44 protein-coding genes, 1 tRNA gene and 3 pseudogenes are annotated in these 45579 nt (G+C 45.9%); 36 read left to right on the top strand and 12 right to left on the bottom strand.

The annotated features are described in order from the left end of the window. Positions 1 to 335: 335 nt before the first annotated feature. Positions 336 to 716 carry a PaaI family thioesterase gene (locus tag FD32_RS07670; protein ID WP_047767687.1) on the bottom strand — a complete coding sequence of 127 codons (381 nt, stop codon included), beginning with the start codon at positions 714 to 716 and terminating at the stop codon, positions 336 to 338. Between the two features lie 32 nt (positions 717 to 748). On the opposite strand from FD32_RS07670, the gene menB reads away from it, so the two are divergent. The 12 genes from menB to FD32_RS07615 all read left to right on the top strand — a co-directional run bounded on the left by menB (position 749) and on the right by FD32_RS07615 (position 12156). After that, entirely contained in the window at positions 749 to 1570 is an 822-nt protein-coding gene (gene menB / locus FD32_RS07665; RefSeq protein WP_047767685.1) for a 1,4-dihydroxy-2-naphthoyl-CoA synthase, read from the top strand. A gap of 10 nt (positions 1571 to 1580) precedes the next feature. Beyond that, entirely contained in the window at positions 1581 to 2996 is a 1416-nt protein-coding gene (locus FD32_RS07660) for an o-succinylbenzoate--CoA ligase (protein WP_047767683.1), read from the top strand. A gap of 22 nt (positions 2997 to 3018) precedes the next feature. Continuing rightward, a complete protein-coding gene (locus FD32_RS07655) occupies positions 3019 to 4203 on the top strand; it encodes an MFS transporter (RefSeq protein ID WP_047767681.1) in 1185 nt (394 codons plus the stop codon). A gap of 146 nt (positions 4204 to 4349) precedes the next feature. Further along, positions 4350 to 4904 (top strand): TetR family transcriptional regulator, encoded by a 555-nt coding sequence (locus tag FD32_RS10455; protein ID WP_053003006.1) that lies wholly within the window; start codon positions 4350 to 4352, stop codon positions 4902 to 4904. 209 nt (positions 4905 to 5113) lie between these two features. Then, positions 5114 to 5371, top strand: coding sequence for a hypothetical protein (locus tag FD32_RS07645; RefSeq protein ID WP_047767680.1), 258 nt, complete (start codon positions 5114 to 5116; stop codon positions 5369 to 5371). 159 nt (positions 5372 to 5530) lie between these two features. Beyond that, entirely contained in the window at positions 5531 to 7279 is a 1749-nt protein-coding gene (locus tag FD32_RS07640) for a TerB N-terminal domain-containing protein (RefSeq protein ID WP_053003005.1), read from the top strand. After that, positions 7233 to 7397 (top strand): tellurite resistance TerB C-terminal domain-containing protein, encoded by a 165-nt coding sequence (locus tag FD32_RS10420; RefSeq protein ID WP_152666506.1) that lies wholly within the window; start codon positions 7233 to 7235, stop codon positions 7395 to 7397. Before FD32_RS07640 ends, FD32_RS10420 begins: the two co-directional genes overlap by 47 nt. 6 nt (positions 7398 to 7403) lie before the next feature. Further along, positions 7404 to 8747 carry an ATP-binding protein gene (locus FD32_RS07635; protein ID WP_047767677.1) on the top strand — a complete coding sequence of 448 codons (1344 nt, stop codon included), beginning with the start codon at positions 7404 to 7406 and terminating at the stop codon, positions 8745 to 8747. A 15-nt stretch (positions 8748 to 8762) separates the two neighbouring features. Beyond that, entirely contained in the window at positions 8763 to 11012 is a 2250-nt protein-coding gene (locus tag FD32_RS07630) for a DEAD/DEAH box helicase (protein ID WP_047767676.1), read from the top strand. Positions 11013 to 11105: 93 nt separating this feature from the next. Then, positions 11106 to 11178, top strand: a tRNA-Thr gene (locus FD32_RS07625). Positions 11179 to 11506: 328 nt separating this feature from the next. Continuing rightward, positions 11507 to 11758, top strand: a complete 252-nt coding sequence (locus tag FD32_RS07620; RefSeq protein WP_047767674.1) for an AbrB/MazE/SpoVT family DNA-binding domain-containing protein — start codon at positions 11507 to 11509, stop codon at positions 11756 to 11758. A 2-nt stretch (positions 11759 to 11760) separates the two neighbouring features. Beyond that, positions 11761 to 12156 (top strand): type II toxin-antitoxin system death-on-curing family toxin, encoded by a 396-nt coding sequence (locus FD32_RS07615; RefSeq protein WP_047767667.1) that lies wholly within the window; start codon positions 11761 to 11763, stop codon positions 12154 to 12156. Between the two features lie 357 nt (positions 12157 to 12513). Here FD32_RS07615 and FD32_RS07610 read toward each other — a convergent pair whose 3' ends face one another. Then, positions 12514 to 12957, bottom strand: coding sequence for a MerR family transcriptional regulator (locus FD32_RS07610; protein ID WP_047767665.1), 444 nt, complete (start codon positions 12955 to 12957; stop codon positions 12514 to 12516). 104 nt (positions 12958 to 13061) lie between these two features. On the opposite strand from FD32_RS07610, the gene FD32_RS07605 reads away from it, so the two are divergent. The 8 genes and pseudogenes from FD32_RS07605 to FD32_RS10040 all read left to right on the top strand — a co-directional run. After that, positions 13062 to 13895: an aldo/keto reductase gene (locus FD32_RS07605; protein WP_047767662.1), complete on the top strand. Its 834-nt coding sequence runs from the start codon at positions 13062 to 13064 to the stop codon at positions 13893 to 13895. 14 nt (positions 13896 to 13909) lie between these two features. Further along, entirely contained in the window at positions 13910 to 14515 is a 606-nt protein-coding gene (locus FD32_RS07600) for an NAD(P)H-binding protein (protein WP_047767660.1), read from the top strand. A gap of 31 nt (positions 14516 to 14546) precedes the next feature. Further along, the gene (locus FD32_RS07595; RefSeq protein WP_047767658.1) at positions 14547 to 15419 is read left to right on the top strand and encodes a LysR family transcriptional regulator; all 873 of its coding nucleotides are present in this window, start codon (positions 14547 to 14549) and stop codon (positions 15417 to 15419) included. Between the two features lie 81 nt (positions 15420 to 15500). After that, positions 15501 to 16505 carry an aldo/keto reductase gene (locus FD32_RS07590; protein ID WP_047767656.1) on the top strand — a complete coding sequence of 335 codons (1005 nt, stop codon included), beginning with the start codon at positions 15501 to 15503 and terminating at the stop codon, positions 16503 to 16505. A gap of 11 nt (positions 16506 to 16516) precedes the next feature. Next, positions 16517 to 16849, top strand: coding sequence for a putative quinol monooxygenase (locus FD32_RS07585; RefSeq protein WP_047767654.1), 333 nt, complete (start codon positions 16517 to 16519; stop codon positions 16847 to 16849). Positions 16850 to 16883: 34 nt separating this feature from the next. Further along, positions 16884 to 17933, top strand: a pseudogene (locus FD32_RS07580) (alcohol dehydrogenase catalytic domain-containing protein). A gap of 133 nt (positions 17934 to 18066) precedes the next feature. Beyond that, positions 18067 to 19008, top strand: a complete 942-nt coding sequence (locus FD32_RS07575) for a YczE/YyaS/YitT family protein (RefSeq protein ID WP_056962157.1) — start codon at positions 18067 to 18069, stop codon at positions 19006 to 19008. 727 nt (positions 19009 to 19735) lie between these two features. Further along, positions 19736 to 19810: pseudogene (locus FD32_RS10040) on the top strand (helix-turn-helix domain-containing protein); the annotation flags it as partial. 267 nt (positions 19811 to 20077) lie between these two features. Here FD32_RS10040 and FD32_RS07570 read toward each other — a convergent pair. Both FD32_RS07570 and FD32_RS07565 read right to left on the bottom strand, forming a co-directional pair. Further along, on the bottom strand, positions 20078 to 20755 hold the full coding sequence (locus tag FD32_RS07570; RefSeq protein WP_047769427.1) for a RibD family protein: 678 nt from the start codon (positions 20753 to 20755) through the stop codon (positions 20078 to 20080). A gap of 177 nt (positions 20756 to 20932) precedes the next feature. After that, positions 20933 to 21520, bottom strand: a complete 588-nt coding sequence (locus tag FD32_RS07565) for a TetR/AcrR family transcriptional regulator (protein WP_420804895.1) — start codon at positions 21518 to 21520, stop codon at positions 20933 to 20935. A 186-nt stretch (positions 21521 to 21706) separates the two neighbouring features. Here FD32_RS07565 and FD32_RS07560 point away from each other — a divergent pair, with 186 nt between their 5' ends. The 9 genes from FD32_RS07560 (at position 21707) to FD32_RS07525 (ending at position 26558) form a co-directional block, all read left to right on the top strand. After that, positions 21707 to 22576 (top strand): SIR2 family NAD-dependent protein deacylase, encoded by an 870-nt coding sequence (locus FD32_RS07560; protein ID WP_047766960.1) that lies wholly within the window; start codon positions 21707 to 21709, stop codon positions 22574 to 22576. Then, positions 22560 to 22850: a hypothetical protein gene (locus tag FD32_RS10110; protein ID WP_191980285.1), complete on the top strand. Its 291-nt coding sequence runs from the start codon at positions 22560 to 22562 to the stop codon at positions 22848 to 22850. Before FD32_RS07560 ends, FD32_RS10110 begins: the two co-directional genes overlap by 17 nt. 3 nt (positions 22851 to 22853) lie before the next feature. Then, a complete protein-coding gene (locus tag FD32_RS10295) occupies positions 22854 to 23879 on the top strand; it encodes a cupin domain-containing protein (RefSeq protein WP_235803785.1) in 1026 nt (341 codons plus the stop codon). Positions 23880 to 24002: 123 nt separating this feature from the next. Further along, positions 24003 to 24653, top strand: a complete 651-nt coding sequence (locus FD32_RS07545) for an ArsR/SmtB family transcription factor (RefSeq protein WP_047766962.1) — start codon at positions 24003 to 24005, stop codon at positions 24651 to 24653. Positions 24654 to 24793: 140 nt separating this feature from the next. Further along, positions 24794 to 25090 (top strand): thioredoxin family protein, encoded by a 297-nt coding sequence (locus FD32_RS07540; RefSeq protein ID WP_047766964.1) that lies wholly within the window; start codon positions 24794 to 24796, stop codon positions 25088 to 25090. A 30-nt stretch (positions 25091 to 25120) separates the two neighbouring features. Then, positions 25121 to 25768 (top strand): DsbA family oxidoreductase, encoded by a 648-nt coding sequence (locus tag FD32_RS07535; protein ID WP_047766966.1) that lies wholly within the window; start codon positions 25121 to 25123, stop codon positions 25766 to 25768. Positions 25769 to 25771: 3 nt separating this feature from the next. After that, positions 25772 to 25915, top strand: coding sequence for a hypothetical protein (locus FD32_RS10095; RefSeq protein WP_169746073.1), 144 nt, complete (start codon positions 25772 to 25774; stop codon positions 25913 to 25915). Further along, positions 25908 to 26222 carry a thioredoxin gene (gene trxA / locus FD32_RS07530; RefSeq protein WP_047766969.1) on the top strand — a complete coding sequence of 105 codons (315 nt, stop codon included), beginning with the start codon at positions 25908 to 25910 and terminating at the stop codon, positions 26220 to 26222. Before FD32_RS10095 ends, trxA begins: the two co-directional genes overlap by 8 nt. A 15-nt stretch (positions 26223 to 26237) precedes the next feature. Continuing rightward, positions 26238 to 26558: a thioredoxin family protein gene (locus FD32_RS07525; RefSeq protein WP_047766970.1), complete on the top strand. Its 321-nt coding sequence runs from the start codon at positions 26238 to 26240 to the stop codon at positions 26556 to 26558. Between the two features lie 460 nt (positions 26559 to 27018). Here FD32_RS07525 and FD32_RS07520 read toward each other — a convergent pair whose 3' ends face one another. From FD32_RS07520 to FD32_RS07505, 4 genes are all read right to left on the bottom strand, one after another. Beyond that, positions 27019 to 27849 (bottom strand): alpha/beta fold hydrolase, encoded by an 831-nt coding sequence (locus FD32_RS07520; protein ID WP_082126011.1) that lies wholly within the window; start codon positions 27847 to 27849, stop codon positions 27019 to 27021. Between the two features lie 21 nt (positions 27850 to 27870). Then, positions 27871 to 28419 carry a cysteine hydrolase family protein gene (locus tag FD32_RS07515; RefSeq protein WP_047766971.1) on the bottom strand — a complete coding sequence of 183 codons (549 nt, stop codon included), beginning with the start codon at positions 28417 to 28419 and terminating at the stop codon, positions 27871 to 27873. 1 nt (position 28420) lies between these two features. Beyond that, positions 28421 to 29863 (bottom strand): nicotinate phosphoribosyltransferase, encoded by a 1443-nt coding sequence (locus tag FD32_RS07510; protein WP_056962155.1) that lies wholly within the window; start codon positions 29861 to 29863, stop codon positions 28421 to 28423. Between the two features lie 117 nt (positions 29864 to 29980). Further along, the gene (locus FD32_RS07505) at positions 29981 to 30688 is read right to left on the bottom strand and encodes an NUDIX hydrolase (protein WP_047768361.1); all 708 of its coding nucleotides are present in this window, start codon (positions 30686 to 30688) and stop codon (positions 29981 to 29983) included. Positions 30689 to 30841: 153 nt separating this feature from the next. Here FD32_RS07505 and FD32_RS07500 point away from each other — a divergent pair, with 153 nt between their 5' ends. Beyond that, positions 30842 to 31174, top strand: coding sequence for a YbaK/EbsC family protein (locus tag FD32_RS07500; RefSeq protein ID WP_053003027.1), 333 nt, complete (start codon positions 30842 to 30844; stop codon positions 31172 to 31174). Between the two features lie 424 nt (positions 31175 to 31598). On the opposite strand, the gene FD32_RS07495 is transcribed toward FD32_RS07500, so the two are convergent. After that, positions 31599 to 32462 (bottom strand): aldo/keto reductase, encoded by an 864-nt coding sequence (locus FD32_RS07495; protein WP_047768363.1) that lies wholly within the window; start codon positions 32460 to 32462, stop codon positions 31599 to 31601. A 15-nt stretch (positions 32463 to 32477) separates the two neighbouring features. Continuing rightward, the gene (locus FD32_RS07490; RefSeq protein WP_047768365.1) at positions 32478 to 33362 is read right to left on the bottom strand and encodes an aldo/keto reductase; all 885 of its coding nucleotides are present in this window, start codon (positions 33360 to 33362) and stop codon (positions 32478 to 32480) included. A gap of 117 nt (positions 33363 to 33479) precedes the next feature. Between FD32_RS07490 and FD32_RS07485 the strand changes: the two genes are divergently transcribed. The 4 genes from FD32_RS07485 (at position 33480) to FD32_RS07470 (ending at position 39515) form a co-directional block, all read left to right on the top strand. Next, positions 33480 to 34265 carry a LysR family transcriptional regulator gene (locus FD32_RS07485; protein ID WP_047768376.1) on the top strand — a complete coding sequence of 262 codons (786 nt, stop codon included), beginning with the start codon at positions 33480 to 33482 and terminating at the stop codon, positions 34263 to 34265. 142 nt (positions 34266 to 34407) lie between these two features. Further along, on the top strand, positions 34408 to 35418 hold the full coding sequence (locus FD32_RS07480) for a LacI family DNA-binding transcriptional regulator (RefSeq protein WP_047768367.1): 1011 nt from the start codon (positions 34408 to 34410) through the stop codon (positions 35416 to 35418). A 147-nt stretch (positions 35419 to 35565) separates the two neighbouring features. Then, positions 35566 to 37491, top strand: a complete 1926-nt coding sequence (locus tag FD32_RS07475) for a sugar MFS transporter (RefSeq protein WP_047768369.1) — start codon at positions 35566 to 35568, stop codon at positions 37489 to 37491. A gap of 14 nt (positions 37492 to 37505) precedes the next feature. Further along, entirely contained in the window at positions 37506 to 39515 is a 2010-nt protein-coding gene (locus FD32_RS07470; protein ID WP_047768371.1) for a beta-galactosidase, read from the top strand. 229 nt (positions 39516 to 39744) lie between these two features. Here FD32_RS07470 and FD32_RS07465 read toward each other — a convergent pair whose 3' ends face one another. Then, the gene (locus tag FD32_RS07465) at positions 39745 to 41046 is read right to left on the bottom strand and encodes a hypothetical protein (RefSeq protein WP_047768372.1); all 1302 of its coding nucleotides are present in this window, start codon (positions 41044 to 41046) and stop codon (positions 39745 to 39747) included. Positions 41047 to 41170: 124 nt separating this feature from the next. Between FD32_RS07465 and FD32_RS07460 the strand changes: the two genes are divergently transcribed. Together FD32_RS07460 and FD32_RS07455 are read left to right on the top strand one after the other, a co-directional pair. Next, positions 41171 to 42157, top strand: coding sequence for a zinc-binding dehydrogenase (locus tag FD32_RS07460; RefSeq protein ID WP_047768374.1), 987 nt, complete (start codon positions 41171 to 41173; stop codon positions 42155 to 42157). A 238-nt stretch (positions 42158 to 42395) separates the two neighbouring features. After that, positions 42396 to 43700, top strand: a complete 1305-nt coding sequence (locus FD32_RS07455; RefSeq protein ID WP_053003029.1) for a hypothetical protein — start codon at positions 42396 to 42398, stop codon at positions 43698 to 43700. A gap of 264 nt (positions 43701 to 43964) precedes the next feature. Here FD32_RS07455 and brnQ read toward each other — a convergent pair. Next, positions 43965 to 45283: pseudogene (gene brnQ / locus FD32_RS07450) on the bottom strand (branched-chain amino acid transport system II carrier protein). Positions 45284 to 45579: the final 296 nt, after the last annotated feature.

Genomic DNA, 45579 nt, shown 5'->3' with positions numbered 1-45579 from the left:
GCTCTTTTACCATGGGCAGAAGAAGTACAGCAGGTATGTCATGAATAGAAGAAGGGCGTGAACCACAAGAAGCCGTGGTTCACGCCCTTTCATTCGTTTTCAATACGTATCGTTATTGACTGCTTACAGTGAATATATCTCCCTAGAGAATATATTTTGGATAGTTAGGGCATTTCATTTTTAAGTGTTGGATTGATCTTCGATTCTTTATAAATTTGATGGTGGCCTAGCATATTCAGTTACATAAAATGCGTCCAACAATTATTGTGAAATCTTTAACTAATGAAGGTGAACGTTTTAAGTATATATGAAGTCCCAATTGAAATTAGCCTGATTTAAATTTGTGGCTTTGGCCGGTTGGCAAGAGTAACGGTACTCGTGCTTGTCAGGTGGGTGCCGTTAAACTCTTTAACGAACCACGTTTGAATCGTACGACCACGCTTTAATGGCTGGGCCTTAACAATTATTTCTCCTGATGCTACCGGTAGTAAATGCTCTGTGGTAATATTGACACCGATGGCAACCTGTTCACGATTCTGCCGGTTCAGCCAAGCGTTTGCGGCTAATGATGCAGCGGTTTCGGCAAGGACGGCGTTGATTCCGCCGTGGACGATTCCGTATGGCTGCATTAACCTATCACTGACGTCAATAGTGATTATCGCTTGGTCAGCAGTGACAGATTGGGGATGGATTCCAAGGTTTTCTAATAAGTTCATAAAAAGACCTCACTTAAAGGAGAAAATTTAACATGACAATAGTTGATTGGCAACCGGTTAAAGAGTACTCAGAGATTGTTTTTGAACGCGCAGGAAAGATTGCTAAAATTACGATGAACCGGCCTAAGAAGATGAACGCCTTTACGCCGGTCACAATTCAAGAAATGATTGACGCTTTCACCATTTGCCGGGATGACAGTACAATTGGGGTAATTATTTTGACCGGTGCTGGCGACAAGGCTTTTTCCTCTGGTGGTGACCAAGGTGTTCGGGGTAATGGTGGTTACGTGGGCCCTGACAAAATTGCCCGCTTAAACGTTCTGGATCTCCAGCACCTCATTCGGATTATCCCTAAACCAGTAATCGCAATGGTTAAAGGCTGGTCCGTTGGCGGTGGAAATATCTTGCAGCTTGTCTGTGACCTAACAATTGCGGCAGATAACGCTAAGTTTGGCCAAACAGGTCCTAAAGTCGGTAGCTTTGACGCCGGTTATGGTTCTGGGTACCTTGCCCGGGTAATTGGTCATAAGCGGGCAAAGGAAGTATGGTTCTTGAACCACTTCTACAGCGCCGAAGAGGCCTACCAGATGAACTGGATCAATAAAGTTGTCCCACTAGACCAGGTAGAATCTGTAACTCTGGACTGGTGTAATGAGATCCTCAAGAAGTCACCGACTGCACTGCGTTTTATCAAGGCGGCAATGAATGCCGATACCGATGGGCTTGCCGGTCTGCAACAGCTTGGTGGAGATGCCACAATGCTATTTTACACCACTGATGAGGGTAAAGAGGGCCGGGACGCCTTCAATGAAAAACGGCAGCCAAATTTCGACCAGTTCCCTAAGTTTCCATAGGTTATAAGCAATGGAAACACAAAATTGGTTGTTAAAACAAGCAAGTACCCAACCTGATAAGGTCGCCGTTACTGACGGGACCAGTACCCTGACCTTTCGCCAGGTAAAGGACCAGGTGGAACAGATTGCAGGGAAATTAAACCAGCTGCACCCTGGTCCACGGGTGGGCATGCTTGCCGACAATAGTATTGAAAGTTACAAAATTGCCCTTGCCATCTTATGTAGTGGACGGACAATTGTCTGGCTTAACTGGCGGCTTGCTGATGAGGAGCTTCAGCGGCAGATCAGCGACAGTAGCCTTGCCGTCTGCCTGGTGGCTGATTCTTTGTGGCAGTCAACAATGGACGAACGCTTCGTGAGCTATCAAGGTTTGTCTAATTCAACAGCAAGGCGGACCGCACTGATTCCATCCTTTGACTATGACCGGGTTGCTAGTATTATGTATACTTCCGGAACGACGGGGGCACCTAAGGGCGTCTTACAGACCTTTGGCAACCACTTTTACTCCGCTGTTTCATCGGCTCTTAACCTAGACCTAACAAGCGACGAGGAATGGCTTTGTGTGGCCCCTATTTTCCATATTAGTGGTTTCTCAATCATTATGCGGGGCCTAATTTACGGAATGACCGTTCGCATCGTTGATAAATTTCGGGCCCTTAAAGTTGAAAACATCTTAGTGAATGAGCCAGTTACAATAATGTCGGTTGTTCCTTTCATGTTGAAAAAGCTATTGGCGCGCTTAACAGAAAGCCACCGTCACTATAACCATGCTTTTCGTTGTATGCTACTGGGCGGGGGGACGGTTGATCGACCAACGCTTGTTAAGTGTCAGAAATTATCGATCCCGGTCGTTCAGTGTTACGGAATGACGGAAACCTGTTCACAAATAGTTGCCCTGCGCGCGCAAGATGCCCTAAGAAAGCTGGGATCCGTTGGGCAGCCGCTCTTTACGACTCAGTTAAAGCTGAGTAAAAGTGGGGAAGTCCTTTTGAAAACGCCGGCCTTAACCCCCGGTTATCTTAACCTACCAGAAAAGTTGCCTGCTAAGATGGTGAATGGCTGGTACCAAACCGGAGATATTGGCCACCTTGATAGTGATGGTTACCTCTACATTGATGGCCGTCGGGACGAAATGTTAATTTCTGGCGGCGAGAATATCTTTCCTGAAGAAGTTGAACAAGTCTATCAACAGTACCCAGGAATTGATGCAATTGCAGTGGTTGGGAAGACTAATCCTGAATGGGGACAAGTGCCGGTGGCCTTTGTGGTCAGTCAACAACAGTTAGATCCCCAGAAGCTAATTCACTTCGGTTACCAGCACTTGGCACATTACAAGGTTCCTCATCAATATATTAAGGTTTCCTCATTACCAACGAATGCTAGCGGTAAGGTGCAACGTTTCTTATTACGACAACAGTTATCATAATTTTAAGGTGTGAATCTATACAATGATTAATCGTGACAATCAAGTAGGGATAAAACATTTCTGGTCGTTTATTGTTCTGTACTTGGGCTACATGCTTTTATTTGCGGACCGGACGGTAATGAACATTTCGCTTGCCTATATTGGAAAAGACTTCCACGTCGGTGCTGCCGCTCTTGGTGCGACCGCCAGTGCCTTCTTTTTAGGCTACACTTTGATGCAAATTCCGGGTGGCTACCTAACGGACTTATTGGGAAGCAAGCGCATGGTCATTATTGCCCTAATTGCCTGGTCAGCGATGACAATGGTGACGGGGCTTGCCTGGTCACTGGCGTCGTTGATTGTTATTCGCTTTCTGTTCGGAATCGCGGAGGGGCCATACCCGTCTGCCGCGTTAAAGCGCATTTCTGAAAATTACGGAAAAAAGGTGAAGTCGCAGGCAACATCGGCCTTGATTTCGTCAAATTACGCGGGAGCTGCAATTGCCCCGTTAATCATCGTCCCGATTATTGCCAACAGCAGCTGGCAGCAGGCTTTCATTTGGCTGGGGCTCGGTGGAATTGTAATTACCCTGGTTTATTACCTGTTGGAACGACCACTCAAGAGTATTCGCAAGGAAGTCGCGGCGCGCCCGCAAATTAAATGGCAGAACATTGACCGACGGGTGTGGGCATTCGTCATTATTGGCTTAGCCTTAAATGTTATCACAAAGGGGCTAGAGGCCTGGATGCCCGTCTATTTCTTGCGCGAGCAGGGGATCAACCTAAAGAACCTGGCCTGGCTCGTCCCGTTACCAGTTATTTCGGGTGGGATTGCGGCCTTTAGCGCCGGCTTTATCATGGTTCACCTCTTCAAACATCGTGAGCGGTGGTTGATAACCATTGCTTCTCTTCTTACCCTCGTTTTTATGTTCGGTCTGTTTAAATCATCTTCGCTAGTCTGGATTGTTATCTTTGAGGTCCTCATCTACTTTGTAAAGTCGCTCGCCTTTACCGGAATTTTTAGTTTCACGGCGCAAATCCTGTCGGAGAAGAGCTATGGATCGTCGATTGGGATTGTCAACTTCGGGGGTCAGCTCGGTGGCTTCATTGGTCCACTGCTGATTGGGGAAATTGTGCAGTTCACTTCCTCATACTCAGCGGCCTTCTTAGGGCTTGTGTTCAGTGCCGTCCTGGCAGTGCTCGCCTGCCTGTTCATCCGCAGGGTATAAATTATTGCTCTTTCAGTAGTCGATATTAGTTTAATAATAGTTATTAGGAATAGCGTCTTACCTGGTCAATATGGGTTTCTTTTGATTGGGTGGGCGCTTATATTATAATTATTACGTGTAAGACTCATTTGAAGGGGGATGTTCAAATGGCCGAAGATTTACGAGTAATGAGGACTAAGCGGTCAATTAAGGTTGCCTTTGCCAAGTTAGTTAACGAAAAAGGCTTTGCTAACGTTACTGTCAAGGGCATCGCGGAGCGGGCGATTATTAATCGGCAGACGTTCTATAACTATTATCAGGACAAGTATGACCTGACCGAGCAGCTTAATGATGAATATTTGGCCGTGTTTAAGCGGATCATTGCGAAACGGCTGGCGAATATTCAGCCCGAAAATCATCGCTTACCACTGCTGAGTGACTTGTACCAAAGTGACGAGTTTAGTGTCCTGTGGGATTCGCGGGAGATTCTCCGGGCTCTGTTATCTATTCAATATGACCAGAATAGCTTCAGCGCGCGCCTCCAGAAACTGTTTATTCAAATGCTTCAAAAGCAGCTACCGGTCGAGCTTTCCGACATCGATATTACAATTATCGGGAGTCTTTACATCGACATGGTTACCTTTGTTGTTAAGAATAACGTTAAGCTAACTGACCAGGAACTAGCTAAATTGCGAAAGATTCTGAACCTCATTGTTCAGTAAGCTAAACATCGACACTTTTCGTTATTGTGTCCTAATTGATGACTGATTGTTTGATAGTGTTTAATAAGCGACACTTATTGAATTATCAACGATTGTTTCTCCATTTAACCGGTCTAGTATAGAAAGTGAAGAGAAGCCAAAAGAACTGCAATTATTTCAGTGATTCGAACTTCTAACTTTCATGTGACTAATTAAAGGAGGGATTCGTTATGTTTCAGACTTTCTTTTGGATTTTGGCGATTTGGTTCATTATCAATGTCATTTGGATGTGGTTTAAGCTCAGTGATCAGACATTGCAAAAGTGGTTTGCCTGGATCAATGTCGTTGCTGTGATCATCGGCTTTTGGGTTTACTATGGCGTGACCCACGATGCTGGTGGGATTGCCCCATGGTTCATAACGATGAACTGGGCCAACGTGGTAATTGCCATCATCCAGTTCTACTTTGGTTACCGGAAGACCAATTAGATTTACTACCTAGTACAAGCAATCATTAAAGGGGCCGTTGGCGTTCAAGTTGTTGAGCGTCAATGGTCCTTTTCGTGTTGGCCAAGATTTTGCACGTAACATTTCACAAGAAATCTAATTCTTGATATAATCTGAACGTATGTACGGGAGGGGAGAGAAATGGATTACCAGTCACTGACCGAACTAATCAGTAACAAGTACGGCTTGCGCTTTACCGCGCTGGCGAATGATGATGAGGTACCCAAACAGGGCCTTGCACTAAAACCTGGTCAAACGCCCTTCATCGTCCTCAACCCGGCTAAACCAGTCCGGATTGACGCCCAGTGCTTTAGCTTTGCCGATGCGATTCGCGACCTTCCCGGGTTCGGGCCCGCCTTCTTTCACCATGATGAACAGTGGGTTGGTTTTACCCTGGAAAAGGTGAGTGACCGGGCTATTGAAAACATCATTGACTACGCCTTCAAGGCGGCGGTGAACGCTGGTAAGGAAGCCGTGCACCAACAACAGTACGTGGTCCTACCGGAAAATGACACTGAAGAAAAGTACCAAGCTCAGGCGATTCCCCAACCGACAAAGCGGCGCCCCCAGCCCACTAACCCCGCGGTCCCTAAGCAGATTGAAGAGGCCCTGGTGGCCTATGACTACAGCCTCTTGCCGGGATTGCGACGGGACAAGAACTTCTATGACCAGGGGCAAATCCTCGCCGACTACCAGGACGATTTTGACCAGCCGGTACCCTTAAAACGCTACTTTCCGACCTACCATATGTTAAGTGTCGACCAGCTGCGGACGTACTTTGCCTGGCGGACCAAGCTTCGCCAGGGTGTTTTTACCCCGGTTTCGACCTCGTACGCTTATATTTACATCTACGAGCTCCTCAACAACATTGGTGTGGCTTCCCCAATGGCGGGCTTTAAGCAGTTGACCGAATTCCGGAATGAATACGCTGGCCATTTTGACGGTAAAATGGGGGATTACTTAGACCGCTGGCTGCGCGACTACGTTCTTTACTACCGACTTGACCATGCGCTAGCAAACAAGGCCTTTGCGGCTGAGATTGCGGCGGACCGTGACTACCATGTTTTGCTCCACCCGGATGAGTACGATGCAACGGACCTGGTTGCCGTCTTCAAGCGGCACGCGACCTACCTGGACCGCAGTCGGTTATACCAAAAGTCTGCTGACCGCTTTGCGGCCCTGTTAAAGGTGATCTGGCAGGAGATCCTCAAACTGCCAGACAAGCAGGGGCAAAAGTACTTTGACCACCACGTTGCCAGTCAGCAGCTGACGACCAACTACTTCTTTGGCAACGCAGTTTTTTACTTCCACCCCCAGCAGCAGATGGCAGAGTACCCGCTTGATTCGGTCCGGCGTTACCGCTTTAAGGGTCGCCAATACTACTACCTTTCCATGCGGGCCCAACCGAATGAGAAGCAAAACCTCAACGCCTTACTTCACGAGGTCGATCGGCTCGTCCGGCTACGGTTTAACCTTGGTCGCCCCCTGAAGGCCCGCTGGCTGCCGGCCATAATTCTAAATGCCATTGACCAGGGAATTCGTACCTATCAACGCCAGCTCAAAGAAGCTCAGCGGCGCAAGGTCCACATCGACCTGGGCGGGATTAACCAGATTCGTCAGGATGCGGCGGTCACCCAGGAGAGCCTGCTGACCGATGAGGAACGGCAAGCGATTAAAGAGGACCAGGAAGAATCAGTGGCGGCGCAGAAAACGACGCTGGCACCGGCTCCTTCCCAGCCGCAGCCGACAGCTCCAGCGACGGAGCTAGCCCCGACGAGTCTTAATGCTGACCAGGCCTTCTTAGTGCGGGCCCTGCTGAAGGGGAAAACCATGGAAGGACTACTTGAAAAAGCACCACCTGATGGTCTCAATCGTTGCCGACCAGATTAACGAAGCCCTTTTTGACGAAATTGGTGATGACGTGATTGAATTTAACCAGGACGACCAACCAGCAATTATTGAAGACTACCGGGCGGACCTGGAAAAAATGTTTTCAGATAAGGAGTGATTTTAAATGGCAGAACGGACAAGGCAACGGGTGCCCAAGCGGATTGCGCAGACAGTCCTACATTCCCTTAAGGCCGGAGTGGTTCCCCGAATTGGCCTCCCCTACATTACAGTTGTGCGGAAGGATGAAATTGCGGCCCTCCTGCATGACTTCGGAGTCGTTGCCGAGGGTGGGGCTTCCTTCCACTTTATTGTCGGTCGCTATGGGGCGGGGAAGAGTTTCCTCCTCCAGGCGGTCCGCAACTACGTGATGGATAAGAACTTCGTGGTCGTGGACGGCGACTTGTCGCCTGAACGACGGTTACAGGGAACCAAGGGTCAGGGCCTGGCAACCTACCGGGAATTAATCCAGAACCTCGCAACCAAGACCCGGCCAGAAGGGGGCGCACTGACTTTAATCCTCGATCGCTGGATTAATACTGTCCTTCAGGAAGTGGCCAGTGAGACGGGCTTGGATGAGGATGACCCGCAATTCACCGCGGCCGTTGATAAGAAGATTGGTGCGGTAATTGCCTCCCTCAGCGAGCTTGTCCACGGGTTCGACTTTGCCAAGCTCCTGAACATGTACTACCACGCCTACATTGATGACGATGACGAAACCAAGGCCAAGGTGGTTAAGTGGTTCCGTGGCGAGTACACCCATAAGACCGAGGCCAAGCAAGAACTTGGCGTTAGCATTATCATTGACGACAGTGACTGGTACGAATACCTGAAGCTCTTCGCCCTTTTCTTCCGCCAGGCCGGCTATGCGGGGCTGGTGATCATGATTGATGAGCTGGTCAACATTTACAAGATCCCGAACAGCATTAGTCGCCAGTATAACTACGAAAAGATTTTGACCATGTATAACGACACTCTCCAGGGGAAGGCCAAGTACCTTGGTATCCTGATGTGCGGGACCCCGCAGACCGTTGAGGACCGCCGCCGGGGTGTTTATAGTTACGAAGCGCTGCGTTCACGGTTGACAGAAGGCAAGTTTGCCCACGTCGGCGCCCAGGACATGTACGCACCGGTGATTAAGCTGGAGCCACTGACGGCTGAAGAGATGTTGGTCTTAACTGAAAAGCTGGCCGACATGCACGCCCGTCTTTACGGCTACGACCGGCAGATTACCGAAGAAGAATTGGCCAAGTTTATCAAGATTGAGTATGGGCGGATCGGTGCCGATACCAAGATTACACCCCGGGAGGTCATCCGGGACTTTATCGAACTACTGGACATCGTTTACCAGAACCCTAAGACAACAGTCAGTGACCTTCTTGACTCTGAACAGTTCACCGGCATGGATGATGATTCAACTGACGATGGCGGTGGTAAGCAAGAGAAAAACTACACGGAGTTTACGATTTAGAATGGGGGAATTGTGATGGACGTCTTCGCACATTATGCGCCCTTCATTCAGGACTACATCTACCGGCAGGGCTGGCAACAGCTCCGGCCCATCCAGGTTGCCGCAGCCGAGGAAATCTTCGGGACGGACCACAATGTCTTACTGTCGGCGTCCACGGCTGCGGGGAAGACCGAGGCGGCCTTTTTCCCGATTTTGACCGAGCTGAGTGAATCGGGGGCAAAAGACTCCGTTAACTGCCTTTACATTGCGCCACTCAAGGCCCTGATCAACGACCAGTACAGCCGGTTGACCGAACTGACGGAAGATTCGGATATCCCCGTCTGGCGCTGGCATGGTGATGTAGCGGCGACCCAAAAACGGAAGATGCTGAAGCACCCGTCTGGTGTCTTACAGATCACGCCGGAGTCACTGGAATCTTTCATGATTAACAAGCACATGGGCATTCCCCACCTTTTCCATGGCCTCCGCTTCGTAGTGATTGACGAACTTCACTCTTTTTTGCGCAGTGACCGTGGAGGGCAGACCTTCTGTTTGATTGAGCGCCTGAGTCGGTTAGCCGGGGTTAAACCGCGGCGAATTGGTCTATCGGCGACGATTGGCAACCTCCGGGAGGCAGCAAAATTCCTGGGTGCCGGGAGTGGTCACCGGACCGTGGCACCCAAGGTCAAAAACACCCGGCAAGTTTGGCGACTGTCGATGGAACATTTTTACCAGACTGATCCCCAGGCTGCTAGTAAGGACTTTGATCCGGCGGCCCCGATTGAACCAAAGACAGATACGGCGCCGGAAATGGCTGACCCGGGAATCGGCTACATCTTTGAGCACACCCGCGGGAAGAAGAGCCTGGTCTTTACCAATAGTCGGGAGGAGTGTGAGGCGGTTTGCCAGATGCTCCGTTCCTATAGCGCAGCCAGGCACGAGCCGGACCGCTTCTTAATCCACCATGGGAATCTGTCACCGGCATTTCGGGCAACGGCAGAGGACGCGATGAAGGATGACGACTCCTACATGACGACCTGTGCGACAGCGACCTTGGAGCTGGGGATTGACATTGGAAAGTTGGAGCAGGCCTTTCAGATTGACGCTCCTTTCACTGTTTCTGGATTTCTCCAACGGATGGGGCGGACCGGCCGGCGGGGGAACCCGCCCGAGATGCACTTTGTGATGCGGGAAGAACACCCGGAGTCACGGGCGATGCTGCCGGACCTGATTCCCTGGCCACTACTCCAGGGGATCGCCCTGGTTCAGCTCTATTTAGAAGAACGGTGGGTTGAACCACCAGAACCCAACCGCCTGCCGTATAGTCTGCTCTACCACCAGACGATGAGCACCCTGGCATCCGGCGGGGAGATGAGTCCGGCAGAGTTGGCTGGTCGAGTTTTGCCGTTGAACTACTTCCATAACGTTAGTCAGAACGACTACCGGGTCCTCTTGCGGCACCTGGTGAAGACGGACCAGATTCAACAGACGGAACGTGGTGATCTGATTGTCGGCATGGCTGGTGAGCGGGTCGTCAACAACTTCAAATTCTACGCGGTCTTCCAGGAAAATGAGGAATTCAGCGTCCATGCCGGATCTGAAGAACTAGGAACGATTGTTAAGCCGCCACCGGTTGGTGACAAGATTGCAATTGCCGGCCGAGTATGGGTGGTTGAAGATATTGACCGCCAACGTCACCAGGTGTACTGCCACGGTGTCAAGGGCCGGATTCCGGCATACTTCGGGGATGTCCCGGGTGACATTCACCCCAAGATCTTGGAACGGATGCGTCAGGTCCTAGCGGAAAGTCAAATGTACCCATACCTGATGAAGAACGCCCAAGCACGACTGACCCAGGCTCGTGATACCGCTAATATTGCGGGCTTGCCGAAAAAGCAATTGATTAACCTCGGTGGCAAGATGTGGTGTCTCTTCCCGTGGACCGGGAGTTACGCCTTTCTGGCCCTGGAACGGTTGCTGCGGATAAAGTGTGCCAAGCGGTTGAACCTGCGCGGCTTTAACTCGGCCCGACCCTACTTCATGGAATTTGCCATGGACGCCAACGCCGAGGAGTTCTTCCAGGTCCTGAAGGAGGAAGCGGCAAAGGACTTTGACCCACTGGAGCTGCTGTACCCCAAGGAGGTACCGGTTTTTGACAAGTATGACGAGTACCTACCGGATGACCTGGTGCGCAAGGAATTCGCCCAGAGTATTTTGGATATTGATGAGATGAAGCGGTGCGTGGCCCGGATGGGTGACAGACTACATGAGAAAACAAAGAAGTGAAGTATGAGTCCCAAGGTGACTTTTGCTTCACTTTTTTAATTTTTTCCTTGCGTTTAGGCGGGGATATGCTATACTAATATTCACTGGTGAAATGCTGACTTAGCTCAGTTGGCAGAGCACGTCATTAGTAATGATGAGGTCGGAGGTTCGAATCCTCTAGTCAGCACTATAAAGAGTCTAATAGCCTATTCTAACGGTATTTTCAGTCGTTAGAATAGGCTATTTTACGTTAAAAAACGTTATCGACTTCTCACTTTTTCTCACGTGAGTGTTTTTTGTGTTGTTTTGATCTACGACGGATTGCTGCAGGCCAACGGCACCAAGCATTTAGCCGATTTTGGTGTGTGAAAAAGTGAGAAATAAGGGCAAAATTTGATGATTTAAGTAGTAAGAATAGTCGCGTATCAAAATGTACTAAAGAGAAGCGATGTGGATAAATTAATGTATATATTATATAATAAAATTGTATATACGAAGAGAAAGGAGCCTGAATAATGGCTATTAAGTCACCAACTAAAATTTTCAAATCAGGTAATTCAAGTGCTGTGCGGATTAGTAAGGACATTATGGATGCAGCGGGGCTTAAAGTAGGCGATAAAATCAATGTGACCCTTAATTCTCATGATGGTAGTGTTGTGATTAAGGCTGCTGATACCGATAATAAGGCCCATGATCATTTTTCTGAAATTTTGAATCAGGGTTTAGACGAAGATCAAGCAATATTGGACTTCCTAAAGGATAAGTAAACATGGAATATTTGACTGAGGAAGAGCTAACTGAAATTAACCGTCGAATCATTCGTCGGGCTGGTGAAGGCTCAATAGGTGTATTGGATGTTAACGGATTAAATAGTATTATTGAAGCGCCAAAGCAGGTTTTCTTTGGGCGTGAGGCTTATCCGACGGTTTGGTTAAAAGCAGCCTACTATTTGCAAAAGATTACTAAGAAACACCTCTTTGCTGATGGTAATAAACGGACAGCATTTGAAGCTGCAAAAGTATTTTTAATCTTGAACGGAATAACTCTTCACTTTGAAGGGATTGAGGCTGGACAAATGGTTTTAGATGTTACTAACTCTCCCGATTCAGAAGAAGTCATGTTGAAAGTGGCAGAGTATCTGAAAAAACATCAAGTCAAAAAGTAATTTTAATATGACACTTTTCCCGCCACATCAACTTTTGAACAAAGTTCTTGACTACACTTTTAACATTGGGCCTTAACACGTTTAGAGTTAAATACTGTTGTATCAATACTTCAGTTATCCTAAAGCATAATCGCCTATTCTGACGGCATTTTCAGTCGTTAGAATAGGCTATTTTACGTTAAAAAACGTTATCGACTTCGCACTTTTTTCTCACGTGACTGTTTTATGTGTTACTTCAAACCACGTTGAATCGCTGTAGGCCAACGGCACCAAGAACTTAGCCGATTTCGGTGTGTGAAAAAATGAGAAATAAAGGTAAAATTTATTGATTTAAATATCATGTATAATCTGGGAAATTTACTTTTTATTATTGGTTAAATGCATTGTCGGCCGATTCTCTCTCGTCCATTTTTGGGGATTACTATCGTCCGGGATGGTGCCGTTCAAAATCTGTTTATAATGTTGAACTTTATGATCCATATAATCGACAGTGGCTTTGGCTTCTGATAGCTGTTGATAAGCTCTTTTGCGTTGGTGCAAAATAATTTGATACCATTTCTGCATGTTTTCATGGGATTCAGGTAATTTGCAAAGTTTACAATACTCCTTGATGTCGTCAATTGAGGCCCCACATCCCTTTAGGCAGGTAATCCCCTGCATCCAATTAAGTGATTTTTCGTTAAATACACGTCGATTCTGTCCATCACGTTCACATGGCAGGATATTGATGTCGGTATAGTAGCGAATAGTGTATTCTGTGACATGAAACATTGCGGCAAACTGTTTTAATGAATAGGTCATACCATTCTCCTTAAGCTAAAAGATTGACTTCGAGTTACACGAACTAACTATACTTTATGGTAACACGAGTAGTTAAGCACCGTGCTTGAAAGAAAGTTTTTTAAATGGAAACTATCACGTTAAATAATAATGTTGAAATGCCGCTGTTGGGCTTTGGTACCTTTCAACTTGCTGGCCAGAATTGCGTAGATGCGGTCAGCACCGCAATAAAAAATGGCTATCGGTTAATTGATACTGCAGAGGCTTACGAAAACGAGGAAGCAGTTGGACAAGGAATAAAGGCGAGTGGCATTGATCGCCGAGACTTATTTATCGTAACCAAGGTTAATTTTAAGTCCTATGATAACGTACGGGACGCCGTCCTTTCCTCCATGCATAAATTGAATACCGACTACCTGGACCTGGTCCTCCTGTATTGGCCATTTGGTAACTACTATCATGCTTGGCATGAACTGGAACGACTTTATCAAGAAAAGCGAATTCGTGCTATTGGGGTATCTAACTTTGAACCAGACCGGTTGGTTGATCTTATTTCATTTAATAAGGTAGTGCCTGCCGTCAACCAGATCGAAACAAATGTCTATTGCCAAAGAAAGTCAGATCACAAATGGTTGGCTAAGTATGGAGTCCAACAAATGGCGTACGCACCTTTGGGGCAGGGAAAACGAAACAAGATGTTCTCAGAACCGGTGATTATTTCACTAGCAAAAAAGTATGGGAAAACGCCAGCACAGGTACTACTACGCTACTTTACTCAGAAAAAGGTTATTGTTATTCCAAGAAGTACACGTATAAAGCATATTCAAGAAAACATTGATATCTTTGATTTCACAATGACAGATAAGGAATTACAAACAGTTGCAGACATTGATAAACGCCAGCCATTGATTGGCAATCCTGAAGATCCTAGTCTTGTTGAAATGGCTATGAATTGGTAGGAGAGTGACCATAAATGAATGTGTTGATTTTAGGTGCCACTGGTACGTTGGGAACCGCGCTAACGAAAAAATTAATGACGACAACAAAAGAGCATCTGACCTTGTTTGCCCGACATGCTGATAGGTTAAAGCCTCAAGCGCGTACTCGAATTATGGTAGGAAACGCTCTTGAACGTAATGATCTAAGACGGGCATTGAAGGGACAAGACGTGGTTTTCTGTGCCATTTCTGGTAAACATCTTCCTCAAGTTGCAAACAACCTTGTTGAGTTAATGCCTGAGGAAAAGGTTGACCGCCTAATTTTTATGGGTGCCGTTGGGATATATAATGAAATTCCCGATGAAATGGATGGAAAAGATAACCTAGTAAATAATCAGGCTCAGTTACCGAATAGGAAAGCAGTTGATATTATTGAAAGTAGCAATCTAAACTATACAATTATTCGACCAGGCTTTCTAAGGGCAGGTAAAGAGGATGATTTTGTGCTAACTATTAAGGGTGAAAAGGCAAGGGGGTATATAGCAACAGTCCCATCATTACTCAAATTTGCCACTCACTTGATTAGCAATGATAAGATGTATTCAAGGAGGAATATCAGTATCACTAGGGATCTGATTTAATGTCCTAATTTAAATACTCGCAGGTGCCAACATGGAAACAAGAATTTTACGTTATTTTTTAGTAGTAGCTAAGCAGGGAACAATTTCGGCGGCTGCACGGGAATTACATATCTCTCAACCAACGCTCAGTCGGCAAATTCAACAGCTCGAGACGCAACTTAATACTCCCCTATTTACCAGGGAACGGCGACGAATGTACCTGACTAAGGCTGGTAGTGCATACGAAAAGAAAATTCGGCGGATAATAGCTGAACTCGATCAGGCTAATCAAATGATAGCAAACATTAATAATAATGATTTAACCGGCACAATTCATATTGGTTGTGTTGAATCGGAAGTAACGAAGCTATTATTACCCCAACTGATTGCTTTTCATAGACAGTATCCACACGTGCGCTACGATTTTTATGATGCCGATGGTGAAGATATTCAGGAACGAATGGATCAAGGAAACATAGAACTGGGCGTGGTCTGTGCACCGATTAGTACCGTTAAATATCATACTCTTAAGTTACCAATTCAAGATCGGTGGGGATTACTAGTTAAATCAGACAGTAAGTTAGCTCACCATCAAGTGATTACAGCCGAAGATCTACAAAATTTGCCGTTAATCATTCCCCATCGGGCATTATTCTATGATGATTTAAATGAGCTGGTTCAGGGAAGAGAGTTAGAGATAGTTGCAGAATCAAACCTACTCACCAATGCCAGCTACCTTGCTCAAGCAGGTATTGGAAATATTGTTTGTATTGAAGAAGCTCCACGACCATCTTCAACTAATTTAAAGTTTATCCCCTTCTCTCCTGAACGTCGTCAAACACAATTTCTTATCTGGCCAAAAGGAAATACTTTAACTGAAGCAACGCAAAGATTTATCGAAAAGCTCCAAACTATATATGCCTAAATTGAGTAGACAAGTATTAACTATAAGCAATTTACATTCATAATTAGTCACCTCATAATAGCACTAAAGAGGCGTTGATCGATGAAGTATAGTCATATTCCACAGACAGATATTAAAATATCTAAATTAGCGGTTGGTGGGATGAGCTTTGGTAAGCCCGCCATGAAGACTTATCGGTGGATTTTAAATGAAGAACAGACCGATAAGGTGGTTCAATATGCCCTTAGTTTGGGCATCAATTTTTTTGATACGGCTAATGTTTACGGAATGGGCACAAGTGAAGAGTACATTGGTAATTCATTGAAGAAACATCAAATCTCACGAGATAAGGTCGTCCTTGCTAGCAAGGTTTACTTTAATGATGGTCGCCTTTCCAAAGAAGCAATTAATCGGGAAATTGATGGTACTTTAAAGCGGCTGGGCACCGATTATCTAGACCTATATATTATTCATCGCTTTGACTATGATCATCCAATCGAAGAAACCATGGAAGCTTTGGATAACGTAATTCAAGAAGGCAAAGTGCGGGCCATTGGCGCTTCGGCTATGTATGGATACCAATTTCAAAACATGCAACACGTTGCTGAAAAAAACGGCTGGCACCAGTTTGTCGCAATGGAGAATCACTATAACCTCCTTTATCGTGAAGATGAACGAGAACTAATTCCTATTTGCAAGCAAGATGGTGTGATGATGATGCCATATAGTCCGCTCGCCAGTGGGCATTTGACCCGGCCAACTTGGGAAGGACATTCCAAACGTAATGAAACGGATACTTCAGAACGGGCCAAGTACGATCATGCTAAACAGCAGGATATGCCGATTATTAAACGGGTCGCTGAAGTGGCTGACCAACATCATGCCAAGATGTCGCAGATTGCCCTAGCCTGGCAATGGGCCAAGGGGATTACAGCACCAATTGTTGGTGCAACTAAGACTCAGTACCTGGATGATGCGGCACGGGCCGTTGAAGTTGAATTAACTCCTGATGAAGTGGATTATCTCGATGAACCATACACAGCTCACGAGATTGTCGGCGCACTTAATCAGAACCCCGTGGGCATGTTACCCAAGGATGTTAAGTAGGAGGGCATATTATGAGTTTGGTTGTAAACCTGTATTATACCGGTGAAAATGACAGTGCTAAACGATTTGCCGAAGAGATGGAGAAGACTGGAGTCGCGCAACGGATTCGTAATGAGCCTGGGAATGAACGGTATGATTATTTTCAATCACTGAACGATTCAGAGACGATTCTCTTGATTGATCAGTGGCGTGACCAACAAGCCTTGAATGCTCACCATGCGTCACCAATGATGCATAAACTCGCTAATCTGCGAGAAAAGTATGACCTGCACATGCGCGTTGAGCGTTACGTTACTGATGTACAGGGAATACCAGCGAATGATCAGAAATTCATTCGTAAATAACGCATTATTAATTAATGAAGGGAGCCATTCGACTATGAAAGCAACCGTATATGAAAAGCCGGGCGATGTTGAACTTAAGGATGTTCCTAAACCGGAAATAAAGACGGCCAATGACGCCATTATCAAGGTCGTTCGGGCCTGTGTCTGCGGATCGGACCTATGGTTTTACCGGGGCATTCATGAATTTTATCGTCCAGGAACGGTGGTTGGCCACGAAGCAATTGGCATCGTGGATGCGGTTGGTGGAAACGTCAAGAACGTTAAACCAGGTGACTTTGTGATCGTACCGTTTACCCATGGTTGTGGGCACTGTGTCGCCTGCAAGAATGGTTTTGACAGTAATTGCCTTAACAGCAACTTCGCCAGTGGCATTACTACCGGTTACCAGGCTGAATACCTGCAGACAGAGAATGCTAGCTGGGCATTGGTCAAGATTCCTGGTCAACCAAAAGACTATTCCGATGCACAGTTGAACGACCTTTTGACGCTGGCCGACGTGATGGCAACTGGTTACCACGCTGCTACTAGTGCTGAAGTAAAGGATGGCGAAACCGTAGCAGTTATTGGTGACGGTGCGGTTGGCCTTTGTGGCGTTATCGGTGCTAAATTGCGTGGTGCCAAACGAATTATCCTGTTGAGTCACCATGCTGACCGAGCTAAACTTGGGCGTGAGTTTGATGCTACGGATATCGTTTCTAGTAAAGGTGACCAAGCAGTTAAGGATGTTTTAGCGTTGACCGAAGAAAATGCCGGGGTTGATGCAGTTCTTGAATGTGTTGGTGCGACTAGCGCAATTGAGCAGGCCGGATAAATTGCTCGTCCAGGTGCTGTGATTGGCCGGGTTGGTGTTCCTGAAACGGAGCCTAAAGCAAACCAGCTTTTTGGTAAAAACATTGGCCTTCGTGGGGGAACGGCGCCGGTAACCACTTATGATAGGCAAGTATTACTTGATGCCGTTCTAAATGGTAAGATCCATCCAGGAAAGGTATTCACGAAGCGGTTCAAGCTTGATGAAATCAAGCAGGCTTATGAAGCGATGAATAAGCGGCAAGCAATTAAGTCACTGGTAATCGTAAGTGAATAAATAGAAGAGTCAACTACTTGTATTAAGTCAAATAGAGACTGAGTTAACGCCCAGTCTCTATTTTAAATACTTAAGCTCTCCGGTGAGGCCGGGAGCTAACTTAACTATTCTAAAATAAAGGAGTAAGTCTTCGATGAACAATCAAGATAACAGTTTGATAAGTGACCCGAAAGGTAAGATTTTTGATGTAAGTCTACGGATTCTGATGGCGCTGATTGGGATCTTTCTTCTATCCATTGGAACGTCCTTCCTGCTAGGGGGACACGTTGGTACACCGCCGTTTACTGCAACTAATGTTGGTGCCTCGAACATGCTGCATATTGGCTTAGGTAACTTTCAATTAGCCTTCAACCTGATTATTTTAGTGGTTGTTCTATTTCTTGATCATTCAATGATCGGGATCGGGACAATCCTGAACATGGTGCTAGTCGGTTATATTATCCAGTATGGTAATGTCTGGTATCAAAATACCTTTGCGACCAATCATCACATGGGCTTGCTCCTAATTATTGGTGACCTGGTTATCGGTATGCTGTTATTTACATTTGGGGCATCACTATACATGTGTGCGGACCTGGGGGTTGCACCTTACGATGCCATTGCCCCGATTGCGTCCTCAAGGCTTCATATCAAATATAAGACAGCGCGAGTTATTCAGGATATTGCCTTTATGATTTGTGCACTGTTGGTTCATGGCTCGGTTGGGGTGGCAACCTTCGTGATTGCTTTCTTCGCAGGTCCCTTGATTAACTATTGGACCATCCACGTTAGTCGGCCGGTTCTGCACAACATTCATTTGATTGCCGAAAACAAGACGAAGATTCGTCGGTTGGGGTCTTCTCTTAAGCAAGCGGGAATTATTAGTTATAAGACGGTGATTAGTTGGTATCGAGAGACGCTCCAGACACAGCTATCAGCTTCCCGTTATTCTAACCATGAGTTGGATGAGCAGCTTGATATTGCCAAAAATAATCTGTTACGGGCACAGAAAATTTATAAGTCGATGCAAGATGAATACGATGTTTTAACACAAGAGAAGAAACGTCGACTGGATGCAACCAATGAAAAGCAATAATCATAAAACTACAGGAGGTTAGCTTTTTGAACAAACATTGAAAAATCGGCATTCGGTTTGTTGGTTTATGGATTGGAAGGTGGCGGTTGAGGATATTTGACAGGATCTGCTAGGCTTCATCGACCTGATTGGGGACGATCTTAGAACTAGTTTGCTAAGTAAAAAGCCAAACTGGAAGTTACAGCTATCAAGGGTGATTCCAATGTACCCATAACGTCACGTAAGAACTGGTCAAAATGGACCCGGCAGAACATGACGGAATGGGCCTCGGTTTGGTGGTTGAGAAAATGAATCTCACAGCGGCAAAACGGTACAATACGCAAACTATCCTTTACTTAACCCTGAATCGGCAGAATCACTGTATAACCTTGATGCCTTGGGCAATGATATTGTTCTCGTTACCAGCAATTGGGAATTCCAATTGTCGAAGGCATCATCGATATCGAATAGAATTGTAATGTAACTTAGAGTTGGAGGCGCAAGATAACGGCATTTTGGCAGTGTTAAAACTCGTCTAACTCACTTAAGACTACATGTTTGTTTGCCAAAATGTTTGCCATGAAAATACAATAATTGAGTTTAATAGCCAGTTATAACGGCGAACCCCCGTACTATTTTTAAATATGAGGTAGATTGTAAAATTTAAGTTGAACATTTAAGTGGACAGAAAAACCCATAAAGGTCTTTAATGGTGTTACCACAACATTCCATTGAAAGAAGGACCTTTATGGGCACCACTATCTTATCATTTTCAGACCGCGTTGTCATCGAAACACTTCATAATGAGAAACGATCCCAAAGGCCGTGGTCATCATTTTGAATTACTAGAGCGGCGGCACAATCGGCCAAGTATTTATTCTAAACGCATTAGTCAAAGCAACCGGGTTGTTTATTCGATTGATTCAAAAAATAACCTGGTAACCATTTTTAGTGCTTGGGGACACTATGCCAGTGGTGTCCATGCGTTGGACCAACATATTTTATGATGGCAGTAAATCAAGCAGCCTGCTATAACGATTAAAAGTACCGTTATAGCAGGCTGTTTTGTAAAAATAAATATAAGAAGTAATTACTTAACCAGGTAACGCAGCCAGACAGCGCCATCTTCATAGGATTTGACGCCCTTTAATTGTAGGGCCACTGGCTGACGATTGCCGGGACGACCGTCAAACAGGCTGGACTGACCGATACGGCCATCGATTCCGGGCCCAATTAAAACGCTGATTTCATCAACCAAGCCAGCGTTGAGAAAGCCGCCGTTAATTTTACCGCCACCGACAATTGCCAGCCGCCTAATACCAAATTCGGTTGCTAGAATGTCCATTGCCTGCATTAAATCGATCCGGCCCTTACCAGTCGCAATCCAGGAAATGTTTTGTCGGTCAAGGTAATCCAAGTACTCCTTAGTGACGTCTTCACTAGTAATAATCAGGTGGGGAAAACTAGTACTAGTTTCAGTGCCCCAGCACAACGTTCCCTTAGTATCAACCACAATATTGTAGCTATCCGCGGTTACGTTTTTAGTAAAGGTCGTCTTATTAAGTGTGGCATTGTCTTGGGGAATATACTGGCCACCACCAGTTAATTCACTTGCAGCAGTCACCCGACCACTAATGCGGGTAGGAGCGTTAATTGCATCTAATGATGAATAATATTCTGGATTTCCGCCAAGTTGGGCGGTCATCCCGCAATCGATCCGCCCGTCAACTGACTCCATCATATGAACGATAATGTACGGCTTGCTCATTTATAATTCCTCCTTAAGATTTCTTCTTTAATATTAAATCGTAGCGGTAGCTATTTGAAATACTTATTATTAATTAGGATTCATTCCAAAAATGAATTACAAATAAGGGGGGATTATAAAACTTCCTGTGGGCTTTGCGTATTTAATATGACCATTATTCTGGCAGTACATCAAGGGCTATTTGAGGGTCCGGTACCCGTTCAAGGTAAACTTATTTAACAGCTGAACGTCATGATACCATTTATCATTTTTCCTGAAGTGGTTAGCACGGTTAACGGCAAAGGAACCGTGAAGGGTATATAAGAATAATGTTTCAGCGTCTTCTTTACCGAGTCCCGTCTTTTTTTGAATTGCGGGAACTACTCGATTGCGTTCATGAACCATGATGCGCCCGACGATGTATTCGGTTAAATCAGGATCAAGGAGTAATTTACGGTATTTTGCGCTTGCCCCCACCCGCTGGCAGGCTGGTATTAAAGACTCATTTTCTTTCAGGTAATCAACACTGAAGTCATTGATTTCCAGGTAATGCGGTGATGTCACCATAATGGCATCATCAAGGACCGCATTCAAAACGTCGTTAATCGAATCAAAGTGGAGATAGAAGGTCGACCTGCTAATGTCGGCCTTTTCGCAGATCTTTTTAATCGTGATTTTGGAATATTGTGTTTTTTGGATCATCTCTAAAAAACTGTCTTTGATTACGTTGATTGTGTATATTGTTCGTCGATCTTGTTTTCTTGGTCCGTTTGCCAATGGTTCCACTATCCTTTCAATTAACCAGTAGGGAAGAGGTGTCCTGTTCTTGACACTTTTATTAGAGTGTCCATAAACCGATAGATTTTGCAAAAACGTTATTAATTTTAAGGGCACCGGTAACTACAATTAATAATATCATTTAACTACACGGTGTTCAAAAATAGACACGATATCGGATAAAGGAGAACCAATATGACTGATCTTGAAAATGTCGTAGCTCATATTAATAATGCTGATGCAATTATCATTGGTGCCGGTTCAGGGATGTCAAATGCTGCCGGAATGAATTTTTGGTATGAGGCCAGCCCTTTATTTATGAAGTACATGCGGGACTTTTATCAAAAGTATCACTTTGAAGGGATTTTTAAGGGATTCTATAACCGGTTTGCGTCGGAAGAGGAACGGTGGGCTTACCTACTAAAAATGTTGAAGATGGTTTCAACGATTCCGCCACAAAATGATGTCTATAACTATCTGAAAACAATTGTCCACAACAAGCCTTACCACATTATCACCACGAACCAAGATATGTTGTTCAAGAAGTTCTTTCCCGCAGAACACGTGAGCGAAATCCAAGGATCGTGGGGATTCTTCCAAAGTAAAAATACAGCAACGGATAAGAATTTGTACCCAATTAATCGTTACCTTGATAAATTACTACCTAAAATTGAAAGCAACCGACTACCCACGACGTTGATACCTAAAAGTAAGGTTGATGGAACACCACTTATCCCGTGGGTGCGGGGGCCGGAGTTTCTTGAAGATAAAAAATATTATGAAGAATACGAAAAAGCCAACCGCTTTCTTGGTAAGTACCGCTTAAAGAAAGTTCTCTTTATAGAAATTGGGGTTGGCCGGATGACGCCGATGTTTATCCAGGAGCCATTTTGGGAAATGACGAATTACTTAGCCCACTCATTCTACATTAACTTTAATCCCCAAGATGCGCTAACCAATCCAGTAATAAAAGACCGGTCACTATTAATCAGTACTGATACGGCAAAGGCTTTGCAAAGTATTGCCCATTTAATCAAAGGAGGACAAAATGACGAACGCGATTAAGACGGCCCAACAATGGCTTCATGATGCTGATGCATTTTTGATAACTGCTAGTAACGGCTTTTCAATTTCCGAGGGGTTAAACCTATTTGCCAGTGATCGTAAATTGACGACTGTTCTAGGCAATCTCGTTGAAAAGTATAATTTACCAAACCTACTTGGGGCACTTAACTACCACTACCCCAATGTCCTTGATAAGTGGCGCGTTTATGCGCGAATTGCGGAATATTACAACTATAATTACTATCCCGCTGAATTAATGGATAAGTTACGATAGATTGTGGGGGATAAGCCTTACTTTATCTGGACCTCGAATATTGACCATCATTTTGCTTTGGCCGGCTTTAATAACCTTCTTGAAGTCGAGGGAAACTGGCAGACGGGAATTTGCACTGCCCATCCTAAGGAACACCCGGCAGTCGACTTAAAAGCGACCCTTCACGAAATTTATGAAAAAGACCAGGCTGGTAATTTAACCGAAGGCGATCTACCAACATGCTCGTCTTGTGGAGAACCACTAGCAACCAATCTTCCTGGACCGACCTTTAATATGGATCAAGTACAGGTGAGCGCCTTTGAGAGTTTCATTAGTCGCTACCAAACAAAAAAGATCCTTGTTCTGGAGTTAGGAATCGGTCCCCAGAATCAAATGATCAAGGCGCCAAGCATGCAGCTGGTCGCTGGAAACCAGCAGAGCCGCTATATTACAATCAACAAGGGGCAATTAAATATTCTCGCTGCCATTGCTGATCGCTCAATCGGCTTTTCGTCAACGATCCTAGCAGCATTTGATGCGTTGATTACCGGGAAAGGTGATGTTGCTACTCAGGGGCCTGCTAAATCAGCCCCGCAACTATCACCCGAAGAGAAGAAAAGGCAGCAGAAGGTACTGCAGAGCTTTTATCCTTCATATACCGTCAATAAAGGTTACCAGCCAGGAGAGCTGATTATGTATACGACAATTGACGGTAAGCACCCGTCACATATACACACGGTTCAATATGGGCGGGCACTTATGTACTCGTATGGTGACCCGGTTGACGTTCACTGCTTTACCCAAGACGGTCACTATCATTTGGTTAAGCTGGGTTTGAACAAGGAAAATAATGAGGTTCATGGTTTTTATGTTGAGCCAAATACGTTTATTGCAATGGAAGATGCCAAGGGAGCAACGGGCTTTTCCCAAATCAGGATTACGTTGCCGTCATCGGCGTCAAGTGAGCTGATGATTCCTAGGGTTGAGCAGCTAAAGAAGGTGTTCCCACAACAAAAGGAGCTAATTGAACGTTTGACGGTAAGTGATTAATTCTTGTGCTTATATAAATAGCTGACAATGAATTCGGAGGTTTTCACGCATTCTTTGACATTAGCTTTTAATAGCACTAAACTTTTCAATAGAATATTTGATTAGTTTAGTGAGGCGGTAGTGATGAACCAGCAAGCAGTTGAATATAAGCACCAACTATATAAAGAACTATCAAGAGTCGGGAAAGGATTAAGTAGTGATAAACGGTTGGAAATCCTAGATTTACTATCCCAGTCTCCCAAGGTAGTTGACCGAATTGCCCAAGAAACCGGGATGAGTGTGGCTAACACTTCACGGCACCTTCAAGTACTGAAGGATAGTCGCCTGGTAAGAACCGTTAAAGATGGTAACCATGTTATCTACCAGCTCAGCTCACCGCAAATTAACGAGCTTGTTGCCTTGTTAGTCTCGGTTGGGGAAAATGAATTATCAGAGGTGAAGATGCTTCATGCTAGAGCTAACCGTCAAGAAGGGGTCAGAACCATCACGCTCGGTGAAGCAATTGATGAAGCAAAGCAAGACCTTATCCTGGACGTGCGACCGACTGAAGAGTATCAGGCTGGCCACATTGATGCGGCAATCAATATCCCGCTAGATAGTTTATCGACGAGCTTGTCACGGTTACCAAAGGAAAAAACAATTATTGTATACTGTCGCGGGCGGTTGTGTCCTTATGCCAATTTAGCGACCCAGTTATTAAACCAGCACGGCTTTACGGCCCGGAGTCTAAATTATAGCTGTTACGACTGGAAGAAAACAACTGAACATAAATAAAGCGGTTGAGAGATTTGCTTTTCCCAGCCACTTTTTTATTTGACTATGATTATTACCTTGGCTTATAAAAAAGTAAGTGTTAATATTTAACTATTCAATCAATTTATTGAATAGTTTTTTGGAAAGTAGGTGATTAATCGATGAACGTTAATCATTTAGATACTGACGCACCGGGGATAACCCTGTTAGCCTTTGAAAATGACTGGTGCGCGCAATGTTATACCGAACGACCGGTTATTCAAAAGATTGAAGACGAGTATCGCGGACAGTTGACAGTTCAGTCGGTTAATGTCGCCACAGACGCAACGTTAGCTGACAAGTACCGGGTGCAGACCGCGCCTAGTATGGTCTTGATAAAGGATGGTGAAGTGGTGGAAAGGATTCCCCACTTTATCGACCATGACCAGCTAGAAAGCTTTATTCGTTATTACCTATAGAAATAAATATTTTCGTTGGGGGAATAAGTAATGGAAATTAAATATTGGTCAGATATTGCATGCCCGTTTTGCTACATTGGCTCTAACCGGATGAAGCGGGCAATGAAGGAAGTGGGAATTGCCGATGATACTAAATTGGAATTTAAGGCCTTCCAACTTGATCCAACAGCCCCACAGGAAACGACGGATAGTTACATTAACCACTTCACCCGGGGCAACGCTGCCCTTGAGCCCCAGGCCAAAAAGCAGATGGCACAAATTGAGGCAATGGCCCATGGGGATGGCCTGCCGATGCAGATTGAACAAGTCGTTCCCACTAACACACTTGATGCTCACCGGCTGATTAAGTTAGCTAATAGCAAGCACGATTCTGACCTGGCTGAACGGGTTATTAAGCGTTTCTACCAGGTGTACTTCAATGATGGGCAATCGATCGCCGACCACGATGTTCTAACCCGGGCGGCCGTAGCGGCTGGCTTGGATAAAGATGAGGTCGAACAGGTGTTATCATCGGATGATTATCGCCAAGACGTTATCAATGATGAGCAAGAAGCCCAACAGGCTGGGATTCATGCGGCCCCATTCTTTGTCATCAACAATAAGTATGGAATTAGTGGGGCCCAGCCCTATGCGGTTTTTGTAAAAGTCCTAAAACAGGTTCAAGCTGAGGAGGGATAAGCATTGGATAAGGATAAGAAAACAGCTTTTAAGACATTTGGTGACCAAGATACTATCGGCACTTGTGGGCCAGATGGTTGCAATATTGCTGGCCATAATAAACGAACTTTGCAAGATAAGAAAACGGAGGAAAAGAAAAATGGTTAAGAACTTAACTGATCAAAATTTTGAAAAAGAAACTGGTACTGGTGTAACGTTAACCGATTTTTGGGCAACCTGGTGCCCACCGTGCCGGATGCAGGGGCCGGTTGTCGAAGAAATTGCCAAGGAATATGATGGCCGGGTTAAGGTAAATAAAATGGATGTCGATGCTAACCAAGAAACACCGCTAAAGTTTGGTATCATGTCGATCCCGACTTTGATTGTTAAAAAGGACGGCCAAGTGGTTGAAAAGCTGGTTGGCCTTCACAGAAAAGACCAGTTAGAACAGGTCCTGAACCGGTATGCTAATTAAGGTGAGGTGGCAACAATGGAAAAAATTCCCGTAATGAGCAAGCAAGAATTAATGGATCACCTGGGCGATGGGCAGTACGTCCTTGAGTTCATGGCCGAATGGTGTCCTGATTGTAATTTTATAAAGCCTCATCTACCAGAGATTGAGGATGATTTTCCAGAATATAAGTTTCTCCAGGTAGACCGTGACCAAAATTTAGAGTTGTTCAAGGAACTTAATGTTATGGGTATTCCGAGCTTCATTTTTTTTAAGGACGACCAAGAGGCTGGTCGACTGGTGAACAAGGCACGGAAAACCAAGGAAGAAGTAGAGGAGTTCCTTCGTAAGCTCGATTAGTAATTAAAAAAGGGAGGGAAAGTGATGGGACAATTTGTTGGGATTGTAACTTTGGTAACCTTATTGTTTGCGTTGGTTGCTGATGCTCCTAAATAGGGTAATCATATAAATAAAGTGGGAGAGACAAGACTGGCTTGCTAAATCGCATTTTGATGTGCAACTAGCCTTTCGGAATCCCCGGTAAAGTGAAGTAAGTCTTTAAAAGTGTTTCTTACTGCTCATAAAGATTGATACTAGGCTACCTGACTCAGTAAGCGTAAGAAGGCAAACTAGTTACGTATAGTAGCGGGGAAACAGCATTTTAAACTGTAAAATCCTCGACCAATTTGGCCGGGGATTTTTTATTTTGGCTTCGCTTAAAGAGTTTAGCAACTTGGTAAGCCTTCGCCCCTTGTGGCGTCTCTTTTTATACCCCCAAAGCAGGTTAATACCTACAAATCGGTGTCAAGACACTTTTCTTTTAATATCGGTGACAATTAATCCACTGGACGACTTCTGAGTAGATATCCCATTTTCGTTGGGGCTCGTCGAAAATATTGTGCATCAAAGAAGAGTAGACATGAAGCTCTTTATCATTGGAAGCAACCATGGCGTAAGCTTCTAATGAATCATGATAATCAATCAAACCGTCTTTTTGTCCCTGTAAAAATAATAGTGGATCCTTAAAGTCAGCTAGGTGTTCCCGGAGGAAGTAAGCTCCCTTAATTTCATTTTGCAAAATTCCGACAGTCAAGTGATGAAGATTAGCAGGATCATTTTGAATTCTATGAACTACTCGTGGGTCACTGTTAAGTCCTGTACTTAACACGTTAGGTAACTGCTTCTTGGGGTCGCCTGTTAAACCCTTACTCCACGTATTTGGTGCTTTAACAATAGAAACTGGATCAGCCACCACGAATCCATCAACCGTTTGCGGGTACTTTATACCGTATAAGAGGACTGTTTCGCCACCCATGCTATGACCAATGACAAATAAGGGGAGATTTGGATAAGCCGTTTGGGTTCTTTTAACCATTACATGTAAATTCTCATAAAGGTCAGCTAAAGAATCCATATATCCCCGTGGCCCTTCTGACTTTCCATGGCCAGGCTGATCATAGCGAAAAGCGTTGCAATCATGCTTAACAAGAAAACTAGCGAAGGGGTCATAACTTTTCGCATATGACGATAACCCATGAACGATAATTACATTTGCCTGTGGAGCTTCAGCTAGGTTAGTGATTGTGTGCAAATGAATACCCGAAGTTGCTGATTCAACCATCCTTTCAGTTTGGTTGCCATAAAAACTCATTGATATACACTTCCTCTTGCGTTAACGAACCGTTGCTCCAAGGACATTCTTGAAGTGTCCCATTGCCCACTTTGCCCCCAGAGTGGAGAAAGTAGCGACTGCCTTTTGGGGGATGACAATTTGATAATTACGGTTATATGCACTAATTGCCGTGTGCAATACACAGATATCGGTACATACTCCACAAATCCAGACTTCGTTAATCCGCCGTTCCCGTAAATAATTATCCAGATTAGTGTTTTGAAAAGCAGAATAGCGGTTTTTATTAAATTTATAGACATGGGAATCATTCTGATTTTGTTGGAACCATTGGCCAACTTTCCCATACAATTCTTGTCCCTTAGTTCCAATAATGTTGTGAGGTGGGTATAAGCGATGCTCTGGGTTAAAATGATCATCTTTCAAGTGACCATCAGTCGGCAGAATCACGTAATCCTTATTTTTAAGAAACTGGTTAGCTAAACTGATGATTGGTTGCTCTAACGCCTGAGCTGGTTTACCGACGGTTAAAGATCCATTGTCAGCAACAAAGTCATTTGTGTAGTCAATAATTAATAATGCTTTTGTCATTTTAATTCTCCTCAGCAAATTGGGCTTTGGTAATCAATTGTTCTTGGAGATCAGCTAGCTTAGTGGTTAAGTAAACAGGGTACCGGTCAGGGTTGACTAGCCGTTTACTTGCTTCTGGTAATTGAGCGCGCAATTGCCGAGAAGTCTGTTGAATCTTAAAGACATCCGTTTCCACCTTTGCCGGCTGGCCCGCGGTTAAGTAGGTTTTTAATAGTGGTTTGGCAGTAAAGTTGGTTAAGATTTGACTGGCATTAGTGGCAGTAGGATCGGAGTTAACAACCTTGAGCGGTGTCGTGATGGATTCATCAGCCAGGGCGATGACATCGGCAATCGCCTTATTTGGCTGATCATTACTATAAATACGGTAAACCTGCTTATTACCCGGAATCGTAACCTTTTCCCGGCTATCACTAACCTTAATCGTTGGGATCCATTTGCCATTGACGCTTTCTTCCGCTAATTTGTAGACGCCGCTTAAGACCGGACTAGAAGAACTGGTAATCAAGCGTTCACCAATCCCAAAGTTATCAATTGGTGCTCCATCGTCCAACAGTGATTTTACAACGTGGGCGTCAAGAGCATTGGAAGCAGTGATTTTAGCCTGTGGGAAGCCCGCTTCATCGAGCATCTGCCGCGCTTTGATGGCAAGCTGGGAAATATCCCCGGAATCGATCCGAATGCCAACTGGTTCATGGCCATTGGCGCGGGCTTGCTTGAAGACGCGAATAGCGTTTGGAACCCCTGACTTAAGGACATCATATGTATCAACCAGTAGGGAAATCTTATTCGGGTAAACTTTTGCCCATGCTTGAAAGGCGCTTAGTTCGTCAGGAAAGCTTTCCACCCAGGCGTGCGCCATTGTTCCCGCTGCTGGAATGTGGAATTGACTAGCTGCTTGCAAGTTTGAAGTACTGGTGCAACCGCCAATCACGGCTGCCCGTGCACCATAAGTGGCCGCGTCTGGTCCTTGCGCACGACGGGCACCAAATTCCATAATTGGCCGTCCTTGAGCAGCATGGTTAATCTGCCATGACTTAGTGGCAATTAGTGATTGGTGGTTAATAATGTTGAGGACGAAAGTTTCTAAGAGTTGTGCCTCAATTAAGGGACCACTGATGGAGATAATTGGTTCTCGTGGAAACACTGGGGTGCCTTCGGGAAGAGCTTGGATAGTACAGCTGTTTTTAATTTTGCTAAGGTAGTCAAGAAAATCAGGGCTAAACTCTTTTAGTGATTTTAAGTATTCAATGTTTTCCTTAGAAAAATGCCAATTAGCAACTTGCTCAACTACTTGCTGGAGACCGGCCGCAATGACAAAGCTGCCATTATCAGGAACCCGCCGGTAGAAAACGTCGAACCGGGCCTGGCGGTCATGGGGCAGGGTGGCGTAATAGCCGTTTGCCATTGAGAATTCATAAAGGTCGGTTAACATTTGTAAATCCATATTATTCACACTTTCTTTTAAGTAAAAAGTACTTTAATTATCGTAAAAATAAAAGTATCTTTGACTTTTATTTACGTCTAGTATAGATACTCTTCTTGAAAATGCAAGTTTATAAAATTAACAATTTATCTTAAACAACTTTGGTGGCCGGCCTGAATGTTGTAATGAGGCGGTGCCGACTTCCTTAAACAGGTGATTATGGGTTTTCTTAAAATTGGAATTATCGATTTTATCGGGAGTGGTTCCTAAGAAGGCCGCAAAGACTTCCCGGGCCTGGCGCAGGGTGAAGAAATCACCGAGAATGTGGAGGATGCCCGGTTGGTAATCGAGCTTATTTTTAATCCGGTTGATTGCGGTGTTGATAATTTGAACATGGTCAAACGCAAGATCAGAAGGCGTTGTTAAGACGAATTGCTGCCGATCGTGACTGATCACATACTGGTGCTGATCAGCACTCAGGATAAACCATTGGGCGTCAGTTGCCCCGTAACCTGGATGCAGCTTGGGCGTCGAGGGCAGGTAAGTCATGTAGGCTAATGATAAGACCCGGTTACCAGCAACCCGGTTGGGATCAGTAAAAGTGGCCAATTGTTCAGTTGAACTTATCGGCACCTGGAGGCCGATTTTATCCTCAATCAAGCGAATGCACGCTGCATCAGCACTTTCATGACTACGTAACAAGGTTTCTGGCAAGGCCCACTTTCCCCTTAATGGTTCGTCGGCCCGTTTAATTAATAATAACTGTGGCCGGTGCAGTTCCGTATTAAAGCTCCAAATAACATTCGTGATGGTTACTAAGGGGCGGGCAACAATCTTATTATCCAATCTGGGCTCCTCCTTTCCAGATAATTAGCTACTTCTATTTTAGCATTTACCTTTTGTGCTGTAATGATGCGATACAGTAGAATTTATTAAAGAAGGTGATCTGATGGTTAATCAAGTTCTCAGTGCCCTTGACTAAGAAATTGATCATCCCCGGTGTATACAGCCGAGGAAGTGGACAAATATGTCCAGGGTTATGCCTTTGCTCGGGCCAAGGACCTCTTTCTTAAGAATAGCAATGGTTTTTATTTAGTCGTTATTGATAAAAATAAGCGCCTCGATATGAAGCAGTTACGGCAGATTGTCCATGGGAACCGGCTCAAGTTTGCTTCGGATGCTAATCTAACAAACTACCTGGGTATTTATTCTGGTGCCGTTTCACCAATGAACTTAATCAATAACCAGGATCGCCAAGTTACCGTGATTTTTGATCAAGACATTGTTGACCATCATGATCAGATTGGGTGTCACCCGAACACGAACCAATAAACAGTTATTTTACCTGTTTGGGGTTTATTGAAACTATTAAAGCAGTGGGGCAACCCGGTTGTTAAGGCTCAAGTGTAATGGAAGAGATAGTAGTGGCGGACGATTTCAAGGAAGAACAAAAAGCGTTTTATCGGCCGAGTAAGGACCAGCCCAAAGCGATGTTCCCCCAGTGACTTAATTAGCGGTTTGTGGTATTGGTAATCCAAATGCCGGGGATGGGATGATCCAGGTTACTAAAGTTGGTGATGAGACGTATATCGACCGGTTGATTGCTAAGGATAAACAAACTGACCGTAATGACTAGGGAAAAATCAACTAAAATTACTAGGTAAATGTTAACAAGTAGACTTACCTAGTTTCATCTTAAATGATGACTATAAAAACGAGCTTGCAGCTTTTCACCGCAGGCTCGTTTTCAAAATTTTCAATCATTTGCGTGCACGTCAAAGGCGCTGAGTAGGGCTTTTGCCACACCGGGGGCGTCCGGATCATGCATTCCCTTGCCCTTATCGAGGGCCCGGATGGCGTCCATCTCGTCGGAGGTCAGCTCAAAGTCGAAGATCTCCTGGTTTGACTTGATCCGGGCCTCATGAACGGACTTTGGAAAGACAATCACGCCTTCCTGGTGTTCGAAGCGGAGGATAACCTGACCGACGTCCTTACCGTACTTCTTGGCGAGATTATTCAACAGTGGTTCAGCAAACAGGTTCTGGTTACCTTCACCCAGTGGGGCCCAAGCTTCCAGTGTTGTGTGGGCTTGGGATAAGATTTGCCGCAGTTCCTTTTGCTGGAAGTAGGGGTTGAATTCGACCTGGTTGACGGCAGGGTTCACATTAAAGTTTGGTACCCACTTGTTCCAGAGCTTGGGGGTCATGTTAGAAACCCCAATGGAGCGAATCTTGCCTGTTTTCTGTGCTTCTTCCATTGCCCGCCAAGCCTCATCGACGGCGCCATATGGCTGGTGAAGAAGGTAGAGGTCAATGTAATCTAGACCAAGCTTTCGCAAGGAGGTATCGATGGCCTTTTTGGCATCTTCGTACTTGTAGTCCTGGAGCCACATTTTAGAGGTAACCCAGATTTGATCACGAGGAATGCCGCTGTCCTTGATGGCCTTGCCAACTTCCTGTTCATTAAAGTAGGCCACGGCAGTATCGATATGTCGGTAGCCGGCTGCTAAGGCCAGCTTAACGGCATTATAGGTTGAACCATTGGCCGGGATCTGGAACACCCCAAAGCCGAATGCTGGGATATCGTTGCCATCGTTTAACTTAAATGTTGGTATTGTCATGTTTAATTTACTCCTTTACTTTTCATCCTCTTGAACGGCCTTCAAACTAGAACCAAAGATCTGTTCAATTGTGACTGGGTCGCGGTGGTCAAAAAATTGACTTTCACCCTTGCCTAGGGCCGCCATTGCCTTCATCTCATCATCAGAAAGTTCAAAGTCAAAGACAGCGATGTTTTCGGCCATCCGATTCTGGTGGACGGACTTTGGAATAACGGTGATTCCCCGTTGGAGGAGCCAGCGTAGAATAACTTGACCATTGCTCTTACCATGTTTTTCCGCAATGGCGGCAATCGTTTCATTATTAAAGATATTGTGCTTGCCCTCGGCGAATGGGGCCCAGGCTTCGACCTGAATGTCTTCACCCTGGGCAAACTTAACTTCGCGGGTCTGTTGGTACCAGGGATTGACCTCAATTTGGTTAACGGCCGGTTTAACGGGCATTGTCAGCTCCAGGTTCTTTAGTTGGTCAGCGTAAAAGTTAGAAACCCCGATAGCGCGGATTTTACCTTCCTGTTGGGCCTCTTCAAGTGCCCGCCAAGCGCCCATAGTATCACCGTAGGGTTGGTGAAGGAGGTAGAGGTCTATGTAGTTAAGCCCCAACTTTTGCAAGGAAGCGTCGATCCCCGCCTTAGCCCGTTTGTAATTGAAGTCGGCAACCCACAGTTTCGAGGTGACGAAGATGTCTTCTCGTTTAACATTACTGTTCTTGATAGCCTTGCCGACCGCTTCTTCGTTTTGGTAGGCTGCGGCAGTGTCAATTAGCCGGTAGCCAGTGTTGAGGGCATCGGTAACGGCTTGTTCCGCCTCATCCAGGTCCGGAACCTGGAAGACCCCAAAGCCGAGCGTAGGCATCTTAACCCCGTTGTTTAGTTTAACCGTTGGTACGTTAATATCCGCCATGTTATCTCCTCCTGAATTAATTGTTGACCATATCTTAGCTGCATTTTTCCGGAAAGAAAATTACTAAATTTCGATGGTAGCATACGTTTAATGTATACTAAAGGCGGAGGTGGTGACATGATTGAAAATTACTTATTAGCTGAATTAGTTGCCTTTAGTGAGAATAAGACGCTTGCCAAGACAGCAGCCCAACTAAGAGTGACGCAGCCGACTGTAACTCGGGGGATGCAAAAATTGGAAAGTGAGCTCAATGTCAAGCTCTTTGACCGCCAGCCCAACAAAATTACCTTGACCAAGACTGGCAAACTAGCGGCGCGCAAGGCAAAGGAGCTCTTGACTGCTAACCGGGAGTTCGTTACCCAGATACAGAACTTTGCGCTAACCCAACGGACAATCATGGTGAGATCCACCGCTCTGGGCCCGTTGGTGGTTACTAATCAACTGACCAAGTATTTTGACCTAAAGATTGACCATAACTTTGTCCAGCCCCAAGACGTTTTAAAAGGCTTGGAAAGCAACCAGTACACCTTTTGCTTCACAAGCCACGAAATTCAGACTGATCAGGTCGAGTCCCTCTACGTCGGGACGGAACATCTCTATGTTAACCTAGACCGGTTCATGTTTCTCGCCAGTAAGCAGGCGGTCTCGTTTAAAGAACTTCAGGGGTTGAGCTTTATCGTCCTGAATGATATCGGCCCTTGGAAGCAAATCATCCAGAACCATATTCCCAACGCTAAGTTCCTTTATCAAGCTGAGCAGGACGCCCTTACTGAGATTACTCGCTACTCTAATTTCCCGTATTTTAGTACCAACGTGACCGTACACGAACCACAGCATAAAAACGACCGGGTTCCCATCCCGATCACTGACGCGGCGGCGACGATGTCCTTCTACGTTTCATAAAAAACACAGCGAAAACGTCTGCAGCCGGTTTTTAAGCAGCTAATTGCGCTGTGGCCCGCCGAAAAGAAATGTTCGTAAAGCAATAATTTACTAACAAGTGCTAAAATAAAAGTAAAGATTAAGAACGGAAAAGAGATGCACAATGGCGACGATAAAAGAAATTGCGGAAAAGTCTGGTTTTTCTCCAGCAACGGTCTCGCGCTTACTGAATAATGACCCCAACCTATCAATCACCGCTAGCACACGGAGTAAAATCTTAAAAGTGGCTAACGACCTTGGCTACTGGGCAGACCACCAAAAGCAGGATTCGATTCGACCGGTAATTGCCCTCCTTTACCGGGTCAGCGGTAAAGAGCAGCTTCAGGATGAATACTTTGCTTCCTTAAAGGATGCCATCCTGAAGCTGATCAAACAAAATGGTTTCCAAGTGCAAGTATTTGAAAGGATTGAGGACCTGGTAGCAAAAGCTGCTTCATTTCAAGGCTTTATCGGGGTTGGGTCCAACCGTCTGACTAAGGAAAAGCTGGTGTTACTTCACAATGCGTTATCAAACGGGGTATTTGTTGATATCAACCCCGCTCCCGACATGTTTGATTCCGTGCGCCCCAATCTCTCATTAACGATTCGGGATGCCCTTTGCCGCTTGACCGCTGCTGGTTACCAGCGAATTGGCTTCATCGGGGGAACGGGCCTAAATATGGACCATGTTCAGCAACCAGATATTCGTGAAATGGCCTTTCGCGAGTTTACGTCAATTGATAATAATATCAAGGAGGCCCCGATGTTTGTCGATGGGCCCTTCAACATTGAAAATGGCTATGCACTGGGGAAAAGGGTACTGGACGAATGTGGGGACCGCTTGCCGGCGGCGTTTATTGTGGCCTCAGATACCCTGAGTGTTGGCGTCCTGCAGGCATTTAATGAAAATGGTGTTATCGTTCCCCGTGATACGGCCGTGATCAGCATTAACAATAGCGAGGTGGCCCGCTATGTTTCTCCGCCGTTGACTTCATACAACATCAACCAGGAGACCCTGAGTCGGATGGCAATTAAGTTGCTCCAGGACCTGATTATCCACCCGGACCGGCCCCATATTCATTTAACGGTAAACACTAGCCTGGTGGAGCGGAAAAGTTTCACAACGAAAAAATGACGGCTTATTCTTAGCCGTTTTTTTATGCCCCTTTGGTAATAATTTTATAATATTAATAAATCCTTTACTAAATTTAAGCAAAGGATTATACTATGCCTTGTAAACGGTTACAGAATTTTTGATTTAATTACAGGGGGTCTGTTTATTATGGCACAGGGTCATAAGATAACGGCCAAGCAGTGGATCTCACGCGCATCTTTCTGCTTTGGTAACGTTGGTCACTCGGCTTTTTACGGGGTAATGAGTACCTACTTCATTATCTTCGTTACCGGTGGCATGTTTAACGGCTTGGAGAAGTCGGTGGCAAATAAGTTAATTGGTTTGATCACCGGGTTAATTGTTGCAGTGCGGATCATTGAATTAGTAGTTGACCCACTTTTGGGTAACATCGTTGACAATACCAAGACGAGGTGGGGAAAATTTAAACCCTGGATTCTAGCGGGTAACATTATCAGTGTCATCCTGTTGCTGATCCTCTTTACCGGGATTTTTGGCCTGGCAAAGTTTAACTGGGTTCTCTTTGCAATTCTTTTTGTTATTATCTTTATTTCCTTTGATATCTTCTATTCTTTCTCTGACGTTTCCTACTGGGGCATGGTTCCAGCATTGAGTGAAGACTCCGCAGAGCGGGGAATTTACACTTCGCTGGGTGCCTTTGCCGGAACGATTGGTTGGAATGGGCTAACCATCATCGTTGTGCCAGTTGTTACCTACTTTACCTACTTGGCAACGGGGCAGCATAAGGAAGGACCCATCGGTTGGTTTGCCTTTGCTGCCATCGTATCATTAGTTGCCCTGCTCAGTGCCCTGGCAGTCTGCTTCGGGACTAAGGAAAAGCACAACATCATTCGGAACTCTGCTCAAGACAAGACGACCATTCGGGAGGTCTTCTCCGCCATTTTCCACAACGACCAAATCTTGTGGCCAGGTTTGGCATACCTGCTCTACTCATGTGCATACGTTATTACTAACGGGGTTCTTTTCTACCTCTACAAGTTCGTCATTGGCAAGCCAGGCGAATTCTGGATCGTTGGTGTTATTGCTACCATCATTGGTTTCTGCACCAGTCCACTGTTCCCAATTTTGAACAAGTTCATCCCGCGGAAGTGGTTGTTCACGGCCGGTCAAGTTTCAATGATCCTGGCTTATGTCATCTTCATCTTCTTCCGTTCGAACGTCTTCATGATGGACCTTGGACTAGTCTTCTTTAATATTAACTTTGCCCAACTGGTAACTGTTCTGACCTTGACTGATGCTATCGAGTACGGTCAATTAAAGAACGGCCAGCGGAACGAAGCCGTTGTGCTTGCCGTGCGGCCAATGATTGATAAGTTGACCGGTGCTATTTCCAACGGGCTGGTTGGTTACATTGCCATCGCCGCCGGGATGACCGGAACGGCCACGGCTGCCGATATGACTGCCCACGATATTCACACCTTCGATAGTTTCGCCTTCTATATTCCGCTGGCATTCGCCATCCTCGCTATCCTGGTCTTCTTGACCAAGGTTACCCTGAGTGAGAAGAAACACGCGTTAGTCGTTGAAGAATTAAAGGACAAGCTCGCTGAAGGCAACGTTACTGGCCAAGCTCCACGTGAGGCTGCTGATGAAACCAAGGAAACCACGGTTTACGCCCCGGTTGATGGGCAACTTGTTCCAATGAAGGACGTCATCGACCAGGACGGTAAGGCATTCCCTGGCAAAGGATTTGCCATCAAGCCAAGCAGTAACCACGTCTATGCGCCATTTGATGGGAAAATTATCTTCACCTTTGGGACTAAGCACGCCTTTGGAATCGTATCTGACGATGGACTAGAATTACTTGTCCATATTGGTGTCGGGACCGTCAACATGCGTGGTGAAGGATTCGTTACCCACTATAATGATGGGCAAAGGGTCAAGAAGGGTGACTTGTTGTTCGACTTTGACCGGCAACTAATCACCGAGGCTGGTTACCAAGATACGGTAGTTAACTTCTTTACCCAGCCACAAAGGGTTATTGAATTCACGAAAATTGACTACGGCAATGACGTTAAGCATGGTGACCAAGTAGCCACGGTTAAGTTCAAGTAGAAAGGTACTTATTTATGAAGAAAAAAGAACTACCACGTTTCCTCTACGGTGGTGACTACAACCCAGAACAATGGCCAGCAGAAACCTGGTCAAAGGATATCCAGGTCTTTAAGCAGGCCGATATCAACTCAGCAACGGTTAACGTCTTTTCCTGGGCCCTCTTGGAACCTCAAGAAGGACAGTACGACTTTACAATGCTTGATAAGATTGTCGATAACTTATCCAGGGCCAACTTTAATATTGTAATGGCCACGTCGACGGCGGCCATGCCGGCATGGATGTTTAAGAAGTATCCAGAAGTCGCCCGGGTCGATTACCAAGGACGACGGCATGTCTTTGGGCAACGCCACAACTTCTGTCCAAGCAGCAAAGACTACCAGCGCCTCGCTAGCGACCTGGTTGCGCACCTAGCTGAACGTTACCATGACAACCCCCACATCGTTGCCTGGCACGTCAACAATGAGTATGGCGGTAATTGCTACTGTGACAACTGTGCAGCGGCCTTCCGTAAATGGCTAAAGGACCGCTACCAGACCCCTGATAAGCTCAACAAGGCCTGGAACATGAACGTGTGGAGCCACACCATCTATGACTGGGATGAAATTGTTGTCCCCAATGAACTTGGTGATGCCTGGGGCCCAGAAGGCATAGAGACAATTGTGGCTGGGCTTTCAATCGACTACCTTCGCTTCCAATCGGACGCCATGCTTAACCTGTTTAAGCTAGAAAAGCGGGTCATCGAGAAGTACTCACCAGATGCTCCAGTCACGACTAACTTCCATAGTCTGCCGAACAAGATGGTTGACTACCAGAAATGGGCAAAGGGCCAAGACATTATTTCCTACGACAGTTATCCCGCCTATGACATGCCAACTTACCACCCGGCATTTCTTTATGACCTGATGCGGACGCTAAAGCACCAGCCGTTTATGCTGATGGAATCAACGCCGGCCCAGGTTAACTGGCAACCATATAGTCCCTTAAAGCGGCCGGGCCAGGTCCGGGCAACGGAACTGCAGGCTGTGGCCCACGGTGCGGATACGGTCCAGTACTTCCAGTTGAAGCAGGCAATCGGCGGTTCGGAAAAGTTCCACAGTGCCGTGATTGCCCATTCCGGTCGAACTGACACCCGGGCATTTAAGGAAGTTGCCCGGCTGGGTCATGACCTGAATAAGGTGGGCCCAGTCATCAAGGGTGCTAAGACGACGGCCAAAGTCGGCATTGTCTTTGACTGGAGTAACTTCTGGGCGCTTGAATACGTCGACGGGATTACTCAGGACCTCCGTTATGTGCCAATTATCTTGGATTATTACCGGCAATTCTATGAGCAAAACATCCCGACGGACGTAATCAGTGTTGATGACGACTTCAGCCAATATGACCTGATTGTTGCCCCCGTTTTGTACATGGTCAAACCAGGACTAGGCGAAAAGATTGACCGTTACGTTAAGGCTGGTGGCAACTTCGTAACTAGCTTCATGTCAGGGATAGTTGGGCCCTCTGATAATGTATACACCGGTGGTTATCCTGGACCGCTGAAGGATGTTACCGGAATATGGGTTGAAGAAAGCGATGCCGTTGTTCCAGGGCACCGCACTAATATCAGTATTGGTGACCAAGAGTATGCTGCTCACCTAATGTGTGATTTGATTCACCTGGAGGGTGCCCAGGCAATTGCTACCTACGCCAACGAGTTTTATGCTGGAGTCCCTGCCGTTACAGAAAATAAGTATGGTAAGGGGAATGCCTGGTACGTTGGCAGCCGTCTGGAACACGACGGCCTTAAGAAGGTCATTGACCGGGTAATCAAGTTCAGTGGGGTTAAGCCATTGGTCGATCAGGCCACTCCACTGGAAGTCACAAAGCGGGTAACCACGGATGGTCAGGAGCTCTACTTTGTTTTGAACATGAGTAATGGCTCCCAGGAGTTACCGATGAAGTTCCGGGGCTACCATGACCTTTTGACTGGACGAGTCGCCCAACCAACCTTAAAGGGCTGGGATGTGGAAATCCTTCAGTCATAATCCCCTATAGAATTAAATAATAGCGAAGAGGCTGGGAGAAAACTTTGTTTTCTCGGCAGCCTCTTTTCTATCTCCGAATGTTACACAGTAATCGCGGAAAAACCAATAGGCTTGCTCCGCTTCGAAGCGCGCTCCTAGTACGGACAATCGCCGGCCCGTTCCGTGCCAACGATCGCCCTATACTAGCCATACGGAGCGCTCTGATGCTTTTTTCCCAGCTTCTTTTTCGCTATTCACTTTTATTAAAAATGCGGGGTAGCTTGCGCCTAATCAAGATGGCCGCGACAATTACCAGCAAAATTACGCAAACTAACCTGGTTATCCAGAGTGGCTGGCTAAGTCCCTGGTCGGGGACGTGGGCGTAGTAGGCATGGAGAATCTGCCGACCGTGAAGATTAAATAGGAAGTTGGTAATAATTAGGAGACTAATCAGGGTCACCTGGGAAGCAACCGTGCCTAAGATATTGAAGTTCTGCCGCACAAAGCGGGTATTAAGCGGTGGGATTGTAGCATCTTGCTTGTAAAAGGGCCAGATGAAGGCGTTGATTGTGCTGCAGAACAGACAAGCAATGAATAAACCGGCTAGGTAGTACCAGTCGGTAGGCAGCAGTGACAGGATCAGGCCCAGTGTGGCCCCTGGAAAGGCAAACCACCAGTAGGACGTCTTTTTTAACTGCGGACTCAAGAGAAGGCCACCGATTGTTGCCAGGATAAATAGTCCGTAGGCGGTAAACAGCAGGGGCATCTTATCTAGGGTATCAAAGTAAAACAAACTGTAGATTAACAGAAAGTTAGTCGTGGCGCCAGTCCAAAAGGTCCAGAGGCGAGATGACTTGACCAGGTGTTGGAGCCGGCTAAAGCCGACCAGCATTACTAGCCACATCCCCAGGGTAAGGAAAAGCAAAAGTGCACTCCCCGTTTGCTTTAAGCCGCGGGCGCCCAGTCCCATGCTAAATACCAGTAAGGTGGCGATTAACGGCCGCCAACTAAGGGGTCCGGTAAAGGTTGGGGTACTTGGCCAGGGGTTCGGCAGTTTGCTAGTGAGGGCCCCACCAAGCAGGACCATCAGGATTATTTCACCCAGGAAGGCCAGCAGGGAGATTTTCGTGAGGGCCACCCCTAGGACGAGAGCAAACAACAGGTAGAGGATGCCGTAAAGGGCGGCTTTGGGGTAATGCCACTCTCCCTGGGCACGGTACTCATCCTTTAGCTGTTGGTAAGCAGGTTTGAGGCAGCCAATTCCAATCCCAATGAGGGTAGCGGCTTCAGAAATTATTGGTTGGTAGAGGGCCAGACCGGTGCCGAGGAGGGTTAAACCGATACTGGCGGCCAAAATCTTATACGGGTTCTGGACCTTACCAAACGAACGAATTGCAAAGGGGACGGTTTTGGCCATGACATAAAAGAAGATAACGGGCAGGGCCGCCGCGGTCGTTCGCCCACTTTGAATGAAGTAAAACATGAAGAAAATGTTAGGGAGGACGATACTGCCGAGGGTTAAGGCCTCCATATTGACGACGAGAAAGTTCAAGCTGATCCTCCTTTGGAATAGGATTAGGTACCAGGCTAATATACCATAGATTCAACCACCACGAGTGTTTTTATCAAGCAGGACTGGTATACTAGGGCTAATAATAAGTAAGGAGAGACCGCATATGAAAGCCCTTGTTGTTGCTAGTCAAAGTGATCAAACAATTAGTAGCTTACAAATTACCGATGTTGAAAAGCCAACCCCTGCGGCCAATGAAGTTCTGGTCAAGGTTCACGCGGTCGGGCTTAACCCGGTCGACTACAAGGTTGTTGAGGGTGGTGTACCCTCCTGGAGTTTTCCCCACACCCTTGGCTTAGACGTTGCCGGAGAAATCGTCGCGGTTGGGGCTGCCGTCACTAACTGGCAGGTTGGCGACCGGGTCTCTGGTCATGGTGACCTAACGAAGAACGGTTGCTTTGCCGAATTCGTTGCCGTACCGACCTACCAGCTGGCCCGGATTCCAGATAAGGTCGATTATGAAACGGCTGCTAGTCTCCTTTGTGGTGCTTTGACCGCGTATACGGCGGTAGAACGCAAGCCAAACCTGACAAATATACAGACAGTGCTGGTTCATGCTGGTGCTGGCGGTGTCGGCAGTATCGCCATTCAATTAGCCAAGTTGCACGGCTTCAGGGTCTTCACGACGGTTTCCACTGGAAAGATCAAGTATGTCCAGCAGCTCCACCCTGCTGCAATCATTGATTATCGCAAAGAAGATGTTGATGAGCGCCTTAACCAGCTGACCGCGGGCCGTGGGGTTGATCTAATCATCGATGCGGTGGGAAAGAGTGAGGCCGAAAAGGACCTCCGTCGCCTTGCCTACAATGGGACTCTCGTAACGATTGTGGACGTTCCAGATATTACTAGTGTCCCGCTGTTTGACCGGGGGTTAAGCGTAGACGTTGTTAACCTCGGTGGGGCCCACCTTAGCCACAACCCTAACCAACAGGCGGACCTAGGGAGGATGAATGCAGAAATGCTGAAACTAGTTGCTAGTGGGAAAGTTAAACCGCTAATTGAGAAGGTATTGCCGTTTAACCAAATTAAGGAAGGCCTGCAGATAATCAAGGACCACCGGGTGGTCGGCAAGATTGTGGTTAAAGTTAATTAACGCCTTGCTCTAGTTTTCCCATTCGTTAACCAGCATTACTATAAAGGACTGTTAATGGTGCGCAATTCCCAGCGTCGTTAACAGTCCTTTCTAATTTATTAACTTTTTAAGAAGAAACACTAAAAATACCAATAAGTCGATGTCATCGTTCTATTTTCCTGCAACTGGTCATGATAAAATGGTTGCACTAAAGACGCTACGTTAACCACTTAATCCCCTTTAAAGGAGGTTATTTATTATGGCACTGAGCACTTTTGGCGAGCAGGTTCTGGCAAAAAAGATGGAACATTTACTTTTTAACTTTCCGATTGGAATAGAGGTTGAACGCCAGCAAGTGAATGCGGATGGCGGCCTTAGCCAGTTCCCGTATCCGCATAATATTGGTGATCCCCGAACTAATAAATGGATCACCACAGACTTCATGGAAACGATGACGGAGATTGCGACGCCGGTAGCCCAATCACCGGAACAAGCCCTGCGTTTTCTTGAGCAGATCAGTAATATCTTACGCAAGGGACTCGCGGAAGGCGAATATTTATGGCCGTTGTCAATGCCGCCTAAACTACCGGTTGACCACAGTAATATTAATATTGCCCGGACAACGCTGGAGAAGAAAAAGTATTCTGATGAGTGGCTAAAGCGCCACCGCCTCCAGGAAGCAACGCCATGTGGAGTCCACGTTAACATTAGTATTAATCCTTTGCTTTTGAACAAATTGACGTCGGGTGTCGAAGAAAGAAACCAACTGTACATCAAAGTTGCCCAGGGTTTCTTGAAGTACCGGTTTTTATTAACGTATTTGTACGGTGCTAGTCCACTGGCCGAGGGCAACTACTTTTTGCCCAACCAAAAACCACATCACCTGGTGCGCAGTATTCGGCAGAGCAAGCATGGCTTTGGAACCAAATATGATGGTGACTTCACTGATACCGACCGTTACGCCCGGCGGATAAAACATGGTCTTACCACTGGGGAGTTACTGGCAGAACACGATTTTCATTCCCCGGTTCGTCTAAAAGGCCCAGCCAGTGTGGCCCAATTACCGACGGAAGGCACTCAGTATATCGAGTTGCGGATGCTAGATCTAAACCCGTGGTCCAGTACGGGAATTGATAATGATGCTGTTGACCTCCTTTACTTAATGATGGCTTATTTTCTGATGATGGAAGAAGGGGTGTTTTCGTTAGCAAAGAGCAATGATCGAAATGAACGGGTAGCGTTAGAGCAACCATTTGACCACTGCCAGTTTGAAGAAGAGATAAGTACATTCTTAAATCAATTGGGTGACTTTGCGATAGTAATCCAGACCGGGCAAGGGGCTCACGATTTATTGGACCGTCTAAGGACCATGGTTGACGATCCCCGACAGACCGTTGCGGGCCAGTTGGCTGCGCACGTAAATAATGATTCACTGTTAAAATTTGCCCTTCATCAGGCGATCAAGTTTCAGTCCCAGAGCCAAAAGGCAGTGAACGTCTGCCAGGAGTTTAAGGGCGGGAAAATGTTCTCGGCGCAAGCTCTGCGGGAAATACTGGGTACCTAAAACGCGTAGACAGGCTTATTTCCCCTAACATTTGAAAAAAGATAGCGAGGCTGGGAGCAAGTTTTTCAACCGCCTCTTTTAGTTCTCCGAATATTACAAGTAATCGTGGAAAAACCAAAGAGGCTAGCTCCGCGTCGAAGCATGTTCCTAGTGTCTAGCGCTGCGAAGCAAGTCCATTGATTATTCGTACCAACAATTGTCCTATACTAGCCAAAGGCGCACTCTAATGCTTCCCAGCTTCTTAATTCATCCTAGTCTGATTAATTACTTTTCCACCTCCTCTTGTGAACTATCATCGGTTTTATACTGGATGAAAAATTGACTAGCTAACCCGAATAGGAGACCAATGATGCCAAAACTAAGCCAGCCAAATCCGTCGTCAAAAAATGGGAAGTAGTGTTGGGCAAAGGCTAAAAGGCCTTGGGTGAGGGACCAGTTATGGATTGGTGCAGGAAAGGCGTTAAGCATATCAAAGAAGGCGGGGATTAGTGTAAAGCCAGTGGTGAACCGATAAACCAGTGGATCGTTATTAAAGAATGGTGATGTTATTCCCAGAATAATTAAGGTAATAGCTAGAGGATAGAGGAACATTAAAACGGGTGTTGACCAAGCGATAATTTGGTTAAGCCCCAAGTTGGCGATGGTGAAGGAAAGCAAACAGTTAAAACGGAGGAAGGACTTGTAAGAAATCCGCGGGAAGCGCCGATGGAAGTCCTGAGCAAAGGCAATTACTAACCCCATGGCGCTGGTCATACAGGTAATCGTTGCTAAAGTAGCAAGCAAGGCGTCCCCGCTAGCTCCTAGGTAATAGTGAGCAATCTGGGCTAAAGTGGTTCCCCGTTAGCGGCCATTGAGAAGTGGTGCAAGCTAGTAGCACCCAACCAGGTCAAGCTGAGGTAGATTAGGCCAATCCCTGCTAGGCCAAGCAGGCCACTCTTAGCAGTGGCAATTGAAATAGTACGCTGCTGTTTGATTCCAAAGGATTTTATCGCAGTAATAACGGTAATCCCGAAGGCCAATGAAGCGAGGCCATCCATGGTGTTATAGCCCTGCAAGAAGCCATTTGTAAAGGCGGCGTGCATGTAAGGTGTTGTAATGGCGGTGCCCGCCGTATTCCCCAGTGGCTTCAGAAAAGCAAGGAGAAAAATGGCAAACAATAGGAGAAGAAACAGGGGATTAAGCAACTTACCAATTAGTGTCGTGATTCGGCCCTGCCGGGTTGAGAAGTAGTAAGTCAGCCCAAAGAATGCGGCCGAATAAATTAGCAGCCCCACAGCATTACTACCTGCTGACAGGTGCGGGGCAATTCCAATAGTGTAAGGAACCGTTGCTGTTCGGGGAGTTGCAAATAGTGGCCCCAATGTTGCAAGGATAAGAATTAAGAAAATTAATGCATAGCGCCGACCAATTGGCTGTGCCAAGTCATAAATTCCGTTAGCGCGGGTGATGCTAATTGCTAGCAAGGCCATGAGTGGAATCAGGACTCCCGAAATCAGAAAGCCACTACTCGCACTTAACCAATGCGCTCCGGCTATTTGGCCTAGGTGAACTGGGAAAATTAGATTTCCGGCGCCAAAAAGCATTCCAAAAATTAGTGAAGCAGCAATAATGGTACGTTTAAAACTTAACTTACTATCATTCCTTTACGATAATTTAACCCAAAACCAGTAAAAAAAGAAGCTGGGAAAAAAGCATCAGAGCGCTCCGTATGGCTAGTATAGGGCGATTGTTGGCACGGAACGGGCCGGCGATTGTCCGTAACTAGACACTAGGAGCGCGCTTTTTTTCCGCGATTACTGTGTAACATTCGGAGATAGAAAAGAGGGCTGTGACATAAGTCCCAAATAATTAATGGAGTTAGATGAAATTTTCGGATTTC

Origin of the sequence: Limosilactobacillus panis DSM 6035 (assembly GCF_001435935.1) — a bacterium.
Taxonomy (GTDB): Bacteria; Bacillota; Bacilli; order Lactobacillales; family Lactobacillaceae; genus Limosilactobacillus; species Limosilactobacillus panis.
The sequence above is the reverse complement of the archived record's forward strand: the minus strand, read 5'-3'. Positions and strand labels throughout refer to the sequence as shown.

Excerpts from the sequence above, each read along its gene's own strand:
- FD32_RS07670 (WP_047767687.1), bottom strand. The coding sequence starts at position 716 with ATGAACTTATTAGAAAACCTTGGAATCCATCCCCAATCTGTCACTGCT.
- menB (WP_047767685.1), top strand. The coding sequence starts at position 749 with ATGACAATAGTTGATTGGCAACCGGTTAAAGAGTACTCAGAGATTGTT.
- FD32_RS07660 (WP_047767683.1), top strand. The coding sequence starts at position 1,581 with ATGGAAACACAAAATTGGTTGTTAAAACAAGCAAGTACCCAACCTGAT.
- FD32_RS07655 (WP_047767681.1), top strand. The coding sequence starts at position 3,019 with ATGATTAATCGTGACAATCAAGTAGGGATAAAACATTTCTGGTCGTTT.
- FD32_RS10455 (WP_053003006.1), top strand. The coding sequence starts at position 4,350 with ATGGCCGAAGATTTACGAGTAATGAGGACTAAGCGGTCAATTAAGGTT.
- FD32_RS07645 (WP_047767680.1), top strand. The coding sequence starts at position 5,114 with ATGTTTCAGACTTTCTTTTGGATTTTGGCGATTTGGTTCATTATCAAT.
- FD32_RS07640 (WP_053003005.1), top strand. The coding sequence starts at position 5,531 with ATGGATTACCAGTCACTGACCGAACTAATCAGTAACAAGTACGGCTTG.
- FD32_RS07635 (WP_047767677.1), top strand. The coding sequence starts at position 7,404 with ATGGCAGAACGGACAAGGCAACGGGTGCCCAAGCGGATTGCGCAGACA.
- FD32_RS07630 (WP_047767676.1), top strand. The coding sequence starts at position 8,763 with ATGGACGTCTTCGCACATTATGCGCCCTTCATTCAGGACTACATCTAC.
- FD32_RS07620 (WP_047767674.1), top strand. The coding sequence starts at position 11,507 with ATGGCTATTAAGTCACCAACTAAAATTTTCAAATCAGGTAATTCAAGT.
- FD32_RS07615 (WP_047767667.1), top strand. The coding sequence starts at position 11,761 with ATGGAATATTTGACTGAGGAAGAGCTAACTGAAATTAACCGTCGAATC.
- FD32_RS07610 (WP_047767665.1), bottom strand. The coding sequence starts at position 12,957 with ATGACCTATTCATTAAAACAGTTTGCCGCAATGTTTCATGTCACAGAA.
- FD32_RS07605 (WP_047767662.1), top strand. The coding sequence starts at position 13,062 with ATGGAAACTATCACGTTAAATAATAATGTTGAAATGCCGCTGTTGGGC.
- FD32_RS07600 (WP_047767660.1), top strand. The coding sequence starts at position 13,910 with ATGAATGTGTTGATTTTAGGTGCCACTGGTACGTTGGGAACCGCGCTA.
- FD32_RS07595 (WP_047767658.1), top strand. The coding sequence starts at position 14,547 with ATGGAAACAAGAATTTTACGTTATTTTTTAGTAGTAGCTAAGCAGGGA.
- FD32_RS07590 (WP_047767656.1), top strand. The coding sequence starts at position 15,501 with ATGAAGTATAGTCATATTCCACAGACAGATATTAAAATATCTAAATTA.
- FD32_RS07585 (WP_047767654.1), top strand. The coding sequence starts at position 16,517 with ATGAGTTTGGTTGTAAACCTGTATTATACCGGTGAAAATGACAGTGCT.
- FD32_RS07575 (WP_056962157.1), top strand. The coding sequence starts at position 18,067 with ATGAACAATCAAGATAACAGTTTGATAAGTGACCCGAAAGGTAAGATT.
- FD32_RS07570 (WP_047769427.1), bottom strand. The coding sequence starts at position 20,755 with ATGAGCAAGCCGTACATTATCGTTCATATGATGGAGTCAGTTGACGGG.
- FD32_RS07560 (WP_047766960.1), top strand. The coding sequence starts at position 21,707 with ATGACTGATCTTGAAAATGTCGTAGCTCATATTAATAATGCTGATGCA.
- FD32_RS10110 (WP_191980285.1), top strand. The coding sequence starts at position 22,560 with ATGACGAACGCGATTAAGACGGCCCAACAATGGCTTCATGATGCTGAT.
- FD32_RS07545 (WP_047766962.1), top strand. The coding sequence starts at position 24,003 with ATGAACCAGCAAGCAGTTGAATATAAGCACCAACTATATAAAGAACTA.
- FD32_RS07540 (WP_047766964.1), top strand. The coding sequence starts at position 24,794 with ATGAACGTTAATCATTTAGATACTGACGCACCGGGGATAACCCTGTTA.
- FD32_RS07535 (WP_047766966.1), top strand. The coding sequence starts at position 25,121 with ATGGAAATTAAATATTGGTCAGATATTGCATGCCCGTTTTGCTACATT.
- trxA (WP_047766969.1), top strand. The coding sequence starts at position 25,908 with ATGGTTAAGAACTTAACTGATCAAAATTTTGAAAAAGAAACTGGTACT.
- FD32_RS07525 (WP_047766970.1), top strand. The coding sequence starts at position 26,238 with ATGGAAAAAATTCCCGTAATGAGCAAGCAAGAATTAATGGATCACCTG.
- FD32_RS07520 (WP_082126011.1), bottom strand. The coding sequence starts at position 27,849 with ATGAGTTTTTATGGCAACCAAACTGAAAGGATGGTTGAATCAGCAACT.
- FD32_RS07515 (WP_047766971.1), bottom strand. The coding sequence starts at position 28,419 with ATGACAAAAGCATTATTAATTATTGACTACACAAATGACTTTGTTGCT.
- FD32_RS07510 (WP_056962155.1), bottom strand. The coding sequence starts at position 29,863 with ATGGATTTACAAATGTTAACCGACCTTTATGAATTCTCAATGGCAAAC.
- FD32_RS07495 (WP_047768363.1), bottom strand. The coding sequence starts at position 32,462 with ATGACAATACCAACATTTAAGTTAAACGATGGCAACGATATCCCAGCA.
- FD32_RS07490 (WP_047768365.1), bottom strand. The coding sequence starts at position 33,362 with ATGGCGGATATTAACGTACCAACGGTTAAACTAAACAACGGGGTTAAG.
- FD32_RS07485 (WP_047768376.1), top strand. The coding sequence starts at position 33,480 with ATGATTGAAAATTACTTATTAGCTGAATTAGTTGCCTTTAGTGAGAAT.
- FD32_RS07480 (WP_047768367.1), top strand. The coding sequence starts at position 34,408 with ATGGCGACGATAAAAGAAATTGCGGAAAAGTCTGGTTTTTCTCCAGCA.
- FD32_RS07475 (WP_047768369.1), top strand. The coding sequence starts at position 35,566 with ATGGCACAGGGTCATAAGATAACGGCCAAGCAGTGGATCTCACGCGCA.
- FD32_RS07470 (WP_047768371.1), top strand. The coding sequence starts at position 37,506 with ATGAAGAAAAAAGAACTACCACGTTTCCTCTACGGTGGTGACTACAAC.
- FD32_RS07460 (WP_047768374.1), top strand. The coding sequence starts at position 41,171 with ATGAAAGCCCTTGTTGTTGCTAGTCAAAGTGATCAAACAATTAGTAGC.
- FD32_RS07455 (WP_053003029.1), top strand. The coding sequence starts at position 42,396 with ATGGCACTGAGCACTTTTGGCGAGCAGGTTCTGGCAAAAAAGATGGAA.